Here is a 42,207-nt window from a genome sequence, read left to right on the forward strand (position 1 = left end):
CATTAGAAATGTCCGATTCCTGCCCTGGTTGACGCGCACGCTCGCGTGAGGCGTCGACCAGGGGTGAACGATGAACGGACGTGATTTCGAGGCCACGCGTGCGTATCTGGAGCGTCACGGCAAGCCGCTGGCGCTGTACAGCGACCGCGCCAGCGTGTTTCGCAGCGTGAGCGCTGGCAAAACCGGGCGCAGCGTGACGCACTTTGGTCGCGCGATGTACGAGCTGAACATCGAGACGATCTGCGCGAACTCCAGCGCCGCCAAGGGCCGTGTGGAGCGCGCGCACCTGACGCTGCAGGACCGCCTGGTCAAGGAGCTGAGGCTACGTGGCATCAGCACGGTCGCCGACGCCAATGCGTATGCGCCCGCTTTCATGCGGGCCTGTAACGTGCGCTTTGCGAAGCCGCCAAGGAGCACGTTCGATGCGCACCGGCCGTTGCGTGAGGACGAGGATCTGGACGCCCTGCTCACCTGGCGTGAGACGCGGCGCGTGACGAAGTCGCTCACGGTGCAGTACGACCGCGTGATGTACCTGCTCGACGACACGCTGCAGAACCGGAAGCTGGTTCTTTCCCCGGTTAGCGGATGCCAATGCACCGCACTCCTTAGCATTTACACACTACCCTGATCGTCGCAGCCGGGCGAGTACGGCTGCGACGATTCGGTCGCAATTCCGGCCGCCGAACTCGAACAGGTCCGGGCCCAGCCGCTCCAGTTCCTGCACCAACGATTCACGCAACATTTGCCTCGCCCTGAAGTGTCGGCTTCGAACCGTAGCCTCGGCAATGCCCAGGCTCTGTGCCGTTTCCTCGATGCTTAGCTCCTCAACCGACCGGAGCACGAACACCGTTCGAAAGCCCACAGGCAGTGCATCGAGCTTGCGCTCCAGCAGCGCACGGATCTCCGCGCGCGAGGCCGACTGGTCGGGGGCGTAGTCGTCACGCGTGTTCAACGGGTTCATATCGGAAGTCATCTGCTCGTCGTCGGGACAATCCGGCAGCATGGGCACGACGTTCTGGCGGCGAGCCGCACGGCGCATCCTGCCGAGGCATTCGTTGAGCACGAGGCGCGACAACCACGTATAAAGCGCGGCGTCGCCCCGAAATCCGGCGAGCGCCCTGAAGGCCTTCAGATACGCGTCCTGCAACGCGTCTTCCGCTTCGGCGTCGTTGCGCAGCGTGGCGCGGGCAAGCCGGTACAGGCGCCGGTTGTGGCGGCGCATCAATAGCTCGAAAGCCGCGAGATCGCCCGCCATTATGCGGCGCACGATATCCGCATCCGGATCCGTCAATCCGCTCGGATGCACGTCGGCCATTGCAGCGCCTCGCTCTGTCATGGTGTCGGCTCGACGACCAGTGTGCCACGCATCGCTGGATGAAAGCGGCACCCGTACGGGTGACGGCCGGGCTCGCTCATCACATCTCGCCAGGACGCTTCTGGTGCGATGCTGCCTGAGTCGAATGCCTTTGCATCGGTGCTCGCCGTATGTGCCACGAGGTCCCTGTTAACCCACACGACACTGTCCCCCCGCTGCACGGTCAGCGTCGACGGGACGAAGCGCATCTGCTCGATCGTCACGACCCAGGTCTTCGCAACCGCGGGCCCGGCGTCAACCATGCACAGGATAGCCCAGACGCCCGGCAAGATACGTCGTAGGCCGCTCATTGCGCAGTCACCAGCGATGCCTGCACGCGCTTTGCGTGATCCAGATGCGCGACGAACGCAGGCCGGACTTTCACGAGCAGTGCCTTCAGTTCGGCGTTCTTCGCGCTCGGGATCAGGGTCTTGTCGAGTGCGTCGATGACCTGTTCGTGATAGGCAACTTCATGATCGATATACGCACGATCGAACTCTGCACCTTGCAGTGGCTTGAGGGCCGCAATATTGGTTTCACCGCCCTGCTTCAGACTGTCGCTGGTCGGATTGGACTCGGGCGTAACGTGGAGCTTCTGTACGAGGCTGACGGCCGCCTGGTTGACGCTGGTATGGTCGGCGACCATGCGTTCGGCGAACGCCTTGACGTCTTTCGACTGCGTTCTCGATCCGGCGAGCCTGCCGGCATCAATATCGGCCTGGTTCGCCACAACGACGATAGCGGCAATCTGCGGATCGGTCGGGCCAGAACCCTGCGCCAAACCGGTAGCGCTTGCGAGCGCAAGCGCGGCGAGCAACGGCCAGCGGATGCTTTTCATCTGAGTCTCCTGAAGGGGCGGGAAGGTCGCCCGGCGCACAGAGCGCCTGGTCACCGTCCTGCACTCGCGGAAATAGATGTCGCGAGCTGCAAACCTGTTCCCGAATTCGGCGCGATCGAGCTAGACGATTCGACCGGCTGGAATAGAGCGAATCGCGAATCGCTGATTAGGTTCCGAATTCGGGGACAGTCTCATCAGTGAGATCTCTCTCAACTTTTGGTGTCGGTATTGACTTCAGGCTTTACATCACCCGCCGAGGGATTGTCACGTTCGCGGACGCGCGGACAAGAGCGGCAACCAGTCAACGCCGAATAAGGCCCGTCTATACAAATCGGCACACTCGTGGACGAGGGCAAGTCGGCCGGGCGAACGTAGTGCCGTCTACACCCTGGTTCGTGCCTTCAGCCGTCGCTTGATTCTTGCACAAAGGCCACGGCCTCCTCGAACAATTGGTCTAGCGCCTCGAACGCGGGACTTGTCACCGTAAAAGCCAGCCAATGTGGTGATGCCAATTGCCCGAATGGCTGGAACGAGCGGCAACCGGGAGTCAGTAGCAACGCGGCGACAGAGAGTTCAGGGAGCTTGAGGGCAATCAGATTTCCACATACGCAGGCCGCTATGCTCCCGTGCAGCGCAAACGTCGTGCAGCCTGACATTCTGCGCTCGCTGATGCCGTTATATTTGCCCGCTTCAGCCCTTAACGCAACGAGAAGCCGGATATCTTCCTGTTCGTTGGATTCCTTCATGGCACGCCCCTTTTTTTCACTCTCTAAGCGCATACGAAGACTCGAGCATCGCGTCTTGGCGAAGTGCTTCAGCTATACGCGCCACCGGGCAGCGTTATTCCAGCCATGTGTTGGCGCGACCACATTCGGCCTAACGGAACGAGGCCAACGCGGGTTGATGAGTCTGACGAATGTGCGCACGTCGTTGTCCGACGGTCCGGGCCATTTAGCGCTTGGCTAAACGCGCCCACCCGGCGCCTTTACAGGATCGTCCAGCACCTGCAGCTTCAACGGGTCCCTGGAACCACGCGCGAGCGGCAAAGGCGTGTTCGACGGAATAGTTACGTTTGCCACGACAGGCTGTGTGCTTGCGGGTACTAGCCCACGCCTTCGCGTTTTCCTTCGCAAGTCAGGCGGTCGCTGCCACTGCACCGAGGAACGCGTGATGGGCCGCATGGTGCCTCGCGACGACGCCGAGCCCGGCCGCTTTCCGACAACCTGAAGCACTAGCCGTCACGGTGAACGCAACGCCAGGGGTTTGGGACGTCGAACGTCGGCTCCGGCGCAATTACAGTCGTTCGAACCGACGTGGATCCCTGCCAATCAGTGCGATTCAGTCGCCGTCGCTTTGGGTTCAGGCGTGTGGCGAGCGAAAATGTCGATGTACTTTACACAACTACCGTCGTCGGTGAATGCGACCATCGCGAGGTTCTTGCTCGTCACAAGGCCCGAATACTTGCCTTTGCCATCGGCGAGCCTATCCACTTGATTGCCGAACGCTTGCCTGAAACCGTCAGGAGTCAGGCAGAAATCGTGGCTAATCAGCAAATGCAAAGTAGAAGACACAGTCGCATGCCGGCTATAAGCGTTCTTCCAGATTTGCCGGTAAGTAGAATCGATGGAGAAGGCATCACTTCTCTTCTGAAATCCGCGGTATGTAACGAAGACTGTGCCTCCGACCGTGGTGTTGCGCTCCGTTTCATACAGGGGCGCATCGAAACCCTTCGATACAGAATCGAAGTTGTCCGCATCGCCGTCCGACATGAAATGTGAAATTGCCGCGAGGGTTCGCGCTCGCGCTTCAGGAGGCAGCGTACTCGATTGAGGCGTAGGCGGTACAGCGCAGGCGGCGAGACAGAGTGCGCCAGCGGAAACGATGAGTGTGCGTCGCAGAGATGTGAACGACATGGGTCACGAGCCTTGAACAGTCAAACCCCTTCTTACGGCACGTGCGCAGAAAAATTGATATGGAAAGCCAAAAACGTCCGGCTTGCCGCCTTGCTGCGGGCGGCTGTCCGCTCTGAAGCGCTACATCGTGCTCGACGGCGCACTGGGCGCCACCGTCACCCATTCGCGGTTGTCGACTGCAGGCTGGGCTGGCACGCCACATATGAATACGAGATCACGAGCATCGTCCTTTGGCCCCAAACCGCTTTCGAGCCGATCGAATGCGTAGACCACTTGCACAGATTTGCCAGCACAAACCCTCCTGGCAACCTTGAAACAGGTCTTGCTGCTTTCGAGCAGGCCGTGGCAATGAACGCCCCAGCCCACCTGATCATGGGACAACTTGACGGCTTCCAGATTGTGCGCGGGACGAGATGCCGTCGTACAACCGGCGAAAAATACTGCGACTGCCAAGACAGGGAGAATACGGATCTTCATTCAATTCTACCGAAAAATTTTCGTTGACTGCGCTTCACTCCAGGTGCGCCAAAGTTCAACAGACCGGGATGTCCACAATGAAATAAAACCAAGTATTCCTACATGAATTGATCAGCGATTCGATTCATGGAAACTGCAACCGGCCACACTGATTCAACAAACCGCAGTCTGAGATTTGACTTCACCACCGGTAGCCAATGCCAGTCAGGATAACGTCGGTGTCGCGGTCGTAACGCGTCACGACGCGGTTCCACTCGATTCGAGCATCCCACCTGGGGCTAAAGCGCCAGGAGCCGGCAATCGTGACGATTCCAGAGAATTTGCCGGCCCCGGGGCCCGGCGACGCACTGTTTTCGTTCTCGTTGATCGCATAGTAGGCACCCGCCCCGACGCCCAGCGTAACCTTATCGTCGAGAAACACGCGCGTGAGCCATAGCTGACTGGTCACGCCATCGCGCCGGGCGACTTTCGTGCTGCCCTCATGCAGATATCCAAGCGTCCAGTCCACGTTGTCCGTGAGATTGCGCCGATAGTCGATGGCGCCGCCGAATGCGTCCGGCGAACGGGTCGAGTTGACGATAGTCTTGCCGAGATACAGGGCAACCTCGTTGCTGGTCACCTTCTTCGAAGAACTCGCTGCCCAGTCGCGGGGTCCCGGCGCATCCGGTGCGTCCAGTTGATAGGCCACGCCAAGCATCACGCCCATCGAGTCCGGGCCTTGCTGCACATGGACACGGTTCACCTGCAATTGCGTGACCCAGCGGTTGGATGCATACCAGGAAGCGCGTACGCTGTAGACGATGCCCCAACCGTGCACATCCGAATAACTGCCGCCTGGCTCCCCGGTGGTCGTGTCAAAGTAGCGATACGGTCCGAGCCCGGCTTGCAGCACGAGCTGCGGACTGCCTACCGGCACCCTCGCCCAGAACTGGATGAGCTGCCCGTCGCGGTGATGATTCGGGATATGTCCTTCGTTAAGCCACGTGAAGCTTGTCGCCATGGACTTGCCGAGTCCTTCCTGGTAGCTGAAAGCCCAGGTATAGGTGTTGATGCTGCTGGCTCGCGACCCGCCGCCGAGCAGGGAGAATTCCTGCGCTTGCGCCGGCGTTGCCATGGCCAGCCATAGCAGGACGGCCCCGACCGCCACGTTCACAATGCGCGGCACTGCGAATGAACAGCGGAGCCTTCCCCCGCGCATCCCGCGCTCCCCGATCCCTGGGTGCTTACTGCGCGGCATCGCTTTCATGAATCCCGCTCTTCTGCGATTTCGCCGCGAGGCTCGCATCTGGAAAGTCCGGGGACGAGAAGCCGCCCCCCTGCGCGCTCATTTCACCCGCCTCGCGCCAGTCGCCACCCAATGCGAGCACCAGGTCGATACGCGCGTTGAGCTGGTCTGCGCGCGCGCTGAGTAGATCCGCCTCTGAGAGCAGCAGCGTTTGCTGGCTCTTCAACGCGCCGCGCTCATCCGCTGATCCGATTGAGACACGCGCCTCCTCCCGAACCAGCAACGTGTGGCATTCCTCGACACGCGCCTGCAACTCCGCGACCCGCGCCTTGTAACTCGTCTCGGCCTGAAGCCCCGCTTCGACTTCGCTCAGCGCCTCCAGCGCGCGGTTGTCATAGGTGACGATTGCTGCCTTTTGCGCTTCGGTATAGTAATCAGCCCGGGCCTTGAGCTTGCCTCCGGTAAAGATCGGTGCAAGGAATGAAGCGCTCACGCCCTTGACCGGACTGCTCGAGTCCATGAGCGACAGCACGTCGCTTCGGATTCCCGTGATCGCAACGTCGATGGAAACGCTGGGTAATCGCGCGGCCTGCGCCGATTGACGCTGGTCGAACGCCTCCGCAACACGATGCGACGCCGCAATAAGGTCAGGCCGGCGTTCGACGAGGTTCGCAGGTAAGCCCGCAGGTGGCGCGGGCGGCAACGCCGGCAATGACGGCTCGGCCTCGACTTCCCCACCCGGATAGCGGCCTAGCAGCAATTCCAGCGCTTGCGCGGCTCGGACTCTCGCCTGAGTCGCCTTGATGAGGGCATCCTGATTCACTCTCAGCGCGTTGCGCGCTTCCTCGAGCTCCATTTGCGGGGCTGCGCCGATGACCACGCGGTGCCCTTCTATCCCGACAAGCCGCGCCTGAACCTCGACGATCTGCTTGAGCGCGCTCTCGAGTTCCGTACATTTGATGAGTGAAAACCAGGCCTTGGCGGTCGTTGCCGCCACGACCCGCTGTGCCCACACATAATCGGCTTGCGTCGCGGCGCGTTCGGATTGCGCCGCCCGTGACTGCGCGCGGATACGCCCCCAGAGATCGAGTTCCCAGCTCGCGCCAACCGAAACGATCTGCGACTCGGATTCACCCAGCCTGCCCCTCGCGCCCGCGGCTGGAAGCAGCCCGCTGCTCTGCACGGTCGCGAGCGCCTCGGCCTGCTGTACGCGAATCGCGGCAATGGCCAGATCTCCGTTGTGGTCGATCGCTTCGCGCACGAGCCGGTTCAATTGCGCGTCATCGAAGCCGGCGAGCCATCCATCGGCGCGATCTCCGGGCGTGCCACGATTGGCCCATTGGCGCCGGCTGTCGAGCGATGGAACCGCCTGAGCGGCGAGGTCGCTGGTCTTGGGTGGCGTGTCGAGCGCACAAGCAGAAAGCAATCCAAAAGGGATCGCAAGCAGAACTGAACAGGTTTTCTTAAGAATCAACGACGACACAATCATTCCTTCAATGCAGCTTGAGGACGAGATAATTCAGCCTTGAGCTCACCCGTAGAAACACCATACGAATGAGCTGGATCGCCTCACCATGCTGCGTATAGATCGCCCCTGCGCCCAGCGCGCCGACTGGGAGGAGCGGCCACTTCGATGGATCGTCCAGTGCGAGCTTGACGGCGAAGCGATTCGGCGCTGCGGCGACCGAACCGGTGTTGGGAAGCAGACCGCCTTGAGGGAATTGCCCTTGCGACTGCGCCCAGACGATCGAGTCCACTTTCGCCTCGAGAATCTCTCCTGGCATTGTTGGGAGGTACACTTCGGCCACGTCGCCTGGCCGCACGTTGTACAGCTCGTTCTGACCATAGAAGGCAATCAGTTCCTGGTCGTCCTCAACGAAGCTGAACGCAGGCGTCAACGGCAGGGGGACCAGCATCGTGCCGACGCGTACCTGCAGGTTCACGACCCGGCCATCCGCCGGGGCGCGATAAACGGTCTGGGATAGCTCCCACCTGGCGTTGTCGAGCAGGCTCACGGTTTCCGCGCGGTGTGCCCGTGCGGCAGCAATGGCGGCGAACTCACCCTGGCTTTGCGCCGAGAGCTTCGCCTTTGCCTCGCCTTCCTCAGCCTGCGCACTGACCAACTGGCCTTCCAGCTCGCTCTGCCGCGCCATGGCGTCGTCGCGATCGAACTTCGAGCCCGCCCCCGCCGCAAGCAATGCGTCCTGCTCCTTCACTCTTTGCCTCGCGAGCGACAACGAGGCTTGCACGGTGCTCACCTTCCCCGCTTCGCGGCGCACGGACTCCGCAAGCTGCCGGCTCGAAGCGTCGGCTTGCGCAACGGCTGCGTCATCGGCATGCAGTCTTCCCTCCAGTTGCGCGACCGACAATTCATACGGCGTGGGATCGATACGAAGCAGGACATCGCCTTTGCGGTAGTGCCTGTTACCTTCTGCCGGAAGCTCGACAATGCGCCCCTTGACCTGCGGCACGACCTGCAGGACCTTGCCGACCACTCTGACGTCATGCGTCGATGGCGCCATGACGTTGAGGGAAAGAATGATCGTTGCGAGCGCAATGACAGGCAACGTGAATGCGATGACCATGGAGACCGGATTCCACGGCAACCATTTGAACTTGAAGAAGATTAGCCATACGCAGAACGCGTAGATACCCAGAATCAAAACTTCCATCTAAACCTTGTCCTTCTCATTGGCGACGGCACAGACTTGCTCGCGCGCATAAACCGGCGTTGCCGGAGCATCGGCATCTTCCGGTGGCAGTTTGTCTGTGCCGTAGGCCGCCCGGTAAAACACCGGCTTGGTATGCGCCCAGAGCCACGCCAATGGCCAAAGAAGACCGCCAAAGAACAGTGACAGCAGGCACAACGCGTGAATCGCCTCCAATTGCGGATGCTGCTTCTTTCTTGCCACTCTTTCCGGCAAGATATGAAGAACCCAAAATACGTAGATTCCGGCAATCGGTACGACGGCGAGAACCACCCACGAAATGAAATCTGCGGCATGTTCGAGGGTCCCTCGCGAAACCGAGGCGAAAGTTGGCGAACTCAGCGCCAAAAGTGCGACGCCAGCCGCCAGATATCGCCCCGAGCGGGCTAAAGCGTTGACGCTACGCGTACGCTCAGCCCAATATTGCATTTGCTTCGATTCGAATTTCATGGCATCTGCGGCTGCGATAGAGGTTCATAGCTGAGGCGATCCTGGCCGCAATCCGGGTAGCGTCCCATGCATCGATTCGACACGGCGCCCGTGAATACCATCATCGGCACCGCCTCCCTCAGTCCCAGCGTGATCGTCATCACCCCCGCGTTTCCCAGGTCGCTCAGCACCGGGTCAATTCTTGCGCGACCCAGTGGTGCAACTGCAGAACGACTTCCGGTTTCCCGGCGCGAAGCCCGGTCGTCCATGCTTTGCGCCTGCTCTGTATAGAGCAGGTCGTATTTGTCTGGTGCGGTATCGCCATGTTCCCTGGATCGGGCCACCTCCATATTGAAACCGAATCCATAGCCTGCATTCGGGGATATGCGAGCCCATCCGTCGGTGGGAATCGCCTGTGGCTGTGCATGCGCCTGGCTGGCGCCTGCCACGGCCAGTGTCAGCGTGAGTTGATGCGCCGCGGCGCGGATCCTGCCGCTCCACTGCGCGAGATGCCACTGCCGAATAGGGCTGCAAGCGTGGCGGACGCTCGACAGGAGCGCGGCGAGCCGGCCAGTCCGCCTTCGCGAAGCCGCTGAATGATCGTTCCCGTTCATCTAAGTCGTTCCCCTTGCGTTGGGACACACATCGCGAATAGCAATATGTGTGGTGTCAATCGTTCCATCAGGTCGGTAAATTACGCGCCGCGGCATCGCGTCGCTATCACAGGAATCAGAAAGTGCGGGAGCGCCCTTTCTGATTCCTGTGATAGCCCGGAAGATGGGCTCGCCCTATTCTCCCGACGAGATGAAATTCCACACAGGGGAGACGGGGAATGATCAATGGCTTGTGGCGCGAAGCAAAGCGTGCATATTCGTCTGGGGAGCGTCCGACCGGGAACGATGCGCCTGAGTGTGCGAGTAGCGCCTCGGTCGGCAGATCGCTGGTCGAATACCAACCGATCGTTTCCGCGCGATCCGGTGTGTTGACGGGAGCCGAGGCCATTGCCCGGCGCAATGCTGAGCCCGCTGTGCTGGCAGTGCCGGACTTCGAGACCGTCTTCAACGACGGATGTGCCAACCTCGCTCATTGGCAGTGCTGCACGCCCGACAAGGTGGCGCTATGCATCGACATATCGACCGATCAACTTCTCGATGACCGGTTCACCCCTTTGGTTGCGCGCGGTATCCGGCAACATGCCGTTCAGCCCGCCCGAATCAGGTTCGAGATGCGCGAGCCCGCGGCTCGGGACGTCACCGGCAACCTCATTGCTCGACTGTCGGTCCTAAGGCGTATGGGAATTTCCGTCGTTCTCGACGATTTCGGCCTCAAGCATTCGACCCTCACGAGCCTGATTGCATTGCCAGTCAGCGGGCTGAAATTTTCCCGTCGGTTCACGGAGAGTCTTCCGCACGATCCAACATCGGCCGCCATTTTGAAAAGCGTTGTCAGCCTTGCGCGCGACCTCGGAATTTGCGTAGCCGTCGACGGTGTGGAGAACCCCAGCCAACTCGCCTGGCTCGCCCGGTTTGGCGATCTCGACGCACAGGGCAATCTGATCTCGGGACCGCTCTCATCTACCGCGCTTCTTCATTGGCTACTCCGTTCGTCTGGCATATCGGCACCAGCTCGCCGACGCGGTCAATCCGCGAGCAAGGGACTTCTGCGCGCGTCGGCGCGATAGAAGACGGGGCACTTGAAACACCGGCGCGCAGCGTGACATTGTTCCCGAAAGTGCGGGAAAACCCGCATTCAGGTAAACTAAAAAAATCGTCACATGGCAATGAAGCGATATTTCCCAGCCTGGGTATCGACCCTTATTTGGTTGATATGTCTACTTCGTCTCAGATCGCATTTGATGCTTATGCGGTCTTAATCACCATTTTTACCGGACAGAGTGTTATCTGCACGGCCATCATGTAGATGACTCATCCACTACAACATAAAACCTTATCGGCAGCGATTGCCGACGATCACCCGATGGTCCGTCTCGCGATCAGAGATGTACTCAGTACCATCGGTTTTCAAGTCGTTGAGCTATGCGAGTCCGGCAACGCGCTCTATGAAGCACTCGAACGGCAACGCTTCGATCTCGTCGTGACCGATTTTTCGATGGAGCGCGCACCGGGCAGCGAAGACGGTCTCCGCCTGATCCAGCGTCTGCGCGGCCGTCATCCCGATACACCCGTTGTCGTTTTCACGATGCTCACTAACAGCGGTCTGCTGGCCTGTATCAAGGCGGAAGGCGTGGCTGGCATTGTCGGCAAATCCGAAGACCCGGAAATTCTGAAACGAATCTGTCTGAACGCGGTATCGGGCAGCGCTGGCCCGCATCTTTCTCCGGCCGTTGCGAACAGGATCCTCAGCGCGGGTGGACGCCCCGGTGCAAATGCGTGCAATTTGTCTCCCAAGGAAATCGAAGTCGTGCGCATGTTCGCGAACGGCGACTCGCTTACGAGCATCGCGGCCTCCTTTCATCGATCGCTCGCGACGATCGCGGCCCAGAAGCGCTCCGCCATGCAGAAGCTGAATATCGCCAACAACGCCGACCTGATCACCTATGCGCGTGACCATGGTCTCGTATGACGAAGAAGACGACACCTCGACGCGATGAATCACCCCTGCGCACCTTCGATTCCGTCGAGAAAAACCTGCAGCGCGAAAGACGTGTCTTTTCAATCGTTGTGGCCCTGCTCGCGCTATGCACACTCGCCTGTGCGGCGGTGGCGATCGCCGTACGGCTGAACGCCTCGCTGCGCGCACAGGAACAACTCGCACGACTTTATGAGCAAAGCGTGGTGGATGCGGTGCTTGAGCGCCGCAGTGCCCTCACGGCTTCCAACCTCGTACTTGGCCTGCGCGCCAACGATCCCTTCCATCCTGACTCCGGAGATCGTGCGAACAGTGTGTGCGTGCGCGTTTCGCCGTCATCGCGCCAGGACGCTGTGCTTCGGCAGAGCTGCGACGAGGCGGTGCGCATCCTGCTCGCGGCGGGGCAGATGCCAGCTATCGAAATGATTTCGGTTGCTGACGGGGCAGCGTACCGATACGTCACCCCTTATTCGGCGCGATCGCGCGACGAACCGAGGTATTCGTCGACGCAGACTTCGATGATCGTGGACGCAGTGCTCAATCAGTACCGCGCCGCGAGAATCGATCTGCTGGAGGCGGCGCGGGAAAAACGTGTCGTCTGGCTAACGATACCTTCTGGGCAATCACGGGATAGACCGGACATGATCGGCGCGTCCCTGATCGCGAAAGGCAACCGGATCTATGCCGTTGCACTAACACGCATCGCGCTGAGAGATTTGCTCCAGCCGGCAAGAGAGGGGTTGGCCGTTCCGGATGCGATTCTCTTTGACCGCTTTGACGCTCCATTGGCCAGTTCCGGAGATGAGGTCAATGCCGGACTGCTCGACCACAAGCTGCAGGGCCGTCAGGACGGTGTATTTCACTGGATTCCCGGTTATGGCTGGGCGCTTCGGCTCACACCGCTGACTGCCGACTTCGGCCGCCTCGTCTTCGTGCTCCCGCCCGGGCAACAGTTGCAGAAAATGGCCGGCGAGTTGCAGTTGATCGGCGCCGTAACGGCAGTGGTCCTCACTCTCCTTTTCGCCATGTACCGCCACTGGAACTACCGCTTCCTCGCGGTGACGTACGAGGAAGCTTCGCGGGCGCTCGAGAGCGAAATGCTCAACCATCTTCTCGTGCATGCGAACCCCGTAGGGTTGTGCATCGTGCGGCGCGAAACGCTGGAAATCATCGTTTCAAACCAGATTGCGCGCGAGGTTCTGGGCATTTCGCCGGGAGAAACGCGCCTGCCTCATGGTCTGCGCGCCGTGTTCGACGCGCATTTCGGCGCGCAGACGCCGAGCGCGAGCGAATCCGGCATAGTCCAGATGCCATTTACCCTGAAGCTGGCAGACGGTGATCCGGTTCACCTCGAGATCACCTATGCGCCTGCCGAAGTCAGGCAGGAGCCGGTGCTGTTTTGTGCGATCGTAGACATGACCGAGCACCACCACTCGAAGCAGTTGTTGCGGCAAGCCAAGCTCGCCAGCGATGCAGCCGCGAAAGCGAAACTCGCATTCTTTGCATCGATGAGCCACGAATTAAGAACGCCGCTTTCCTCGCTGGTGGGAAATATCGAATTGCTTGCTTTGGGGAAACTGGATGCCGGACAAAGAGAACGCGTTCGCGCGATGCAGGTTTCGTCAGACGGTCTGTTGCAGGTGGTCAACGACGTACTCGATTTTTCGAAAATCGATGTTGGCGCATTGAGTATTGAAGAAACGCCTGGGTCACTCGCCGACCTGCTGCACGGGATCGCGGCGTCGCACGCACGCGAGGCGGCCAAGCGCGGGCTGACCTTGCACGCCGTTCTCGATCGGCGCATTCCCGCTGAGCTCTATTTCGACGCGGTGCGCGTGTCGCAAATCATCAACAATCTGCTGAATAATGCGCTGAAGTTCACGCACACCGGCAAGGTGGTGCTGCGTGCGCGATGGTCGAATGACGGCGTTGCCATCGAGATTTCGGATACCGGCGTCGGGATTCCCGAGGACCAGCGCGATCGTCTTTTCCAACCGTTCTCGCAGGCGGCAGCACACCGCCTGGGCAATGCACGGGGCACCGGGCTGGGTCTCTCGATCTGCGCGAAACTCTGCGAACTCATGGGCGGACGGATCAAGCTTGACAGCATGACGGGAGTAGGCACGCGCGTCACGGTGAACCTGCCCCTCAGGGCTTCCGATGCCGGCAGCGACGCCGATACATTCGCGAGCGCGCCAGTCCCCCGAACTGCGATTTTATTTCGCGCACCTGAGCATTATGAAACGCTGCTGAACCATCTCGACTGGACGGGCAGTCCGCCCGCGGCCATACGGGACACCTGCGAGCCGCTCGACAGCGAGGCATTCGAATGCCTCGTTGTTACCGAAGAATTTTCTCCAGACGACGTTGTTCGCTGGTGGCCAGCGCCAGCCTCGATCGTTTGGGTAAAGCAGCAGGGTCCGCTAATCGCCTCGATACGGCCGGACGAAGGCCACGATGTCTCGATATACAGTCGCGCAGGATTTCAGGCTGCGCTGCTGGGCGCGATATCGGGTGGTCCGCTGCCTGGACCGTTCATCGATGCGTGCGTCGGCCAGGCGCCCGAGAAACCGCTAAAGGGCCTGCGCGTCTTGATCGCCGAAGACAATGTCTTGAACCGTAGCCTGCTTCGCGATCAACTTTCCGTCTTGGGCGCCAGCGTGCTCCAGGCGAACAATGGTTACGAGGCATTGAGGACACTATCGAACAGTCGTGTCGATGCTGTGCTGACCGATATCGATATGCCCGATATGAACGGGTTCGAACTGCTTCGCGAGATGAATACGCTCGCTCTGGATATCCCGGTTTACGCGATCAGCGCAAGCACGCGGCATACGGTTGTTTCTGAGGCGCGCGCAATGGGCTTCGCAGACTATCTTACGAAACCCGTCTCGCTCGCGGTCCTCGCTTCGATACGCAATGGCATCGTTTCAAAGGAAAAGGCGTTTCATCGCCCGTCACCCGAAAGCGAGATTCCAGACATTCCGCGCGTGCCATCAGCCTATGCAAGCGCTTTTCTGGAGCAAGCCGAAAGCGATCTTGAAACACTGGAAAGCGTCATTGCCGAGCGCAACGTTCCACAACTCGAGCGAACGTTGCACCGAACCTCGGGCACGCTCGCCGTTCTCGAGCGTTCAGAACTGCTCGCCCTCTGCGAAGAGTTGCGTCAATACCTCGCGGAAGTGGGAAGCTGGAATGCCGAAATCGAAGACCAGGCCGCGTTCGTCCTGCAGGAACTCGCGCGCATGTGCGAATGGGTAGGGCGAAGCGATATCGATTCCAGATCAACTGAGGCGACGTAGCTGGCACTTTCCAACTTCTATGATTGTGGCCATTGCCGGGAAGACGCAATATGGTCATGACAGCCGCAGCGATCAACAGCGGATCTGTCGTTTCACTTCATGTGGATTCTCCCTTTTCGCCCGCCTTCGTGCGGGCGACTTTTTCCCGCAAGTCACTTATGAGCAAACGTCGACAATTCATGTTCGCCGCGCAGGCTGCGTTCGCACTGGCGTCCGTTATCGCGCCAGCCGTGGCCGAAATTGCGCAGGCGCAGGTCGTGTACCCGAAGCCCGTGATTTATCCCGCAAGGGGGCAGTCACCCTACCAGCAGTCGAACGACGACGCGGCCTGCTATAGCTGGGCGAGGCAGCAAAGCGGCGTCGATCCCGCATTCGCGGCGACGGTGCCCGCGCCCGTCGTGGTGCCGGGCGGTCAGCGTGTGGTCGGCGCAGCGCGCGGTGCGGCGGCGGGCAGCGTAGCCGGGGCAATTGCCGGCGACGCCGGCAAAGGGGCCGCGGCGGGGGCCGCGATCGGCGCAATGGCCGGTGGAATGGAACGGCGTCAGGAACGCCGTGGGATAGCCGCGTACAACGCACAGGCCCAGGCGAACAACGAGTACGCAATGTCTTCTTATTGGCACGCATGGCGTGCCTGCATGACGGGCCGGGGCTATACGGTTGAATAGCGCGTCGCGCGCCGCGATCGCACGCAGGTTGGTAGCGAATGCAAAGCGGCCCAGTTGGGCCGCTTCGTCCCGAGCATCTACGACTGCAGATCGCTGTACTCGACAGAATCCAGTTGCCGCCTCGGCGCGCGTGCGCTGCCACGACCCCCACTCAAAGCGCCGTCCACTCGCTCTGCGCAACCTCACGAATACAACGGATAAAGTACGCCGCGGCACGCGTAAGCAAGCTGTTCTCACGCACGAGAAGGCTCATGCTCAGGCGCGGCAGATTGGCCGCCAGCGGCAACGCCGTAAAGCGCTGGCGCAGTTCGGGCATGCCGATGGCAAAGAGCGACCAGAAGAACACCACGTCGTTGGCCATCGCCAGGCTGTGAAAAAGCGCCTGTGAAGTGCAACGCGTCACGCGCGGCGGCGGCGTGAGCCCCTCCCGCGCAAACAGCTCCACGAGAAAGCTCGGGAAGCGCTCGGTGAGATCGGTGTGAATCCACTCGGCGTGATGCAGTTCCGCCAGCGACCGGGCGTGCGCAAGCGGACTTTCGCGGTGCACCGCGAGTGAGGTCGGCAGCGAAAAGAGTTCCTCATGCTCCACGGGCACGCCACCGGCGCTGCCCGTGGCGGCGCCCACGGCGAAGTCGAGGCTGCCGCTGCGAAGCTGGGTAACGAGCTGATCCGAGGTGTATTCGATGAAATCCACCTTCACTTCCGGCCACGCCTGGCGAAAGCGCGCAAAGGCGCGCGGCACGATGGTCAGCCCGGCCAGTGGCGTGACGCCGATCGCCAGTTCCCCGTCGCGACGGCCCTTGAGCTGGTTGATCTCCTCCTGCGCCCGGCGCACCTCGCGCACGATCAGGCGTGCCCGCGCCAGCAACGCCTGCCCCTCGACGGTGAGCACGACGCCGCGTGCCTGGCGCGTCACGAGCAGGATGCCGAGTTCCGCTTCGAGGTCTTTGATCGCCTTGGTAATGGCTGGCTGCGTGAGGTGCAGGTCCCGGGCGGCCCCGTGAAAACTGCCCTGGTCGGCCACTGCGACCAGCGCGATGAGTTGGTGATGCTTCAAGAGCGGCCGCCTTCACTGATAAACATTGGTAATCATTATAAGAAATTTTTGATTGTTGTTTGATATTGGCTCCCGCAGAGTGCGGTCACCTGAAGAGGATGGCCATGCACCGCATCGCTCAGGCACGCCGGTTTGGCGCCCAGCGCCGGGACCTTTGTCACACGTTTCACCGCAACCGCACGCCCATGAAGAAGCACCCTGCCGAAGCCCACTCCGCCGGCGCCGGCCCGCTGGCCGCCCCCTGCGCCGTGCACACAGAGACAGCCGATCCGATCGTGCTCGATCACACCACGTCGTTGCCACCGCAACCAGGTGCCAGCGAATCGAGCCCAGGCGGCGGCCGCCGATACATCGTCGTCGCGCTGCTCATGATCGTCATGGTCATCGCGGTGCTCGACAAATCGATCTTCGCCTTCGCCGGTCCGCAGATCATCGACGAGCTTAAGCTCACGCCCGCGCAGTTCGGCTCGATTGGCAGCGCCTTCTTCGTGCTGTACTCGATTTCCGGGCTGCTGGTGGGCTTCGCCGCGAACCGGCTGCCCACGCGGTACATCCTCGCCGCGATGTCACTGGTCTGGATGGCCGCGCAACTGCTCACGGCGCGCAGCAGCGGCTTCGCCATGCTGGTTGGCAGCCGCATGCTGCTCGGTGCGGGCTGCGGGCCGGGTACGGCCGTCACTCAGCACGCGTGTTTCAAGTGGTACGCACCGCGCGAGCGTGTCGTGCCGGCGGCGCTGATCCAGGTCGCGATCATGCTCGGCGCCATCGCCGGCGCGCTCATGTTGCCGCTCGTGATCCAGCGCTTCGGCTGGCGCGCCGGTTATTTGATGCTGGCCGGCGTGAGCCTCGTCTGGCTGCTCGTGTGGATGGCCTATGGCCGCGAAGGCACGTACGACGATGCGGCGCAAACGAGCGCCGCCGCCACCGCCCCTTACCCGCGCCTGCTGCTCAATCGCAGCTTCGTGCTGGTGACGCTCGCGGGCTTCTGCAGCTATCTGCCCACGGCGCTGATTTATAGCTGGGTGCCGGTCTATCTCCAGCGCGGACTTGGGCTCGCGCCCATCCAGTCGGGCTACGTGGTGATGGCCGCGACGCTCGGCGTCATCGTGCTCAATCTCGTGGTCTCCACCGCTTCGCAGCGCGCGCTCACGCGCGGCGCAAGCGTGCGGCGCGCACTGGTCGCGCCGCCCATGCTCGCCTGCCTGCTGGGCGGCATCGCCATGGCCGTGCTTGGCTTCGGCTCGCCGAGCCGGGCCGGCACGCTCGCCCTCTTCCTGCTCGGCAGCATCCTCGTCAACTTGCTGCCCGCCTTTGCCAACAGCATCGTCGCGTTTTTCGCGCCGAGCCGGCAGCGCGGCAGCCTGCTCGCCATCCATATCGGCCTCATGACGAGCGCGGGCATGGTCGCGCCGCTGCTGGTCGGCCGCGCCGTCGAGCATGCGGGCGGCCTGATCGCGCCGGGCTTCGAACTCGTGATCGGCGGCTTTGGCCTCGCCCTCGTCGCGAGCGGCCTGCTGGGCCTGGCGCTGATCGATCCCGAGCGTACGCGCTCGCACCTTCTCAACTGCGATACCCAACCGCGCTGATGCGCACTCCAACAATATGACTCTGCACCAACGCATCAAGGCGCCCCAGCAGCGCCCCGCCTCCCTCGAGCTACAGGCCAGCTGGCGCGAAGCCGACGTGGACGACGGCTTCACCGTCGTCGCCGTGGGCGACATCATCATCACGCACGCGATCAGCGCCAAGCTCGCGCGCAAATCGCCCGAGTTGCTCGCGATCCTCTCCCGCGGCGACGTCGTCGTCGGCAACTACGAAGGCTCGGCGATCGACCTCAAAACCTTCGACGGACACCCGGAAGCGCAGTCCGGCTTCGCCTGGCTCACGAGCGACCCCGAGTGCCCGGCGGACCTCGCCTCCATCGGCTTCAACCTGATGGCGCGCGCGAACAATCACGCGCTGGACTGGGGCGTGGCGGGCATGAACATGACCGACGGCCTCCTCGACGACGCGGGCATCGTTCACGCCGGCACCGGCGCGAGCCTCGCGGCCGCGCGCGCGCCGGCGTTCCTGAACACGGACAAGGCGCGCGTGGCGCTGATTTCCTACGCCACCACCTTCGAACGCAACGCGCCCGCCAACGACGGCCTCGGCGCCGTCGCGCCGCGCCCAGGCCTGAACCCGCTGCGCACGACCGCACACCGTCTCGTCAGCGCGGAGGATTTCGCGGTGCTCAAGCGCCTGAACGATCAGGAAGCCTTCCAGGACCACTTCCTCCTCAAGGCGCTGCACGGCCAGCACAGCGTGCACCTGGGCATGGCGCTGCACTATCGCGTCGATCCCGAAGCGGCCCCGGGGTCGCTGCGCATCGTCCACGAGTGCGACAAGCGCGACCAGGCCGACATCGAACGCAACCTGCGGCAGGCCAAGCAGACCAGCGATTTCACGATCGTCGCCCAGCACACGCACGAGCCGGACAACTTCACCACCGAAGTCCCCAGCTATTTGCCGGCGCTCGCGCGCAAGCTGGTGGACGGCGGCGCCGACATGCTGTGCGGCCACGGCCCGCACCAGCTGCGCGGCATCGAAATCTACAACGGCAAGCCGCTGCTGTACTCGCTCGGCAACTTCTGCTTCATGGACAACAGCCAGCAGATCGTGCCGCGCGACGAATGGGAGGAGATCGAATGGATGGCCGCCGAGGCTATCGTCGGTCCCAAGGGCGTCACCAACCCCAAGGTCGGCACGCCTGCGGAATTCCTCGAGTGGAAGCGCGTGGTCGGCATCTTCTCCGAGCCGATCTGGTTCGAGAGTGTCGTGGCCGAATGCCGGTTCAACGCCGACGGCCGCCTCAAGGCGCTCCTGCTTCACCCGATCGAACTCGGCTTTGGCGGCCGCGACGCCGAGCGCGGCATTCCGCGCCTCGCGTTCGACACGGTGGAGAACAACGGCCAGGCGCGCCGCATCCTCGAGCGGCTGCAGACGCTTTCCAGCGAGTTCGGCACGCAAATCGAGATCGACACGGTAACGATCGGCGAACGCACGAGCAGCGTCGGCCGCGTGCGCGTGGGTGGCTGATGCGCGCGATCCTGGACCCCGGCAGTTTCTCGCTCAGCTACGCTCAGGCGCGCAAACGCTTTCTCGCCGCCTGCGCGCAAGCCGGCCTCGCGGTGCAACACCACATTCACCCCATGGTCGGCCGTGACGGCGAGGAACTCGCCATCGACGTCGCGCGCATGGGCGCACCCGATGCGGCCAACCTGCTCGTGATCAGCAGCGGTTGCCACGGCATAGAGGGGTTCTGCGGCTCGGGCGTGCAGCTCGATCTGCTGCGCGACGCCGACTGGCTGCAGCGCTGCAAACGCGACGACCTGGCGGTGCTTTACATCCACGCGCTCAATCCCTATGGGTTTTCGTGGGAGCGCCGCGTGACGCACGAGAACGTCGACCTCAATCGCAATTTCCGCGACTTCGGTGCATCGTCCACTCAGAACAGCGCCTATCGCGAGATCGCCTCGCTGCTCGTGCCGCGCCGCTGTCCTCCCACGCTGACGAGCACGCTCGGCCTGCTCGGGTATGCGTTGCGGCATGGCCGGCGCAAACTTCAAACGGCCATTTCCGCTGGCCAGCAGGTCGACCCTCAAGGGCTCTTCTACGTGGGCAATGCGCCGACGTGGAGCCATCTGCGCATTCGCGAGATCCTGCGCGAGCATGCTCGACAGTGCCGCCGCATCGCCTGGATCGACGTGCATACCGGCCTCGGCCCTGCAGGCGTTGGCGAGCGCATTTACAAGGGACAGCAAGATGCGGCCTCGATCGCGCGCGCCCGGCAATGGTGGGGCGATGTGACGAGCAGTGAGGAAGGAAACTCCAGTTCGACCGTCGTTGGCGGAACGCTGGATCTCGCCGTGATGAGCGAGTGCCCGCAGGCCGAGTACAACGGGCTCACGCTCGAATACGGCACGCTGCCCGGACGCCAGGTGCTGGAGGCCCTGCGCGCGGAGCAGTGGCTCTACCAGCATCCCGGGACCGATATCGAGCGCTCGCAGGCCATCAAGCAACGGCTGCGCGCGGCCTTCTATGTCGAGACCGACGACTGGAAACGCACCGTGCTCGCCCAGGCGCGCGAGGTGCTGGACCAGAGCCTCGCGGGACTCGGCACGCCCCTGCCGCAGGCACGAGCGCAAGCGGCTGGATAAACGCGCGAGGTTGGCGGCGCGCGGGGCTGAGACCTCGCCGCCGCCGGTTTTGCGCCCCCATCTTTTCCGAACGGCCGGCAGCCCCTGCGCATAGCAGCGGGCTGCTTTCACGTCTTCACGTCTTCAAGCGCCGGATACATCCGGCCCGCTAAACGGCGCCCTCTTTCTCGAACCGCATCGCCATGCTCCGCTGCGCGCTCAATCGGCGGATGCGAAACCGCCCGTGCGCGGTTGACCCATGCGTTGCGCGGTAACGTCGAGGATGCAGTCGACGAAGTATTCGGCGGGACGCGTAAGCTGCGCCTCGGGCGCGGAAAACAAATAAAGCTGCAACGAGGGCGGTCGCTCCTCCACCTTCAATTCGACAAACGCGCGGCCCAGTTCGGCCTCTTCGAGCGAATGCCGCGTCCACGCGAACACCGCGTCGGAGCGCACCGTGAGGCCGTAAAAAAGGCCGTAGGACGTGCAACGCGTGACTCGCCGCGGCGGTTCGAGCCCGGCGCGCTCGAACATCGCGTGAATGTAGCCCGGATAGTTGTCGGTGACGTCGGTATGGATCCACTCGGCGTCCTGCAACTGAGCCAGCGAAGAAGCCCGCGCGAACGGGCCGTTCGCGCGCGTGACGAAGACTGCATCGAACGCAAGCAGCGCCTTGACCTGTGCGCCATCTTCCCCCGGATTCACCGGATTCACGGGAAACGCCGCAAATGCCAGATCGACTGCGCGATTACGTAGTTGCTCGCGCAACTGGTTCAGGCCTAGCTCGACGAATTCGATCGTGACATGCGGCCAGCGCCGGCGGAATTCGACAAACGCCTCGGCAAGCCCGGCAGTGCCGGCAATCGGCGACACCCCAATCACGAGCCGCCCTTCGCGCCGCCCCTTCATGTGGGCGAGATCCTCTTCGGCGCGCTCCATTTCGCGCACGACCGTGCGCGCACGTTGCAGCAGTGCAACACCCTCCGGTGTTGGGACCACACCCCATGGATTGCGCTCGAACAGGCGCACGCCGAATTCGTCTTCCAGTTCGCGGATCGCTTTTGTCACAGCGGGTTGCGTGACATGAAGGCGGTATGCCGCGCCCTTGAGCGTGCCCGTTGCGGCGACTTCAACGAGCGCGCGAAGCTGGTGAATTTTCATGATGCGGGGGATATTACCATTGGTAATAGACATTCCAATTATTGTTTTTTTATTTCGTCCGATCGTCCTTAGGCTCTGCGTCTGAATGCCGTCGCACTGAACGGCTACGGGGGAATCGATCTCATGACGCAGCACTACGCCACCCTGCTCGCGGCCCTTCGCGAGTCGGAACCGCAGTTCATCTCAATCCGCCGCGACATCCACGCGCATCCCGAACTGGGCTTCGCGGAAACCCGCACCGCCGCCATCGTCGCGGAGCAACTCGCGCAGTGGGGCTATGAGGTCACGACGGGAATCGGTGGCACAGGCGTGGTCGGGCGGCTCAAGCGCGGCAATGCCAGCCGTGCAATCGGGCTGCGCGCCGACATGGACGCCCTGCCGATCGAGGAAGCGACCGGCCTGCCCTACGCCAGCACCGTCGCCCAGACGATGCACGCCTGCGGCCATGACGGCCACACGGCGATCCTGCTTGCCGCCGCCCATCATCTCGCGACGCAAGGACAGTTCGACGGCACGCTGAACCTGATTTTCCAGCCCGCCGAAGAGGGGCTCGGCGGCGCCACGCGCATGATCGAGGACGGCCTCTTCACGCGCTTTCCCTGCGATCAGGTGTTCGCGCTGCACAACGCGCCCGGCCTGCCGGTGGGTCAGTTCGCGGTCCGCCACGGCTGCATGATGGCCTCGTCGGACAGCGTGACGGTCACCGTCACGGGCCGCGGCGGCCACGGTGCGATGCCGCATCTCGCGAGCGATCCGGTCGTTGCGGCCGCAAGCATCGTGATGGCGCTGCAAACCATCGTCGCGCGCAACGTGGAGCCCACGCGCGCGGCCGTCGTTACCGTCGGTTCGATCGAGGGCGGCAAGGCCGGCAACGTGATACCGGAGACCGTCACGTTGCAGCTTTCCGTGCGCGCGCTCGACAGCGAGACGCGCAGCACGCTCGAAGCGCGCATTCGCAGCATTGCCGGGTTGCAGGCGCAGTCGTACGGCGTCACCGCAACGGTGGATTACCGCGCGATCTCGCGTCCGCTCGTCAACGACCGCGCGGCCACCGACCTCGCCATCGAGACCATCGAGGCGCTCGCGGGCAAGGCGGCGTTGACCATGCTGCCCGAGGCCATCATGGGCAGCGAGGACTTCTCGTGGATGTCCGAACACCTGCCGGGCTGCTACGTGCTGCTCGGCAACGGCACCGGCCAGACAGGCGGCTGCCTCGTCCACAACCCGGCTTACGACTTCAACGACGCGGCGCTCAGCTGGGGCGCGGCGTGGTTCGTCGCGCTGACCGAGCGCTATTTGCGCGCTGAATGACCCCCAACCAGTCCGGCGGCGGAACGCGAATCCGTCACTTCTCGCCGCGCGCGTGACCACCGCCACTTTTGCAGTTTCTGACCAACCCAAAGAGCCTATAAATGTCAGCAAGCAGCCTTCGGCCCCATTCCGCCGCACACAATACGGGACCCCACTCGAAACCGACGCGCTTCGCGCTCGCCGCGCGCCGCGCCGGCATGGCTGCCGCGCTTTGCGCCGCGAGCCAGGCCGCTTCGGCGCAGATGCCGTCGAACCTGTTCTTCACCGACTACTTCCAGGGCGTGCCGTACGCGAGCACGGGCGCCTATACGCCGGGCATCTCGCTCTATGGCGTCGTGGACAACGCGATCGGCTTCACGAAGGGCGCGCAGACCGCGTTCGTGCAGCAAAGCGGCGGCGAGTGGACCTCGAAGTTCGGCATGTATGGGGTCGAGGACCTCGGCGGCGGCTACCGCGTGCGCTTCGCCCTTGAAAACGGCTTCGATGCATCGAACGGGTCGCTCGGCACGTCGAACACCATGTTCAACCGTGAAGCGTGGATCGCGCTCGGCTCGGCGAAAACGGGCGAGGTGAAGTTCGGTTTGCAGGACGCCGTTGGCGTGCCGCTGTTCATCGACGTGTTCGGCGAGGTGCTGTCGGTTTCGACGGTCGCCTATCTGGCCGGCTGGACCTATGACCTCGGCCCAGGCGCCAGCTACCAGCCCCTGCACATCTCGAACGCGGTGAGCTACTCGTCGCCGTGGTATGGCCCGTTCAATGCCCAGGCGCTGATCCAGATGCACAGCGCGGACTCGACCGCGCCGACGCTGACCAACCGCTCCATCGCCGTGAACTACTTTGACGGCCATCTGTTCGGCACGGTCAGCTATTTCGGCAACTACGCGGTGAACGGGCTCAATCCGTCGCAATACGTGCGCACCGACAACATCTCGGGCGGCCTGCTGTACGACGCCGGTCACTACGTGCTTTCCGCGGGCTACAGCTTCCTCGCGCCGCGTCTTGAAGGCGATCGTGTGTCGTCGACGTATACGCTCGGCGCCATCTACCGCTACCTGAAGCGCAACGACTTCCGCGCCGAAGTGGTGTATCGCACCGTTGGCGGCTGGGTCGACCACTCGTACGGCGTGACGCTCGGCTACGACTACAACCTCTCCAAACGCACGGCGCTCTATGTGCGCGGCTCGGTGATCCACAATATCGGCACCGCGCCCACCTATAGCCACTACCCGTATCCGTACACGCAGCAGCCTACGCTCGACAACGTGAGCAACGCCTATTCGACCTCGAACGGAACGCAGTTTTACAAGACGCCGCACGTCGTGCTGATCGGCATGTATCACAAGTTCTAAGCGTGCTCACGCACGACGATTCGAGCACCACGACACATGATCCATTGACTTGGGGAGAAACGACATGACGATTCGCCATTCCGTGCGGCTTGCCGCCGCCCTGCTGGTCGCCGTTTGCGCGAGTGTGCATGCGCAAGGCGGCAGCGCCGCCTCGAGCGCTTCCGCCGCGACAGCGGCGCCCGTTGCGGCCGCGTCCGCGCCAACCGACAAGCAGCTCGCTGCAAACGTGCGCCAGGCGCTGCGCGCCGCGCGCAAGCAGGGACTGAAGTCGACCTATATCCGCGTGCGCGCGCATGACGGCGTTGTCACGCTGAGCGGCGTGGTCGCGAACGAGAATCAGATCTCGCTCGCCACTTCGGTGGCGCAGGGCGTGAGCGGCGTGCGCACCGTGAACAGCAAGATCGAAGTCCGCGGCAGCGCGGGCGCGCCCATGGGCAACCAGTAAGCGCCTCGATGCGCGGCGCATGGCGCCGCGCATCGTTTCAGGCATTGAGCATTTCAGCGCTTCAGAGCATGAGCGGCTTGTCGACTAGCCGACAGTTGCTGCGCCCGATTTGAGCGATCATTCGTCTACGCCTGCGCTGCGTGCCGTGCCCGGACAGGATGTACGGCCATGGGGCGTCACCGAAGCTGTTCAGACCGATTGATTGAGGAGACTCGATATGGCCGCATCTGATCTCAGCCTGAAGCATGCCGTAACCGCCGCCGAATGGGACGCGCGCGTCAATCTCGCGGCGGCGTACCGTTTGACCGCGCTGTTCGGATGGGACGACCTCGTGTTTACCCATATCTCCGCGCGCGTACCCGGACCCGAGCACCATTTCCTGATCAACCCATACGGGATGATGTTCGACGAGATCACCGCGTCTTCGCTCGTCAAGATCGACCTGGCAGGCCGCAAGGTGTCCGACTCGCCGTACGACATCAATCCGGCCGGCTTCACGATTCACAGCGCAGTGCACGAGGCGCGCGACGACGCGCTGTGCGTGATGCACACGCATTCGGTCAACGGCGTGGCCGTATCGGCCCAGGAAGCGGGACTGCTGCCCCTCTCCCAGCAGTCGCTTGGCGTGCTCGCCTCGCTCGGCTATCACGACTACGAAGGCATCGCCCTCAACGAAGAGGAGAAGCCCCGGCTGGTGCGCGACCTCGGCAACAACACCAATCTGATGCTGCGCAACCACGGGCTCCTGACCGTTGGCGCTACGCCGGCGGACGCGTTCGTCGCGATGTACTTCTTCGAAGCGGCGTGCATGATTCAGGTCCGCGCACAGGCGGGGGGCTCGAAGCTTCGGCCGATCGCCCAGCCGATTCTCGACGGCATCCGGCAGCAGATCGCCACCGTGACGCGGGGTGTCAGCCCGGGCGCGCTCGCCTGGCCTGGGCTGCTTCGCCGGCTCGACCGGCACAATCCCGGATACGCGGCATAGTGCCCATGAGCCGGGGGCGGGCGCATCGTCACACGAATGCGTTAAGCCCTCACGACGATGGCGCGAGGCGTGCAAGACACCACGGCAATGATGCTAAACATTTGGCTGGCCAGCGCAGGCGCACGTATCCGGGTATCGTGTGGACTATCCACAACCTGCACCCCTCGCCCATGATTCCGGTCCAACGTCATCGAGTGTTCACACGCCTTGCGCTAAAACGCACTGCGGCCATTGCCACAGCGTCTCTCGCGCTCTTCGCAGCCGGATGTGCGACGTCCAGCCAGCAGGCCGGACACGGCGCACAGACGCAAGCTGCGGCCGCCACTTCACTCGATGCCGCGATCGCCGGTCCCCAGCGTAGCGAGCGGGCCAAAGCGCGCGACGTCTATCGACATCCGAAGGAGACGCTGCAGTTCTTCGGCGTCGAGCCCACGCAAACGGTGCTCGAAATCGCACCGGGCGGCGGCTGGTACACGGACATCCTGGCGCCGTGGCTGCACGCTGGCGGCCATCTCTACGAGGCGCAATATGTCAGCACGTCGGCGGAACTGGCCGCCGAAGACCGCGACACCGACGCCGCCTTCCTGCGCAAGCTCGCAGCAGCCCCGGCGCTTTATGGCAACGTCAAGGTCGGCGCCTTGCGCGCAGGCGAATTCACGGGCTTCGAGGCGCAAGGCCAGTTCGACGAGGTGCTCACGTTCCGCAACATCCACAACTGGATCAAGGACGGCCAGATCGACGACAACCTGCGCGCGTTCTATGTCGCACTGAAACCCGGCGGCGTGCTTGGCGTCGAGGAGCATCGCGCGCGGCGAGGCACGACCGTGCAGCAGATGATCGATACCGGCTACGTGACCGAAGCGTACGTGATCGAGCATGCGCAGAGCGCGGGCTTCGTGCTGGCCGCACGCAGCGAGATCAACGCGAATCCGAAGGACACCAAGGATTATCCGCACGGCGTCTGGTCGCTGCCGCCCACCTACGAGGGCGGCGACGCGGACCGCGCGCGCTATGCCGAGATCGGCGAATCGGATCGCATGACGCTGAGGTTCATCAAGCCATAACGCCCTTGCCGAGCGCCGACGCTGCACGCGGCTTCAGGCATGCATGCCTGCACCGGCACGGCTCACTCCACCGTGTCGTTCACGTCGGTCAAGCGAATCATGTGCGGGCGCACGCGGGCCTCGTCCTCGGGTTCCTCCTGCGCCGGCGGATGAATCAGCGCGTCGAGGCGCGCGCGCGTGGCGAGGAACTCCGGCGTGTTGAACTGCGCGTAGCCGCGCGGACGCGGCACCGGCACCTCGATCAACTCCTGCACCTGCCCCGGATGCGCCTTCAGCACGAGGATACGGTCTGCCAGGTAGATCGCTTCGTCGAGGTCGTGCGTGATGAAGAAAATCGTAATGTCGACGTTGCGCCAGATATCGAGCAAATGCGCCTGCATCTTCGCGCGCGTTTGCGCATCGAGCGCGCCGAATGGTTCGTCCATCAACAGGATGCCGGGCCGATTGGCGAGCGCGCGTGCAATCGCCACGCGCTGCTTCATGCCGCCGGAAAGCTGGTGCGGATACGCGTTGGCGAACGGCTCCAGCCCGACGAGGTCGAGCCATTGCAGCGCCTCGCGCTCGGCTTGGGCCTTGCCCTGCCCATTCATACGCAATCCGAACATCACGTTCTTCTTCACCGTGAGCCACGGAAAAAGCGTATAGCCCTGAAACACCATGCCGCGGTCGGCGCCTGGGCCGCTCACTGTCTTGCCGTTCACGCGGACCTCGCCCGATGTTTGCGCTTCGAGGCCCGCGAGAATCCGGATCAGCGTGGACTTGCCGCAGCCCGAAGGCCCGATCACGCACACGAACTCGCGCCGGTGCGTGGTGAAGCTCACATCGGCGAGCGCCGTGTGCTCGCCCTGCGGCGTGACGAACCGCTTCGTGAGATTGCGCACTTCCAGGATCGGCTCGCGCGCTTTCAGTTTTTCGAAGCGCGCGCGCACCGCCTCGGACTGAAGGAGATAGTCGGGAACGGTTTGCGGATTGAACATGATGCGGTCCTTGATGATCCAGAATGCGTTTCGAAATGCGTGTCGTTGCGCACGCATGCAGGCGATTGCGCCGCGCGTCAGGCCTTGAGCGTGCGATCCCACGGAAACAGCTTGCGGCCGAGGAACGCCAGCACGAGATCGGTGCCGAGGCCAATGATGCCGATCATCATGATCGCCGCGTAGACGTTGTCGAAGTGCTGATAGCGCGCCTGCTGCGTGATGTACCACGTGATGCCCGAGCTCGTGCCCACAAGCTCCGCGACGATCAGGTAGGTCCACGCCCAGCCGAGCAAAATGCGCTGGTCGCGATAGAGATCGGGGAGAATGCCGGGCACCACAACGTGCGTGAGCAGTTTCAGCCGCGTGGTTCCGAGCGTCATCGCCGCTTCGAGCAGGCCATATTCGAGCTTGCGCGTGGTGTTTGCGATGATGAGCACCTGCTGGAACAGCGTACCGATCACGATAATGGCGATCTTCGGCGCGTCGTAGATGCCGAGCACGGCCACCATCAGCGCGCCGAACGCGGGCGCCGGCAAATAGCGGAAGAACTCGAAGAACGGCTCCTGCAGTCGTGCGAGCACGCTATAGGTGCCGCACACGATGCCGAGCGGCACGCCAATCAGCGACGAGAACACAAAGCCCCAGAAGATGATCTGCACACTGTGCCAGAGGCTCTGATGCAGCCACACGCCGTCCTGAGCGACGGGCGGTGTCGTGAACGCGGTATAGAACGCGCGCAGCACTTCGTGCGGCGCGGGCAGATACACCGGGTTCGCGGGCATGCCCGCCGGCAGCGCGGCGTGGGTTTGCCGCGCATGGTCGAGTTCGTCGGCGAACACGGCCTTGTCGACACGCATGCCGGGCTGGAAATAGTCCACGCTGCCCGGCTGCGTGATCAACACTTGCGGATGCCAGACGAACGGCACATAGCTCACGAGACACCACACGAGCACCGGCAACAGAAACGAGCCGATGCCCAACATCCACTTGCCGCGCGGCGAAAGCTCGCGGCGTACGGCAAACCATCCGGTCTGGCTGATTTCGGCCATGATGTTCTCCTTGACGTTCTGCTGCCAGGGCCTGTTCACGCTGATTTCACGTCGAGAACAGGCCCTGTATGACTCGCTGCCTTACTTCAGTGCGCTCGTGAGGGAGGGGTCCACATACGTGTTCACGTCCTGCGAGGTCTTGTAGACCTGGTACTTCACGTTGAACGCGTCGGCGACATGGCTCGATCCGTAGAGCGAGCCGAATCCGTCGGCTTTTACGTAGGCGTGTTGCGCCTCGGGCAGCGTGAGCAGCTTCGTGCCCTTGAGCAGCGGCAGATACTGCGCCGGCGTGAGGCCCACGCGCGCGGCCATGATCTTCACGGCGTCGGGTTGCGTGGCCGGGTCGTCGATGTACTTCACCACGCGGTACCAGACCTTAGCGAGCTTTTCGTAGTCGGCCTTGTGCGCGGCGAGGCTCACAGGGTTCACGGCAAGCACGTCGTAGATGAGGCCCGGCTCGTCGGCGGAGGTGAACACGGGCCGCGCACCCGGCACCGCGCGCTGCGCTTCGCCCGCGTTCGGCTGCCATGCTGCGATGGCCGAGACGTCGGAAGAAGCCAGCACTTGCGGCGTTTCGTTGGTCTTCGCGTTCACGAGCGTGACTTCGCCCTCCTTCATCCCTGCGCGCTGGAGCGCGTCGAGCAACAAGAGGTGATCGACCACGCCGAACTCCACGCCGATCTTCTTGCCCTTGAGGTCCTGGATCTTGCGTGCGGGCGGCTTGGCGATGACCATGTCGTTGCCGTTCGAGTAGTCGGTGATGAGCGCCATCACGTTCTTCGCGCCGTTCGCGCCCATCGTGAGCGCATCGCCGTTGGTGACGAGCACGGCGTCGAGTTTGTTGGCCGCGAAGGCGTCCATCGAGGCCGCGTAGTCGAACCAGTCGAATTTCACGTCGAGGCCCGCTTCCTTGAACCAGCCCTTGTCGATGGCCACCTGCCACGCCACCCAGCCCGGCCAGTCGCTGTAGCCGATGCGCAGCGGCGCGGCGGCCGCGGCCTGTACGCCGGCCGCGAACAGGCCCGTGGCCAGTGTGAGCGCGCTGGCGGCGCGCAGCGCCCAACGGCGCAGCGGTGCGGCAGATGTTGCGTGGCGTGCGTTGTCTGCGTGGGTTGCGAACGGAACGTGCGTCATCTTCATGGCGAATCTCCAGGAGTGAAAGTGCAACGGTTTTCTTGACGTAATGGCGTGGGGTTTCATGCTTCGGCGCTCCCGCTTGCGCTATGCGACCCTGCCTCGGCCAGCGCCGCGCGACACGCGTGCGAGCCGCCCTGAGCGCTGATGCCGGGGGCGTGCGCCAGCGCGGCGCGCTCGCCCAGCCACGCGCGGGCCAGGTCGAGCAGGTACGCGTCGTCGTGTGCGCGCGCAACGAACGTGATGCCGAATGGTTTGCCCGTGTGCGGACCGCTTGCGCACACGCCCGCTGGCACGGCGAGCGCGCTCAAGTCGAGCAGGTTCACGAAGTTGGTGTAGTAGCCGAAGCGCGCATTCACGCCAATGGGGTCCGCTTCGAGTTCGGCGATTGTGGATGTGGTGGGTGAAGTCGGCGTGACGAGCGCGTCGATCCGCGGCCACACGCGCTCGCTTTCCATGCGAAGCGCCGCGAGACGGTCGAACGCCGCGAAGGTGTCGGCCGCGCTCCAGCGCATTGCACCGCCCACGATCTCGCGCGTGACAGCATGCAGCGCTTCGGGCTGCGCCTCGAAGAACGGCCGGATGGCGGCAAGGCGCTCGGCCACGAACGGGCCTTCGTAGAGCAGCCGCGCCGTGGCGAGGAACGGCTCGAAATCGATCTCCACGAGTTCGGCGCCGGCCGCGCGCAGCTTCGCGAGCGCCGCGTCGAACGCCGCCGCATAGGAAGCGTCGCCATAGAAGCTCAACTGTGCCGCACGCGGCACGCCGAAGCGCACGCCGGCAAGTGTTGCGCGCTCGCGACCGGTTGGCTGCCAGGCGCGTGCATACGGGTCGTCCTCGGTTACGCCGCGCGCGCACTCGAACACGCGCTGCGCGTCGTTCGCCGAGTGCGCGAAGATCGAAACGCAATCGAGCGAGCGGCACGCGGGCACCACGCCCTGCGTGCTCAGCACGCCCTTGGTCGGCTTGAGACCCACGAGACCATGAAACGCCGCCGGCACGCGGCCCGAGCCCGCCGTGTCGGTACCCAGCGAGAACGCGGCGAGGCCGAGCGCCACGGCCACGGCCGAGCCCGAACTGGAACCGCCCGAGGCGTACTCCGGGTCCAGCGCATTTCGGCACGCGCCATAGGGCGAGCGCTGGCCCGAGAGGCCCGTGGCAAACTGGTCGAGGTTGGTCTTGCCCACGGGAATCGCGCCCGCCGCGATCAGGCGCTCGACCACGGGCGCGCTGCGCTCCGGCATATACGCATAAGCGGGGCAACCGGCCGTGGTCGGCACGCCCGCGAGGTCGATGTTGTCCTTGATCGCAAACGGCACGCCATAGAGCGGCAGCGTGGCGGGATCACGTTGCGACAGCGCGTCGGCGTAACGCATCATCTCGTCGCGCGTGAGCGCACGGATCCATACGCGATGCGGATCGTCGGCGCCGGTGCGCGCGGCAATGCGTTCGACGAGTTGCGCCGGCGTGAGGCTGCCGTCCAGGTAGCGCGCGCGCAGCGCCGCGAGGGTCATGGGCAGGTCGTCGTTATGCGGATTCATTGGCATGCGGCCTCCTCGCCGCTCACGGCGGTTGCGTGTGCGGGATCGCCCGATGCTTCGGACGCCACACGGATTACCATCAAACGCTGCCCCGCCACCACGGCGTCGCCGGCCGCGCAATCCAGCGCGTCGATCACGCCGGCCGCGCTTGCGGTCACGGTCACTTCCATCTTCATCGATTCGAGGATGGCCAGGTCCTGGCCCTCTTCGACGCGCTCACCCTCGGCGACGAGCAGCTTCCACACGCTGCCCGATACGTCGGCGCCAATCGCGCGGCAGTCGTCGGCCAGGGCTTCGGCGGCGCGTGCGGCGCCGGCTGCTTCGTCTGCTGCGCCTTCGGCGACGTACTCGGCCTGACCCGCTTCGCGCCAGCGCTCGCGTTCGGCCTCGAACGAGGCTTGCTGCGTGGTCTTGAACGCGGCGATCGAGGCCGCCTCGTCGTGCAGGAAGCGCTCGTACTCGCCGAGGTCGAACACCGATTCCTCGATGCGCAGGCTGCGCCGCCCCGCGAGAAACTCGCTGCGCCACTCCGCGAGTTCGGCCTCGCTCACCTCGAAGAAGCGGATTTCGTCGAAGAAGCGCAGCAGCCACGGCTTGCCCGGCGCGAACTCGGTTGTCGTGCGATAGCGGTTCCACATCTGCACGGTGCGGCCCACGAACTGATAGCCGCCGGGGCCCTCCATGCCGTACACGCACATGTACGCGCCGCCAATGCCCACGGCGTTCTCGGGCGTCCACGTGCGCGCCGGGTTGTACTTGGTGGTGACGAGCCGGTGACGCGGATCGACGGGCGTCGCCACAGGTGCGCCGAGATAGACGTCGCCGAGGCCGAGCACGAGGTAGCGCGCGTCGAACACGATGCGCTTCACGTCGTCGATGCTCGCAAGACCGTTGATACGGCGAATGAACTCGATATTGCTCGGACACCACGGGGCGTCGGGACGCACGGACTGCATGTAGCGCTCGATGGCCACGCGGGTGGACGGGTCGTCCCACGAGAGCGGCAGGTGCACGACGCGATTCGGCACGCGCATGGCATCGACGGCTGGCAGCATTGCTTCGGCATCCTGCAGATGCGCGATCAGCGTGTCGAGCGTGAGCACGGCGGGGTCGAAATGCACCTGCAGCGAACGGATGCCCGGCGTGAGATCGACGATACCGGGCAGGCGGTGCGTTTCGAGCCAGTTCGTCAGCGCATGCACCCGGAAGCGCAGCTTCAGGTCGAGCACGGAAGGGCCGTATTCGATCAGCAGATTGCGGTCGCCCGAGCGGCGATAGACCACGCCCACGCCCTCGCCCGCCTGTTCGTCACGATAGAGCACACATTCGTGCGCGTTCCCCTTCACGGCGGCAACGGCGGCAGGCGCAGCGGGCACGAACCGAACCGTATCGCCGGGGCGCAGTTGCCCGAGCTTCCACAGCTCCTCGCCGATCACCGTGACCGGGCACACGAAGCCGCCCAGGCTCGGGCCGTCCGGGCCGAGAATCACGGGCATGTCGCCCGTGAAGTCCACGGCGCCGATCGCATAGGCGTTGTCGTGGATGTTGGAGGGATGCAGGCCCGCCTCGCCGCCGTCCGCGCGCGCCCATTGCGGCTTCGGGCCGATCAGGCGCACCCCCGTGCGGCTGGAGTTGTAGTGCACGGTCCAGCGCGCTTCGTAGAGCATCGCAATGTCGTCGCGCGTGAGGAAGTCGGGTGCGCCGTGCGGGCCGTCGAGCACCGCCAGCTCCCACTCGTGCGTGAGCGCCGGCACGCGCTGCGCCGCGAGCTGCGCGCCCACTTCGGTCGCGGCGCCCTTGCCGGCTCCTGGGGCGAGATGCAGCACGTCGCCCTTGCGCAGCGCGCGGCCCGCATGGCCGCCGAACTGGCCGAGCGTGAAGGTCGCTTTGCTGCCGAGATAATCGGGCACCTGCAGGCCGCCTTTCACCGCGAGGCATGCGCGCACACCCGCGCCGGTCACGCCGCCGAGCTTGAGCACCATGCCCGCGCTCGCGCGCACCACCTGCCAGTACGGCACCGGCTCACGGTCCAGCGTGGCCGCAAGTGGCGCGCCGCCCAGCACGAACAGCGTTTCCGTGTTGAAGCGCAGCGTCGCGCCCACCATCGTGAACTCGAGCCCCGCCGCATCGGGCGCGTTGCCTAGCAGTTCGTTGGCCAGGTTGAACGAGCGGTCGTCCATCGGGCCGGAGGGCGGCACGCCCACGTCCCAGTAGCCGAGGCGGCCCGGCGTTTGCTGCACTGTGGTCTGCACGCCGCCGTCGAGCACGTCGATCGTGTGCGGCGCGAACAGAAAGCGGCCGAGAAAGCCCGTGGTTTGCTCGCCCGCCACGAACGTTGCGCACCCAACGATCGCGCGCAGATAGTCGAGGTTTGTTTCGATGCCGTAAAGCTGCGTGTGCGCGAGCGCGTTGCCGAGCTTCGCGAGCGCCGCGTCGCGCGTTGCGCCGGTGGCGATGATCTTCGCGAGCAGCGGATCGTAGAACGCGCTGACTTCGGTGCCCGCGTCGATCCACGTGTCCACGCGCGCGTCGGCGGGAAACGCTACGTGCGTGAGCAGCCCCGAACTCGGCTGGAACTGGCGGTTCGGATCTTCGGCGTAGACGCGCACCTGGATGCTCGCCGCACGCGGCGCGAGCGTATTGGCGGGTGCGAGCGTGTCGAGCGGCGCAAGCGTGCCTTCGGCCTGGCGGATCATCCATTCCACGAGGTCGACGCCGTACACCTCTTCCGTCACACCGTGCTCCACCTGAAGCCGCGTGTTCACTTCGAGGAAATAGAACGCACGGGTTTGCGTGTCGAACACGAACTCCACCGTGCCCGCGCTCGCATAGCTCACCGCTTTCGCGCATTGCACGGCCGTGCCGTGCAATGCGCGGCGTTCGTCGTCGGTCAGGCCCGGTGCGGGCGTTTCCTCGATCACCTTCTGGTTGCGCCGCTGCACCGAGCAGTCGCGCTCGCCGAGCGAGATCACGTTGCCCCGGCCGTCGCCGAACACCTGCACTTCGATATGGCGCGCATGCTCGACGAACTTTTCCAGGTACACGCCCGCGTTAGCGAAGTTGCTTTCGCCAAGCCGCACAACCGAGGCGAATGCGGCTTCGAGCTGCGCGGCGTCGCGGCACAGCGACATGCCGATACCGCCGCCGCCCGCCGTGCTCTTGAGCATTACGGGGTAGCCAAGCGTGAGCGCTGCTTCGAGCGCCGCCGCCACGTCGGGCAGCAGACCCGTGCCAGGCAGCAGCGCGACTTCGTTGGCACGCGCGATGTCGCGTGCCGTGTGCTTGAGGCCGAAGGCCGTCATCTGCTCGGCGCGCGGGCCGATGAAGGCGATGCCTGCTCGCTCGCAAGCCCCCGCGAACGCGGCGTTCTCGGAGAGAAAGCCATAGCCCGGATGCACGGCCTGGGCGCCGGTGCGTTGCGCCGCCGCGAGAATGGCCTCGGCGTTCAGATAGCTCTGCGCAACGGGCGCAGGCCCGATGCAAACGGCTTCATCCGCGAGCATGACGTGCATGGCGTGGCGATCCGCTTCGGAATACACGGCGACGGAGGCGATACCCAGACGCTTGAGCGTGCGGATCACGCGGCACGCAATCTCGCCGCGGTTGGCAATGAGAACCTTGTCGAACGCCATCGTCATGCCCCCCATACGAGCAGACGCACGGGCGTCGGGTTATAGCCGTTGCACGGGTTGTTCAACTGCGGGCAGTTCGAGATCAGCACCGTCACATCCTGCTCCGCGCGCACTTCTACGTATTTGCCGGGCGCGGAGATGCCGTCTTCGAACGTGAGCTTGCCAAGCGGCGTAACGGGCACGTTCATGAAGAAGTTGATGTTGCTGACGATATCGCGCTTGCCGAGCAGCGCGCCCACGCCGCACGTGCAGTGCGCAAGCGCGTTGAGGTAGCTGTCGCGGCAGCTGTGCATGTGGCGTTTTTCGAGCGCGTAGCGCACGGTGTTGCTCTCGGCCGCGCAGGCGCCGCCAAGCGTGTCGTGGCGGCCGCACGTATCGGCGACGATGGTGAGCAACGGCGCACCGCGGTTCGACATGAGCACGCTGCCCGCGCTCAGATAAAGGTTGCGCTGCGCGCGAATGGTGTCCTGCGCGCTGTAGCGTTCGGTGGGATCGGCGCTGCTGTAGAACAGCGTGTCCACGGCCTGGTTGCCTTCGAGGTCGACGATGCGCAGCGTTTCGCCGCGCTTCATGTCGTGCATCCACGGCTCGCCCGCAGGCAGAGTGAAATCGGTATGGGCATTGCGCTCGTCGAGCGCGCTTTCGATGATCGGCATGACAGATCCTTTGCGCTCAGGCGAACAGACGGTCGGTGTTGATGAAGCCGCGCTCGTTCTCGGCGCAGGCCGTGCGGCACAGGTCGTCGGCGCTGGCGGCCGCGTCCGCCGCGTAGGCGCGCCAGGCAACGAGCTTCACCGGCTTCGGCGCGTACTCGCCGTGCGGATCGAGCGGGTGCGGGGCCGTTGAAAACGCCGCGAGCGTGTTCATCTCGAAGCGCAGGTCGAACGCCGCGCCCGCCTGCGAGTGGCGTGGCACGAATTCGAGCGAGCCGTCCTCGCCCACGGCCACCTTGCTGAAGAAGTTGACGTTGGCCACGAGATCGCGCGCGCCCAAGCCGTATTTCGCGAGTTCGAGCACGAGGCTGTCGCGGCCGTTGCGGATCATGTCGTTTCGGTGTGCCTGGTAGCGCCGCTCGCCATACTTGCGCATGGAGAGCGTCGCGTCACCCACCCCGCCGAGGGGGTCGTGCCAGCCGAGCGTATCCGCGGTAATCGAGGCGATCACGCGGCCCATGTCGGTATAAAGCGCATGGCCGCGCGTGAGATGGGCCGTGTGCTGCGCCTTGAGCGTGTCGGCCATGTTGTAGCGTTCCAGCGGATCTTCCTGGCGGTGGAACACGGCGGCGAGATTCGCGCCGCCTTCGAGGTCGATCACGCGCAACGCAAGTCCACGGCGCAGGATGCCCGACCAATGCGCGCCGGCGGGAATCACGGTTTCCCACAGCACGTCCACGGGTGGCAAGGCGGTTGGCAGGTCAGGCTGCGCGCAGGCAGAAGAGAAGCGGGTCGGCATGGAGGCTCCGGTTTGCGAAGGGAAAAAGCGTGAGAGGGCGACCGAACGACATCGCGACCTCCCGGGCTTTTATCCCTCCGTGGAGCCTCATCGCCGCCTTGCAGGCAAGGTGGGAGACGAGACCGGATTGCTCTCGGACCAGGCATCGAACACGCGGCATGAACTCATGCGTTGCGCCGACCGGAACCCTAGCGATCCTAAGATGATGCAAATTGCTTCGCACCTCTCGCCAGGCTAATTAGCGAGTTCTGTGCCAAGTCTGTCTGGGTGCGTTGAAGCCCGCCTCGATGCGCCCTCGCGGCGCGAGTGGGAGCGAGGCACGCGCCAGAACGCGCCACGTCCGCTCAATCGCAGTGCAGCGCGTGCACCATGTTGCGGGGCCAGGCACCGCGACGGGGCGGCGTGCCTGCCCATGCAGCGCCGCGCAGGCGCGAAAGTCCAATGGCATGTGAATTGCGTTTGCATGCGGCTCACGCAGCCCGCTCATTCACTTGCCCATGCGTCCAACGAGACTCGCCATGCAACCCGTCCCGCACTTCGCCGCGCGCCTGCGCCAGTTCCTCTATGTCGTGTTTGCCGCGCGCTTTATCGAACTCGCGCCGCGTGCGACTTCAAACGCGAAACGTGAATAGAGGCTGCTCGCCCTTCGAGCGTACCGTCACCCGGGGCGCGCGCCCGCAACGGCACGGCCGCAGCCACGCCTTTCCTGATTGATCGGCTCAACGCGAACTGAGCAACGAAGCGAACTTGTCGGCGAGCGTGGGCCGCGACCGGTGTGGCCAGATCGCGCTGAGTTCGAAGAACGGCAGCGCGCCGCCCTCGCGCACTTCACATACGCGCACGCCGGAAAACTGGAGCGCCTTGACGGATTCCGGCAGCAACGAAGCGCCGCACCCTGCCGCAACGCAAGCGAGCACGGTTAGCGACCGATTGGCGTCCTGCACGATATTGGCCTCGCAGCCGAACTTGCGAAACGCGCTCAGGATGCCCGCGCGCACCACCGGCAACTGGCCATGCGGAAACCAGACCAGCCCGATGCGTGCAAGATCCGCGAGGCCAAGCTTGCCGTCGGCGCCGAGCGGATACGACTCGTGCACGACCGCCAGCAGCCGCTCGCGCACGATCAGCTTCTCGCGCATTCGTCCGCTCACGGCAACCGGCGTGTGCAGCAGGCCAATGTCGATCTCGCCGGAATCGAGTGCGCTGGCCTGCTCCGCATTGCTCATTTCGCGCAGCGTCAGTTCGACGTTGGGCACCGCGCGGCGCAGCGCCGCGATCGCCTTGGGCATCACCTCGAACAGCGCCGCCGACGCGAAGCCGATAGCGAGCCGCCCGCCGCGCTGCGCGCCGATATCGCGTGCGCGCTTTTCGGCCGCCTCGATGCGCGACACGCTCAGCCGGATGTCGTCGACGATCGCCTCGCCCGCTGGCGTCAGCGCCGCGCCGCGGCGCGTTCTCGCCAGCAGCTTCACGCCAAGGTCCTGCTCCAGCCGCGTGATGGCCTGACTGAGCGCGGGCTGCGCCATGCCCAGCTGACTGGCCGCGCCAGTGACGCTGCCGGCGTCGACGACAGCGAGGAAATACTTGAGCGTGCGGACAGATTCCATATCAAAATGCTATGAAAGAACAACATTTCCATAGTATGCGCGCATTCCCGCCTTTTTTAGAATGACCTCCACCAATTAACAGCGGCCGTGCTGATCAAGCCCCGGCCGCCGCGCCCAGCGGCGCGCACAAGGAGACGACCATGCGCTGGTACCGGGACATCACGCCCCTCGAAAAGAGAACGTTGTGGAGCTGCTTCGCAGGCTGGGCGCTCGACGGCGTCGACACGCAGGTCTTTTCCCTCGTCATTCCGTCGCTGCTGGCAACGTGGGGCATCAGCAAGGGCCAGGCCGGACTGATCGGCGGCGCAACGCTCGTAGCCGGTGCGCTAGGCGGCCTGCTCGCGGGCATTCTGGCTGACCGCGTGGGCCGCGTGCGGGCCCTGCAGATCACCGTCGTCTGGTTCTCGCTGTTCACATTCTTAAGCGCGTTCGCGCAGAACTTCGACCAGTTGCTGGTGTTGAAGACGTTGCAAGGCATTGGTTTCGGCGGCGAGTGGACGGCTGGCGCCGTACTCCTCAGCGAGACGATGAACCCGAAGCATCGCGGCAAGGCGATGGGTATCGTGCAAAGCGCTTGGGGCTTCGGCTGGGGCGGCGCGGTGCTGCTGTATATGCTGGTCTTTTCGTTCGTGTCGCCGCAATGGGCCTGGCGTGTGCTGTTCGCGATCGGTCTCGTGCCCGCGGTGCTCGTGCTGTACCTGCGCCGCAACATCGTCGAGCCGCCGCGCGAGGCGCAGACGGCGAGCGACGAACGTGGCCAGCGCGGCGTCTTCAGCATTGCCGCGGGCATTTTCGATCCCGCCGTGATTCGCACGACCCTCGTCGGCGCCCTGATCGGACTCGGTGCGCACGGCGGCTATCACGCGATCACCACCTGGCTGCCGACGTACCTCAAGACCGAGCGCCACCTCTCAGTGCTGGGTACAGGCGGCTACCTGGCCGTTGTCATTGTCGCGTTCATCGTCGGCTGCTTCGTGAGCGCCTGGCTGCAGGACCGCATCGGGCGACGCCGGAACGTGATCCTCTTTGCCGTGTGCTGCGCGGTGATGGTCAACATCTACACCTTCCTGCCGCTCAGCGACACCACCATGTTGATCCTGAGCTTCCCGCTCGGGCTGTTCTCGGCGGGTATTCCCGCGACGCTCGGCGCACTCTTCAACGAGTTGTATCCGCAGGGCGTGCGCGGCACGGGTGTCGGGTTCTGCTACAACTTCGGCCGCATCGTATCGGCGGGCTTTCCGGTGTTGATCGGCCATATGAGCAGTTCGATGTCGCTCGGCGCGGCGCTCGGCATTGACGCAGGCGTGGCGTATGGCCTCGTCGTTATCGCGGCCTTGCTGCTGCCCGAGACACGCGGCCGCCGCATGGCAACCTCCGCGCAAAGCGGCGCGCGGACCGACGCCCCTGCCGCTTCGCGCAGCTGAGTGCGCGCCTTCCCGTCGCCACGCGCCGACCATTGAACCGACTCCCAGACTGAACACACGATGGACCTCACTTTGCCCGCAACCGCCGCCGATCCTTTCCTGAGCCTCTCCGGAAAGAACGCCGCGTGGCTCGATACAGAAGCATCGTACGTGACCGGCATCGACTCGCATGCGCACATATTCGTGCAGGGGCTGCCGCTCGCCGCGCAGCGCCGTCACGCTCCCGACTACGACGCGACGCTCGATCAGTACGTCGACCAGCTCGCCAGTCACGGCATGTCTCACGGCGTGCTCGTGCAGCCGAGCTTTCTTGGCGTCGACAATTCGTTTCTGGCGGCAGTGTCGAAGCGCTATGCGCGGCGCTTTCGCGGTGTCGCTGTCGTCGATCCGGAAGTCGGCGACGAGGAACTCGAAGCGCTGAATGCCGCGCATGTCGTCGGGGCGCGGCTGAATTTGATCGGTGTGCCGTTGCCCGATTTTCATGGCCGCCGATGGTCGGCACTGCTTTCGCGGCTCAACGCGCTGCGCTGGCATGTCGAAGTGCAGGTGCACGCCGCCGATTTGCCCTATGTGCTCGACGCGCTGCTCGCGCACCGCTGCACGGTCGTGGTCGATCACTTCGGCCGTCCAGATGCCGCGCGCGGCGTAGACGATCCCGGTTTTCGCCATCTGGTGTCGAAGGCGTCGTCCGGCGACGTGTGGGTCAAGCTTTCCGCCGCTTATCGCAGCGTGCAAGGCGCGTGCGGCACCGAAAGCGCAATCGCACTCGCAGCGGCGCTGCTCGATGCATTCAGCGCGCAACGGCTCGTCTGGGGCAGCGACTGGCCCCATACGCAGCATCGCCACCTCGTCGACTACGCCGCGGCCGCGAACGCGCTGCAGCGGTGGATTCCCGACGAGGCAGCCAGACGGACGATTCTCACGACGTCGGCGGTGGAACTGTTTCGTTTCTAGCTTCTAGCTGCTAGCGCGCGGCGTTCGTCCTGGCTTCGCACGCTAAACACCTCAGGCGCGCCAGAGACCACGCAAGTGCAGCACAGCGCGGACGGCTATCTGCTCATCAGAAACCAGCGCTATCCGCGTAGGGTTGACTCAAGTCAATCGCGACCACGCTTCGGCACCTAGACTGATCCCACGCCGCCCTTGTTGGCGGCTTTCTCAATCATGCCGCACTGATTTCACCGGGCGCCCCGCGCCATTGAGAGTCGGGATACACCATGCTCGACAAGCCACACGACCCTGCCGCCAGCGCCACGCCACTCGACAAGCTCGACGACTACGCGTTGCGTTACGCCGTGCGCCACGCAACGCTCGCCCCGTCGAGCCACAACAGCCAGCCGTGGCGCTTCGTCGCCAGCCGCGACCGGATCCTGCTGTGCGCCGACCGGCTACGGGCGCTGCCCGTTGTCGATCCGTACGATCGGGAGCTGATCATCAGTTGCGGTGCGGCGCTGTTCAATCTGCGCGTGGCGCTCGCGAGCCTGGGCATTGGCTATGCGATCACGCTTTTTCCAGCGAGCCTCGATCCCGACCTGCTCGCCGATGTGCGCCTGCTTCGCGAGCGTCCCGTTGGCGCGGAGCTGGCTGCGCTCGTGAGCGCCATTGCCCGGCGGGTCACCACACGTCGCCCGTTTTCTCCGGTGCCGGTCGCTGCGGCCGTCGAACGCGAACTCATCGACGCAGCCCGTGCCGAGGGCGTGGAAGTTGCGTGCGCAACCGAAGCCGGAACGCGCGAGGCGATCGCCGACCTCGTCGCCGAAGCCGACCAACGGCAGTTCGCCGATCCCCGGTTCCGCCGCGAACTCGCGAAATGGATCCACCCGCGCCACACTGGCGACGGCATGCCGTCCTACGCGGCCGGACTCGGTTCCCTGCTCGACTTCGCGACACCGCTTGCCGCCTCCGCGATACGCACGTTCGACGTGGGTGGCGGCGTGGCGGCGACCCACCGGGAGCTGGCGGCGGCGTCGCCCCTGCTGCTGAGCATCGCGACGAGCGTCGACGATGCGCAGGCCTGGCTCGCGGCGGGCGAGGCGCTCGAGCGGGTGCTGCTGGTGCTGACGTCGCACGGACTGTGCGCTTCTTACTTGAACCAACCGATCGAGGTGGCCGAACTGCGTGCGCGGCTGAGTGCGCTGCTAGGCATGCCGGGAGCCGTTTGTCCGCAGGTCCTGCTGCGCATCGGACACGGCACGCCCGATGCGCCGTCGCCGCGCCGCCCGTTGAGCGAAGTCGTGGCGTAGGTCTCCATTCATCGCCTCGGGCGGCGCTTCGCCTGACGTTGAACATTCAACCGCCGCCCGCTTGCGCTGGACCGCAGCGAGCCTCCACGTTCGTCCTT

Annotated in this window: 37 protein-coding genes, 1 pseudogene and 1 riboswitch; of the genes and pseudogenes, 17 read left to right on the forward strand and 21 right to left on the reverse strand. The window is 64.1% G+C overall.

Annotation, left to right across the window (positions count from 1 at the left end; translation table 11 throughout):
* Positions 1-85: 85 nt before the first annotated feature.
* Positions 86-568 (forward strand): annotated as a pseudogene (locus U5A52_RS40965) (ISNCY family transposase); the annotation flags it as partial.
* 51 nt (positions 569-619) lie between these two features.
* Here U5A52_RS40965 and U5A52_RS40970 read toward each other — a convergent pair.
* From U5A52_RS40970 to U5A52_RS41020, 11 genes are all read right to left on the reverse strand, one after another.
* Positions 620-1,315: an RNA polymerase sigma factor gene (locus U5A52_RS40970; protein ID WP_321939959.1), complete on the reverse strand. Its 696-nt coding sequence runs from the start codon at positions 1,313-1,315 to the stop codon at positions 620-622.
* A 17-nt stretch (positions 1,316-1,332) separates the two neighbouring features.
* Positions 1,333-1,665: a cupredoxin family copper-binding protein gene (locus U5A52_RS40975; RefSeq protein WP_321917375.1), complete on the reverse strand. Its 333-nt coding sequence runs from the start codon at positions 1,663-1,665 to the stop codon at positions 1,333-1,335.
* Positions 1,662-2,192 (reverse strand): DUF4142 domain-containing protein, encoded by a 531-nt coding sequence (locus U5A52_RS40980; protein WP_321939990.1) that lies wholly within the window; start codon positions 2,190-2,192, stop codon positions 1,662-1,664. Before U5A52_RS40980 ends, U5A52_RS40975 begins: the two co-directional genes overlap by 4 nt.
* 401 nt (positions 2,193-2,593) lie before the next feature.
* The gene (locus tag U5A52_RS40985; protein ID WP_321939960.1) at positions 2,594-2,938 is read right to left on the reverse strand and encodes a hypothetical protein; all 345 of its coding nucleotides are present in this window, start codon (positions 2,936-2,938) and stop codon (positions 2,594-2,596) included.
* Positions 2,939-3,520: 582 nt separating this feature from the next.
* On the reverse strand, positions 3,521-3,961 hold the full coding sequence (locus U5A52_RS40990) for a hypothetical protein (protein ID WP_321917369.1): 441 nt from the start codon (positions 3,959-3,961) through the stop codon (positions 3,521-3,523).
* Between the two features lie 264 nt (positions 3,962-4,225).
* A complete protein-coding gene (locus U5A52_RS40995; RefSeq protein ID WP_321917367.1) occupies positions 4,226-4,582 on the reverse strand; it encodes a hypothetical protein in 357 nt (118 codons plus the stop codon).
* A 181-nt stretch (positions 4,583-4,763) separates the two neighbouring features.
* Positions 4,764-5,696: a hypothetical protein gene (locus U5A52_RS41000; protein WP_321939991.1), complete on the reverse strand. Its 933-nt coding sequence runs from the start codon at positions 5,694-5,696 to the stop codon at positions 4,764-4,766.
* 109 nt (positions 5,697-5,805) lie between these two features.
* A complete protein-coding gene (locus tag U5A52_RS41005; RefSeq protein WP_321939961.1) occupies positions 5,806-7,233 on the reverse strand; it encodes a TolC family protein in 1,428 nt (475 codons plus the stop codon).
* A 67-nt stretch (positions 7,234-7,300) separates the two neighbouring features.
* On the reverse strand, positions 7,301-8,479 hold the full coding sequence (locus U5A52_RS41010) for an HlyD family secretion protein (protein WP_321939962.1): 1,179 nt from the start codon (positions 8,477-8,479) through the stop codon (positions 7,301-7,303).
* Positions 8,480-8,965: a DUF3302 domain-containing protein gene (locus U5A52_RS41015; protein WP_321917362.1), complete on the reverse strand. Its 486-nt coding sequence runs from the start codon at positions 8,963-8,965 to the stop codon at positions 8,480-8,482.
* A complete protein-coding gene (locus tag U5A52_RS41020) occupies positions 8,962-9,558 on the reverse strand; it encodes a hypothetical protein (protein ID WP_321917360.1) in 597 nt (198 codons plus the stop codon). Before U5A52_RS41020 ends, U5A52_RS41015 begins: the two co-directional genes overlap by 4 nt.
* Positions 9,559-9,776: 218 nt before the next feature.
* Between U5A52_RS41020 and U5A52_RS41025 the strand changes: the two genes are divergently transcribed.
* The 5 genes from U5A52_RS41025 (at position 9,777) to U5A52_RS41045 (ending at position 15,500) form a co-directional block, all read left to right on the forward strand.
* Complete coding sequence (locus tag U5A52_RS41025; protein ID WP_321917358.1) at positions 9,777-10,625, forward strand: EAL domain-containing protein; 849 nt, start codon at positions 9,777-9,779, stop codon at positions 10,623-10,625.
* Between the two features lie 32 nt (positions 10,626-10,657).
* Positions 10,658-10,864 carry a hypothetical protein gene (locus tag U5A52_RS41030; protein WP_321939964.1) on the forward strand — a complete coding sequence of 69 codons (207 nt, stop codon included), beginning with the start codon at positions 10,658-10,660 and terminating at the stop codon, positions 10,862-10,864.
* The gene (locus U5A52_RS41035; RefSeq protein WP_321939967.1) at positions 10,865-11,527 is read left to right on the forward strand and encodes a response regulator transcription factor; all 663 of its coding nucleotides are present in this window, start codon (positions 10,865-10,867) and stop codon (positions 11,525-11,527) included. It begins immediately after the preceding gene.
* Positions 11,524-14,835 carry a hybrid sensor histidine kinase/response regulator gene (locus U5A52_RS41040; RefSeq protein WP_321939969.1) on the forward strand — a complete coding sequence of 1,104 codons (3,312 nt, stop codon included), beginning with the start codon at positions 11,524-11,526 and terminating at the stop codon, positions 14,833-14,835. The genes U5A52_RS41035 and U5A52_RS41040 overlap by 4 nt, the downstream gene beginning before the upstream one ends.
* Positions 14,836-14,993: 158 nt before the next feature.
* A complete protein-coding gene (locus tag U5A52_RS41045; protein WP_321917354.1) occupies positions 14,994-15,500 on the forward strand; it encodes a glycine zipper domain-containing protein in 507 nt (168 codons plus the stop codon).
* Positions 15,501-15,651: 151 nt separating this feature from the next.
* Here U5A52_RS41045 and U5A52_RS41050 read toward each other — a convergent pair whose 3' ends face one another.
* The gene (locus U5A52_RS41050) at positions 15,652-16,557 is read right to left on the reverse strand and encodes a LysR substrate-binding domain-containing protein (protein WP_321939971.1); all 906 of its coding nucleotides are present in this window, start codon (positions 16,555-16,557) and stop codon (positions 15,652-15,654) included.
* A gap of 104 nt (positions 16,558-16,661) precedes the next feature.
* On the opposite strand from U5A52_RS41050, the gene U5A52_RS41055 reads away from it, so the two are divergent.
* Genes U5A52_RS41055 through U5A52_RS41065 form a run of 3 tightly spaced genes read left to right on the forward strand, consistent with a single transcriptional unit; the run spans position 16,662 to position 20,756 of the window.
* Positions 16,662-18,143 (forward strand): MFS transporter, encoded by a 1,482-nt coding sequence (locus U5A52_RS41055; protein WP_321939972.1) that lies wholly within the window; start codon positions 16,662-16,664, stop codon positions 18,141-18,143.
* Between the two features lie 16 nt (positions 18,144-18,159).
* Entirely contained in the window at positions 18,160-19,635 is a 1,476-nt protein-coding gene (locus tag U5A52_RS41060) for a CapA family protein (protein WP_321939974.1), read from the forward strand.
* Entirely contained in the window at positions 19,635-20,756 is a 1,122-nt protein-coding gene (locus U5A52_RS41065; protein WP_321939976.1) for a M14 family metallopeptidase, read from the forward strand. Before U5A52_RS41060 ends, U5A52_RS41065 begins: the two co-directional genes overlap by 1 nt.
* A gap of 198 nt (positions 20,757-20,954) precedes the next feature.
* On the opposite strand, the gene U5A52_RS41070 is transcribed toward U5A52_RS41065, so the two are convergent.
* A complete protein-coding gene (locus U5A52_RS41070; RefSeq protein ID WP_321939977.1) occupies positions 20,955-21,896 on the reverse strand; it encodes a LysR family transcriptional regulator in 942 nt (313 codons plus the stop codon).
* Between the two features lie 123 nt (positions 21,897-22,019).
* On the opposite strand from U5A52_RS41070, the gene U5A52_RS41075 reads away from it, so the two are divergent.
* The 5 genes from U5A52_RS41075 (at position 22,020) to U5A52_RS41095 (ending at position 27,050) form a co-directional block, all read left to right on the forward strand.
* Positions 22,020-23,207, forward strand: a complete 1,188-nt coding sequence (locus tag U5A52_RS41075; protein ID WP_321939979.1) for a M20 aminoacylase family protein — start codon at positions 22,020-22,022, stop codon at positions 23,205-23,207.
* Between the two features lie 101 nt (positions 23,208-23,308).
* Positions 23,309-24,556 (forward strand): porin, encoded by a 1,248-nt coding sequence (locus U5A52_RS41080; RefSeq protein ID WP_321917346.1) that lies wholly within the window; start codon positions 23,309-23,311, stop codon positions 24,554-24,556.
* A 64-nt stretch (positions 24,557-24,620) separates the two neighbouring features.
* A complete protein-coding gene (locus tag U5A52_RS41085; RefSeq protein ID WP_321939980.1) occupies positions 24,621-25,001 on the forward strand; it encodes a BON domain-containing protein in 381 nt (126 codons plus the stop codon).
* Positions 25,002-25,218: 217 nt separating this feature from the next.
* Positions 25,219-25,986, forward strand: a complete 768-nt coding sequence (locus U5A52_RS41090) for a class II aldolase/adducin family protein (protein WP_321917342.1) — start codon at positions 25,219-25,221, stop codon at positions 25,984-25,986.
* Between the two features lie 170 nt (positions 25,987-26,156).
* Positions 26,157-27,050: a class I SAM-dependent methyltransferase gene (locus tag U5A52_RS41095; RefSeq protein WP_415766428.1), complete on the forward strand. Its 894-nt coding sequence runs from the start codon at positions 26,157-26,159 to the stop codon at positions 27,048-27,050.
* Between the two features lie 62 nt (positions 27,051-27,112).
* Here the strand turns inward: U5A52_RS41095 and U5A52_RS41100 are convergent, their stop codons facing one another.
* The 8 genes from U5A52_RS41100 to U5A52_RS41135 all read right to left on the reverse strand — a co-directional run bounded on the left by U5A52_RS41100 (position 27,113) and on the right by U5A52_RS41135 (position 38,442).
* Entirely contained in the window at positions 27,113-28,027 is a 915-nt protein-coding gene (locus U5A52_RS41100; RefSeq protein ID WP_321917338.1) for an ABC transporter ATP-binding protein, read from the reverse strand.
* Between the two features lie 77 nt (positions 28,028-28,104).
* Positions 28,105-29,076: an ABC transporter permease gene (locus U5A52_RS41105; protein ID WP_321939983.1), complete on the reverse strand. Its 972-nt coding sequence runs from the start codon at positions 29,074-29,076 to the stop codon at positions 28,105-28,107.
* Positions 29,077-29,157: 81 nt separating this feature from the next.
* On the reverse strand, positions 29,158-30,216 hold the full coding sequence (locus U5A52_RS41110; protein ID WP_321917334.1) for an ABC transporter substrate-binding protein: 1,059 nt from the start codon (positions 30,214-30,216) through the stop codon (positions 29,158-29,160).
* Positions 30,217-30,272: 56 nt separating this feature from the next.
* Positions 30,273-31,757: an allophanate hydrolase gene (gene atzF, locus U5A52_RS41115; protein ID WP_321939984.1), complete on the reverse strand. Its 1,485-nt coding sequence runs from the start codon at positions 31,755-31,757 to the stop codon at positions 30,273-30,275.
* Complete coding sequence (locus U5A52_RS41120; protein WP_321939992.1) at positions 31,748-35,383, reverse strand: 5-oxoprolinase/urea amidolyase family protein; 3,636 nt, start codon at positions 35,381-35,383, stop codon at positions 31,748-31,750. Before U5A52_RS41120 ends, atzF begins: the two co-directional genes overlap by 10 nt.
* Positions 35,384-35,385: 2 nt before the next feature.
* A complete protein-coding gene (locus U5A52_RS41125; protein ID WP_233888895.1) occupies positions 35,386-36,039 on the reverse strand; it encodes an urea amidolyase associated protein UAAP2 in 654 nt (217 codons plus the stop codon).
* Positions 36,040-36,055: 16 nt separating this feature from the next.
* The gene (locus tag U5A52_RS41130; RefSeq protein WP_321917330.1) at positions 36,056-36,835 is read right to left on the reverse strand and encodes an urea amidolyase associated protein UAAP1; all 780 of its coding nucleotides are present in this window, start codon (positions 36,833-36,835) and stop codon (positions 36,056-36,058) included.
* A 56-nt stretch (positions 36,836-36,891) separates the two neighbouring features.
* A riboswitch (guanidine-I (ykkC/yxkD leader) is annotated at positions 36,892-37,038 on the reverse strand.
* A gap of 516 nt (positions 37,039-37,554) precedes the next feature.
* Positions 37,555-38,442, reverse strand: coding sequence for a LysR family transcriptional regulator (locus tag U5A52_RS41135; protein ID WP_321939985.1), 888 nt, complete (start codon positions 38,440-38,442; stop codon positions 37,555-37,557).
* Positions 38,443-38,582: 140 nt separating this feature from the next.
* Between U5A52_RS41135 and U5A52_RS41140 the strand changes: the two genes are divergently transcribed.
* From U5A52_RS41140 to U5A52_RS41150, 3 genes are all read left to right on the forward strand, one after another.
* The gene (locus U5A52_RS41140) at positions 38,583-39,866 is read left to right on the forward strand and encodes an MFS transporter (RefSeq protein WP_321939987.1); all 1,284 of its coding nucleotides are present in this window, start codon (positions 38,583-38,585) and stop codon (positions 39,864-39,866) included.
* Positions 39,867-39,926: 60 nt separating this feature from the next.
* Entirely contained in the window at positions 39,927-40,820 is an 894-nt protein-coding gene (locus tag U5A52_RS41145) for an amidohydrolase family protein (protein ID WP_321939988.1), read from the forward strand.
* Positions 40,821-41,083: 263 nt separating this feature from the next.
* Positions 41,084-42,109, forward strand: coding sequence for an Acg family FMN-binding oxidoreductase (locus tag U5A52_RS41150; RefSeq protein WP_321917324.1), 1,026 nt, complete (start codon positions 41,084-41,086; stop codon positions 42,107-42,109).
* Positions 42,110-42,207: the final 98 nt, after the last annotated feature.

Origin of the sequence: Paraburkholderia sp. J8-2 (genome assembly GCF_905220195.1) — a bacterium.
GTDB lineage: Bacteria > Pseudomonadota > Gammaproteobacteria > Burkholderiales > Burkholderiaceae > Paraburkholderia.

Coding starts and splice junctions, on each gene's coding strand:
- U5A52_RS40980 (WP_321939990.1), bottom strand. CDS start 2,192: ATGAAAAGCATCCGCTGGCCGTTGCTCGCCGCGCTTGCGCTCGCAAGC.
- U5A52_RS40975 (WP_321917375.1), bottom strand. CDS start 1,665: ATGAGCGGCCTACGACGTATCTTGCCGGGCGTCTGGGCTATCCTGTGC.
- U5A52_RS40995 (WP_321917367.1), bottom strand. CDS start 4,582: ATGAAGATCCGTATTCTCCCTGTCTTGGCAGTCGCAGTATTTTTCGCC.
- U5A52_RS41045 (WP_321917354.1), top strand. CDS start 14,994: ATGAGCAAACGTCGACAATTCATGTTCGCCGCGCAGGCTGCGTTCGCA.
- U5A52_RS41040 (WP_321939969.1), top strand. CDS start 11,524: ATGACGAAGAAGACGACACCTCGACGCGATGAATCACCCCTGCGCACC.
- U5A52_RS41025 (WP_321917358.1), top strand. CDS start 9,777: ATGATCAATGGCTTGTGGCGCGAAGCAAAGCGTGCATATTCGTCTGGG.
- U5A52_RS41080 (WP_321917346.1), top strand. CDS start 23,309: ATGTCAGCAAGCAGCCTTCGGCCCCATTCCGCCGCACACAATACGGGA.
- U5A52_RS41100 (WP_321917338.1), bottom strand. CDS start 28,027: ATGTTCAATCCGCAAACCGTTCCCGACTATCTCCTTCAGTCCGAGGCG.
- U5A52_RS41140 (WP_321939987.1), top strand. CDS start 38,583: ATGCGCTGGTACCGGGACATCACGCCCCTCGAAAAGAGAACGTTGTGG.
- U5A52_RS41000 (WP_321939991.1), bottom strand. CDS start 5,696: ATGGCAACGCCGGCGCAAGCGCAGGAATTCTCCCTGCTCGGCGGCGGG.
- U5A52_RS41070 (WP_321939977.1), bottom strand. CDS start 21,896: ATGAAAATTCACCAGCTTCGCGCGCTCGTTGAAGTCGCCGCAACGGGC.
- U5A52_RS41130 (WP_321917330.1), bottom strand. CDS start 36,835: ATGCCGACCCGCTTCTCTTCTGCCTGCGCGCAGCCTGACCTGCCAACC.
- U5A52_RS41010 (WP_321939962.1), bottom strand. CDS start 8,479: ATGGAAGTTTTGATTCTGGGTATCTACGCGTTCTGCGTATGGCTAATC.
- U5A52_RS41110 (WP_321917334.1), bottom strand. CDS start 30,216: ATGAAGATGACGCACGTTCCGTTCGCAACCCACGCAGACAACGCACGC.
- U5A52_RS41120 (WP_321939992.1), bottom strand. CDS start 35,383: ATGGCGTTCGACAAGGTTCTCATTGCCAACCGCGGCGAGATTGCGTGC.
- U5A52_RS41020 (WP_321917360.1), bottom strand. CDS start 9,558: ATGAACGGGAACGATCATTCAGCGGCTTCGCGAAGGCGGACTGGCCGG.
- atzF (WP_321939984.1), bottom strand. CDS start 31,757: ATGCCAATGAATCCGCATAACGACGACCTGCCCATGACCCTCGCGGCG.
- U5A52_RS41095 (WP_415766428.1), top strand. CDS start 26,157: ATGATTCCGGTCCAACGTCATCGAGTGTTCACACGCCTTGCGCTAAAA.
- U5A52_RS41135 (WP_321939985.1), bottom strand. CDS start 38,442: ATGGAATCTGTCCGCACGCTCAAGTATTTCCTCGCTGTCGTCGACGCC.
- U5A52_RS41145 (WP_321939988.1), top strand. CDS start 39,927: ATGGACCTCACTTTGCCCGCAACCGCCGCCGATCCTTTCCTGAGCCTC.
- U5A52_RS41015 (WP_321917362.1), bottom strand. CDS start 8,965: ATGAAATTCGAATCGAAGCAAATGCAATATTGGGCTGAGCGTACGCGT.
- U5A52_RS40990 (WP_321917369.1), bottom strand. CDS start 3,961: ATGTCGGACGGCGATGCGGACAACTTCGATTCTGTATCGAAGGGTTTC.
- U5A52_RS41105 (WP_321939983.1), bottom strand. CDS start 29,076: ATGGCCGAAATCAGCCAGACCGGATGGTTTGCCGTACGCCGCGAGCTT.
- U5A52_RS41055 (WP_321939972.1), top strand. CDS start 16,662: ATGCACCGCATCGCTCAGGCACGCCGGTTTGGCGCCCAGCGCCGGGAC.
- U5A52_RS41065 (WP_321939976.1), top strand. CDS start 19,635: ATGCGCGCGATCCTGGACCCCGGCAGTTTCTCGCTCAGCTACGCTCAG.
- U5A52_RS41060 (WP_321939974.1), top strand. CDS start 18,160: ATGACTCTGCACCAACGCATCAAGGCGCCCCAGCAGCGCCCCGCCTCC.
- U5A52_RS40985 (WP_321939960.1), bottom strand. CDS start 2,938: ATGAAGGAATCCAACGAACAGGAAGATATCCGGCTTCTCGTTGCGTTA.
- U5A52_RS41085 (WP_321939980.1), top strand. CDS start 24,621: ATGACGATTCGCCATTCCGTGCGGCTTGCCGCCGCCCTGCTGGTCGCC.
- U5A52_RS41035 (WP_321939967.1), top strand. CDS start 10,865: ATGACTCATCCACTACAACATAAAACCTTATCGGCAGCGATTGCCGAC.
- U5A52_RS41150 (WP_321917324.1), top strand. CDS start 41,084: ATGCTCGACAAGCCACACGACCCTGCCGCCAGCGCCACGCCACTCGAC.
- U5A52_RS40970 (WP_321939959.1), bottom strand. CDS start 1,315: ATGGCCGACGTGCATCCGAGCGGATTGACGGATCCGGATGCGGATATC.
- U5A52_RS41090 (WP_321917342.1), top strand. CDS start 25,219: ATGGCCGCATCTGATCTCAGCCTGAAGCATGCCGTAACCGCCGCCGAA.
- U5A52_RS41125 (WP_233888895.1), bottom strand. CDS start 36,039: ATGCCGATCATCGAAAGCGCGCTCGACGAGCGCAATGCCCATACCGAT.
- U5A52_RS41075 (WP_321939979.1), top strand. CDS start 22,020: ATGACGCAGCACTACGCCACCCTGCTCGCGGCCCTTCGCGAGTCGGAA.